This is a genomic window from Variovorax sp. W2I14 (assembly GCF_050435205.1).
GTDB classification, from domain to species: Bacteria; Pseudomonadota; Gammaproteobacteria; order Burkholderiales; family Burkholderiaceae_C; genus Variovorax; species Variovorax paradoxus_C.
In genome coordinates this window covers 1,465,668-1,520,923 of record NZ_JBNDJX010000001.1, presented here as the reverse complement: position 1 = coordinate 1,520,923, position 55,256 = coordinate 1,465,668, and the positions used below count along the sequence as shown (strand labels likewise).

Here is a 55,256-nt window from a genome sequence, read left to right as displayed (position 1 = left end):
AAGTCACGCCCTCAGGGGCGCGAGCTGGGCTGCGGACGCCTTCATAGCTGCCGAGAATCACGTGCGCGGGTCCGACAGTCGGCACATGCTCGGCTTCAACGTACTGGCTGTCTACGGCCTCGTGCTCAAGGTCTGGACGCAACGCAATCCAGAGCTGAAATCCCCGTGCTTTCGCAGTCGTCCCACCGGACAGCTCTTTACCGTGCCACACGCCGTTGCCCGCGCGCATCCACTCGAAGCCGCCGAAACCGATGTGACCTGTTCCGTCTGCTGGATCGTCGAATCGCAGGCCTCCGTCGGTGATGACAGTGATCGTTGCAAGTCCCGAATGCGGATGAATGGAGAAGCCTGCTCGCGGGTCATGGAGGTCGAGGTCAAACAGGTCGAGAAACACATAGGGCTTGAGGACGTGACCAAGGTCCGATGGGCTCATCAACCGGGTGACCGGACCGTGCGTATGGCCCCGCGTCCTGAAGGTGACGCGGCGAAAGTTGGCGTTGACAGAAGTCGGCAGATCGTTGGGTGAGTTCATGGCTTTCTCGATTCAAGCTGTCGCTGCCATTGCGGCGCAAGGCAAATCCCGAGACTCTCGGGATTTGTAGGCATGCGTGAGCGGACTTGGTCGCAGGCAGCTCGCGTTTCTTTACATGCCCGGCGTGACCGACTTTCCCGCAGACGCGAGGAGCTGCACTTCCCAGGCATATGCGATGCCACTGCCGCCGCCGTGCTCGGCCATCACGCCTGCCAACTCGACCGCGGTTTGTTCTCGGGCCCAGTCGCGCTGCCACTCGCTGACGACGGCCATCCAGGTGATGGGGACCGCACCGGCCTGGACCAATCGGCGGACGGCCATATCGTGGGATTCGGCCGAGACTCCACCCGATGCGTCGGTCACGACAAAGACTTCATAACCTTCGCCTAGCGCCTGAATCGCCGGTTGCGCCAAGCAGACCTCCGTCCACAGCGCCGCCAAGACGAGCTGCTTGCGGCCGCTCTTCTTCACGATGTCCGTGACATGCGGATCCTGCCAGGTGTTGATCCATGTGCGGTTGATCGGCTTCTGGTCGGGGTATACATCCTGCAGCTGCTTGATGATGTAGCCACCGCGTTCTTCAATCACAGTCGTGAGAATGGTTGGCACATTGAAGACCTTTGCTCCCTTGGCCAGGCCGACGACGTTGTTGACGATCGTTGTTGCGTCGTGGCTGTTCAAGTTGGTGAACTGATAAGGCTGATGGTCGATGAGAACGACGATGCTGTCTTCAGGGCGAAGCAGTGCGTTGAGACCCGTTTTGGACATGGGAAAACTCCTTGAAGTACTTGACGCCTTCGCATCGTTGAGGAATTGAAGGGCTCGGAGAGAGGATGCTGCCAAGGCCGACGTAGGCCGTCACTGTCGGAACTTGCGGCTGACAGTTCGAATTGCTCACTTGACGGCCGACCAGCCGAGTCCGGCCCGAGCACAGGCAGGCAGTTCCCCGGATCGAAGGTGTGCCTCAGCCAGACCCGTTTGCCGCGGCGGCGACCTAGTGTCTGGCGACGGCCGCCGCGGAGATCGAAGCACTGTCCATGAGCGAATCGTGCTGCCACCGTCAAGAACGATCAGTGACTGTGTGGAAGCAAGACGGCAGCATCCTCCTCCTCAACGCACACCTCGGCGAAGTTCAACCCGTTGATCGACATTTGGCGCGTCGCGGTGTTCTTTCAAATTCATCGATGAGGAATGGCAGTGAAGTTGATACTCGTGATTGGACTGATGGTGGCGAATGGCTTGACCCACGCCCATGCACAAGCCAGGCAGGATGCCCCCGGCGCGGACCTGATCGTGCACAACGCCAAGATCTTCACCGGCAATCCGGCACAGCCCGCGGCGTCCGCCGTGGCCGTCAAAAGCGGCCGTATCTACTCGGTCGGCACGGATGCCGAGGTGCTGGCTTTGAAGAACTCAAACACCCGACTCATCGATTCCGGCGGCCGGCGGCTCATCCCGGGCATCATCGATGCCCACACCCACGTCCTCAACGAAGGCGGATACAACTACACCCTGCGATGGGAAGGCGTTCCAACGCTGCGCCGGGCCCTGTCGATGCTCAGCGAGCAAGCCAGACGAACGCCGGAAGGCCACTGGGTCAAGGTGATTGGCGGCTGGTCTCCCTACCAGTTCGAAGAGAAGCGCTTTCCCACAATGGACGAACTCCGGAAGGCCGTCCCCGATCGCCCGTTGATCGTGCAGTACGCCTACAACCGCGCGTTCCTGAACCAGCAGGCGATGGATGCCCTCGGCGCGGGCACCGAGAAGTTCCCCCAATTGCCGGGTACCGAACTTGAAAAGGACGCGCAGGGCAGGTACACCGGCGTAGTCCATGGCTACACGTTCACGTTCATCGCCATGGAGGCCATGGTCCCCCAGCTCTCCTTCGACGAGGAGGTCAGTTCCCTGGTGCAGACGATTCATAGTCTCAACCGCGTCGGCGTCACTTCCATAGTCGATGCGGGGACGGGATTCCGCGGCTATCCCAAGGCCGTGCCTACCGTGAATGCTCTAGCCCGCGACAATCGCCTCAACATCCGCATGCCCTTCGTGGACATCCAATTCGGGGAGGGCGCCGACTTCAACGTGGTGGACGCGCAGATCACGGCAATCACGAAGACTGCGCCGATCAGTCCCGGGCACAACCTGCACCCGCACCTCGCCCATGGCCACGCCTACCAGGGAGCTGGCGAGTTGCTTTCGGTGGAAGTGCACGACCACGAGAACTTCGACCGCCCGGCGGTCATCATCGAGCCGCACAAGATGCGGGAACTGGTGGAGCGGGACATTTCCAAGCTGGTCCAACGGCGCATTCCTTTCCGCGAGCACATCACCTACGACGAGAACATCACGCCTTTCCTCGATGCGCTCGAGAAACTCAACGAGAAGATGCCGCTCGATGGTCTGCGGTGGAGCATCGAACACGCCGAGACCATCAGTCCCGCAAACGTCGCAAGGGTCAAGGCGCTCGGCGGCGGCATCGCTCTGGACGCCAAGATGGCGCTGCACGGCGAGGCCTTCATCAAGACCCACGGTCGCGACAAGGCATTGCTGACCCCACGCCTGCGCCAGCTTGTCGACAGCGGCATCCCCCTGGCGATGACCACGGACGCATTCCGCGCGGCCTCGTTCAATCCCTGGGTCGGCATCAGCTGGATGGTGTCGGGGAAGTCGGTCTCCGGGGCCGAAGTGCTGGCCAAGGACAACCGCCTGTCGCGCGCCGAAGCGTTGAGGCTGTTCACTCGCAATGCGGCGTGGTTCCTGAACGCCGAAGCCGAGATGGGCATGATCGCCCCCGGCCACCTCGCCGACTTCGCGCTGCTGGACAGGGACTACTTTGCTGTTGCGGAATCCCAGATCAAATCCATTTCCTCGGTCTTGACGGTCATGGATGGTCGGGTGGTATACGGCGCTCAGGGCTACCAGTCGCTGTCGCCGGCATTGCCCGAGATACTGCCCGCCTGGTCGCCCATCAAACACTTTGGCGGCTATCACCACGCTCAGTGAAGTCATCAGACCAAGCAAGCCCGGACCGGTAAGTTGTCGTGCCGATGTGCCACATCGTGTGAAGCACGTCCCGGCGCACGTCGTGAGCGTTCTTCGCGGGCCGCATGGAAAGTTCCTATCCCTTACCGGGGCACTGAAAGGATACTGATATGAAAGCGATCGTTCTGAAGAAGTTTGGCGGGCCTGACAGCTTCGAGCTGCAGGAGGTGGCAGTTCCTGAAGCCGGGGCGGGCGAATTGTTGGTGCGTGTGCTCGCCACAGCCATCAACCCGCTCGATTACCAAATCCGCCGGGGCGACTATCCGGCATATGTCCCCCTTCCCGCCGTCATCGGCCATGACGTCTCCGGCGTCGTGGAAAAGGTGGGCCCCGGCGTGGCCGACTTCGCAGTGGGGGACGAGGTGTTCTACACGCCGCAGATCTTTGGTCCGAAAGGAGGCTCCTACGCTCAGTACAACGTCGTGGCTGAGGCGCTGGTGACCCGAAAGCCTGCCAACTTGACGCACGAAGAAGCGGCCTCCACGACCCTCGTCGGAGGGACGGCCTGGGAGGCCCTTGTCACGCGAGCCAGATTGCATCCGGCCGAGTCTGTGTTGATCCATGGCGGAGCTGGCGGTGTTGGCTCCATCGCGATTCAACTCGCCAAGGCGATGGGCGCAACTGTGTTCACGACTTGCAGGACCGGAGATCTGGCGTTCGTTCGCGAGCTGGGTGCAGACCACGCCATCGACTTCACCAGCCAGGACTACGTCCAGGAGATCGCCGGCCTGACGGGGAAGAAGGGCGTGAACGTGGTCTTCGACACGATCGGCGGGACGACTTTGAGCCAGTCGCCTCATGTGCTCAGCGACGGGGGCCGTGTCGTGTCGATCGTCGACCTGGCCACGCCCCAAAACCTTGTCGCGGCATGGGGCGTGAACGCCGAATACCACTTTGTCTTCACTCGCCAGAATCGGGGCAAACTGCTCGCGCTCAAGACGCTGCTAGAGAGCGGCCGGATCCGCCCGATCATCGGTGCGACCTTCTCGCTCGACCAGATTCCGCAGGCGCACACGGTCCTCGAGCGCCGTGAAGTCGACGGCAAGCCGTTCCACGGAAAAGTGGTGATCTCCGTTGCTTGATCGGCGCATGCACCTGCGGGTCGGGCACTTTCGATCTGCCAGCCACGGGCAAGGAGTCGCTTGGTGCTAACGACCGAAGAAGTTCTTGCGAGCCACGAGGCTGCGCTCCGTGAGCAGAACCCCGCCAAGATCTCGGCCCACTACGCGAAGGACGCCGTGGCGATCATCAATGGCACCACGTACCGTGGCCCACAAGAGATCGCGCACTTCTATGCGACGCTGATCGATGATCTCCCCGACGCTATATGGAGGACCGATGTCGCCGTGATTCACCAAGACCTGGCGTATGTGGAATGGGCATGTGAATCTGCGGCTTCAAGCATCAACTTCGGAGCCGACACCTTCGTGGTGACGAACGGATTTGTCACGCGACAGACGGCGAGCTTCTCAATCATCCTGGACAGCAATAGCGCGCAAGCGTCCGGCGAACGCGGCCTTGAAGCAGCGCGCGTTAGTTCGTTGACAGCGCCATGCCAGCCCGAGTGAAGAGATCCTCTTCTTCCTGCACGGTGGGAGGTGGTCAGCGTACCTGGCTACCTTCGAGTCTTCCAGGGTGTCCACTTGATCGGACACCATCCCTGCTGCAACGACGGAAGCATTCATGAAGGGAGGGATATCCGCTGACTAGGTAACGGAGACTTCATGGTCGAAGTCTGGAAACAGCCTGAAGTAGTCCGTCAGCATCTCCGTCAGCACCCTGATCTTCCGCGCGGGATGCTGACCTGGCGGGCGCACAACGTAGGCGCCTGCTGGCCTGGTTGGATGTTTTGGCATGATCACCACCAGCGCGCCGGAGGCCAGATGGGGGCGTGTGAGTCCAAGAGGCAAGTATCCAATGCCTAATCCTGCCACGGCCGCGGCGACGAGAGCAATTCCGTTGTCAGCTTTGAAGCGGCCCTGCGGTCGAACGGATACGACTACGTTTCCATCCATCAACTGCCAGGTTTCCGTGCCCTGCATCAGCGCTTCGTGGTCGAGGAGTTCGTCCAGCGTCTGAGGCGCGCCGTGCGCGTTGATGTAGGCAGGGCTTGCGACCAGACTCCCGTTCACAGGTCCAACATAGCGAGCGACAAGGCTGGAGTTCGGAAGATGGCCAACGCGAATGGCGCAGTCATACCCTTCAGCAACCAGGTCGACGAACCGGTCGGTGTAGCAGGTCTGGATATGAAGCTGAGGATGACGATTGGCCATCTCGGCGAGTACTGGTGCGAAGTGGGTTGGACCGAAAGACAGCGGCGCCGCGACGCGTAGTCGTCCGCGAAGCTCCCCGGCGGGCAGCATCGTCTCCTGGGCAACATCTATCTCCGCACACACCCTGGCTGCATGGTCACGAAACGCCGCACCAGCCTCGGTGAGGGATGCGCCTCGCGTTGTGCGAGCGAGCAACTGAACGCCCAACTCCGCCTCAAGCCGAATGAGCCGTCGGCTGACGATGGACTTAGCGACGCCGAGACGGGCGGCGGCCGCCGTGATGCCTCCCGCGTCGGCAACTTCTACAAAGGTTCTTAGTTCTTCGATATCCACCAGCGTTCCTGGTTCTGCGACATTGATGCGCAGATTATGGGTCTACCGTGCCACGAAATGGCGTGCGAACATGGTCACCAAGCAGGCTTCGGCGGTGTCGGCGTCTCGAGATACGAAAGATCAGGTCGTCACTAGGCACAGATGATTTGCGCATCGCTGCGAGGTAGTTGCCCACTCTTTCTGACGTGGCACTGAGCCCGCGTCGTTCAGGGAACCTGTTGATCCAGGCGCGCTGCGAGGTGCTTGCGTGGCGATGGACCTTTTCAACTCGACGGCCAGCGCATGTTCGCCGTCGAGGGAGCGCGACTCCCTACTCGGCAGCAGGCCGCGGACCTCAGCCGTGGCTTTAGTGAATGGTTGGTCGAGCAATGTTCGGCGGCCTATCGGTCGAACCAGGTAAACAAGACGCGCCTTGGCGTGAGTCGAAAGCAGTCTCATACGTATGTTGAACGAATTTGAACTTCCTGAGAACGTGGCCACGGTGAAGCTGTCCACTCGTTGCTGGAATGGCATGCATGTCAGTCTGACTGAATACAACTGCACGGGCAGCGTCTTGTTTCAACTGGAGAAAAATCAAGACTCCACTCGAATTGGCGCTGAACTCGAATACGTCGGGCGGCACCGCGCTGAGCTCAGGTCGGCACCCCACATACCCAATCCAATTGCCTACAGGCCTCGCCCCATCTATTTCGCACCGGCGGAGATGGAGCTGTGGGGACATTCGGGAGATGCCTGCTTTCTCAAGTGCGGCGGGATCACCTTCGACGCGGACATGCTCCAGGAACGCCTGGGAATATCTGACTCAACAGAATCAATCGATGCTCCTCGGCTCCGCTTCTCTGATGACCGGTTGTGGACGTTGATCAAGTTGCTTACAGAAGCGATTGATGACTCTGACCCTACCGCTCAGCTATATGGAGACTCGCTGACTACAGCAATTGCAGCCAGGCTTTTCGAACGTCCCAAAGAGGTCAAAGGAAGCGAGCGCGGGCTGTCAGCGATTCAACTTAAAGATGCAATAAGCTATCTCGAGGCGAAGATGCCGGCGAGAGTGGACCTTGCCACACTTGCCAAACTGGCCGGTTTGTCACTGTCGCACTACAGCCGCGCCTTCAAGGCGTCGACTGGTCTGGCACCGTATCAATGGCAGCTGCGGGCTCGTGTAGAGCGAGCCCAGGAACTGCTGGTGAACACCAATTGGTGCCTGCAGGATATTGCCGACGCCACCGGCTTTGCGGACGCGGTTCACTTTGGTCGGACATTCCGCAAAATGACCGGTGCCACTCCGGCTGCATGGCGGATGGACCGGCTCACTTAACGAGACTGAAGGCGCCCTTAGCGCCCGACAGGGCCATCCGCGCCTACGCCGCCTCAATGGACGATGCTGTGGCACGGGTCCCAAGCGCACGCATAGGCAAATAGCGCGCCATTTGGCTTCGACCCACGCAACGACGTCGCGCAACAAGCGACCGCTTTCGAGAAGATCGGACGACGGCTCAGGGCCCGAAGCTGCCGGTCGCGAAATCCAAAAGCTGCCGTTCAAGTAGAGTCGGTTTCCGCTCAAGCATCGTTGAACTGCCATGCCAAAAATCATCCACCTCGTAACCTCGGGTATGGGGATAGTTCTTCACTCCCCGTGGGCCACTGCGGATATTGCGCAGGGAGAGGACTTCCTCACCAGCAGCTTCACCAATCCGACAGATGTTGCGGACCTGGTTAACTCCTCCAGAATCGCTGCGTTTTGCACCGGTTCTCCTGGTGCATGGCGCTTGCATCTACGCACCGACCCGCCTGATGACGCCGCCCTAGCTCAAGCCGATTACAAGGTCCGACTGGGCCTCGAGATACGTGATGGCATTTTGCAGATTCGAGACCTTTTCGAGCTGATGTCCTGGGATGCAGATTGCAATGATGACCAGGTGATTCAGTTGAGCGATGGGTTCTACCGAATCACCGCATTCACGTCGCGCCCAGAGAGTGGAATTCTGGGTGATGACCAAGACATCCACCTGCATCTAGAGGCGATCTCCGAGCCCGCACGGTTGGTACACCACGGCGTACCGCAACTCTGCGACTGAGTACTTCGAATGCGCCCATGAAGGGCCGGTCGTGGCCGAGTGTAGCCAGACGAACTGAAGGCACAAAGGGCCCGGAGCGACCTTCGGATCATGCGGGCTTCCACCATCAAACCGACATGGAGTCGAGCATTGCTGGCGCGACGGTCAATTCGCAAAGCATTTCGGCGTCGCCCCTGAAGACATCGGGCTCATGATGCACAGCTGAATTCCTAGCCGGTGGTCCAGCTTGGATATCTGCATCTTGATTTACAGTCCGGCATGCTCTCGATCCTGCCCGTACTTGTGGCGATGTGCCTCGTTTTCGTGGCGTCCTTAGTCATCGAGCGCTTCCTCGGGCGCAGCCGAAGTGACTTCGAGAAACCGGGGTGGTACTGGGTCGCCGCCTCTGTGTTTTTGCCGCTGATCGCGCTGATCTACCTCTACGTGAGCGTTGACAGCCTGTACATCTACGGTCTCTACGGTGCCGCTGGCGGGGTGGCCAGTCTGGTTGCCCAGTGCATCTATGGACGGAAGATCAAGCCCGACGGGAGGCAGGGTTGAGGGTCCGCTCCTGGCCGACTGTAGCCAGTGGCTCTGCCTTCGCAAAGGGGCCCGAAGCGGACATCGCGCCCTGAGGAAAGCGGTCGTTCGCGGGGGCCTGCGGCCCTGAGGCGCTAAGCCTCCGATCGGCAAGGTTTCGGGCATGACGCTCTAGCAATGGGGTCGCTTCGCACATAACTGCCTGTACCATTTGCCGCAACAGCTAAATCGCGAGGGAAACAGGTGGACCAGAGAATCTTCACAGCAGTAATCCTCTTCGCCTTTGTTCTTGTCGTGATTCTGTCGCTGGCTTGGGTCATCAACAAAGTTGTTGGCAAGCTGCGGGTGAACGGGGCTGGCATTTACTTTTGGCTCTTGGTCGCAGCAAACGTTGCGCTCCACACCTGGCTTATCAATGCATCCCACACCACTGTCGAAATTGCTACCTACGCCGGCAAGGTGACCGGAGTCAGCCTCCCATTCATCCTTCTAGCGTTCTTCATGTCTCGCAGCTTCAAAAAGCGCAAGGCAAGGCAAAGCGCAACTGTCGTAGCGCGAGTCGAGACACTGGCCTAGTTGCGCTTCACCCTCGAAAGGCTGCTTGTGGCCGACTTTAGCCCGTCGCGCTCGGCTGAGCTTCTGACCCCAACACAGACTTTCTGATAGCTCCAAAGGAGACGGGCAACGCCGGGCCTCTGGATGCCTTTAGACGGACTGCCATCCGACGCCCTTGAACAGCAAGTCTCCAATTGTTGATGCAAGAAGCGTCGCGTCGCTCGCGTCAAGGACCGAGAAATCGACCATGTACAGGCCATTGCCAGTTCGTCCTTCCATCAGCACTAGCGCCATCCCTCCTTCATCGTCACCAATGGCTAGGGAACGTGGAATGTGCTTCTGTACTTGATAGGCGGCGTTCATCTCGATGCAGCGCTTAGGTCCCCAGATCCGAAGGTACTTTTTACCGTTCACCAGCAGCTCAACTTCCGTCATTTCAGTCACGACAGCCAGGTAGTCGGGCGGCAGCGGCACCGCTGCCGCTGCTCTCAGTCCGTCAATCTCCGCGGCGGTTGCGGCAGGTTTGACCCCAACGATCCGGAAGATGGGGTGCAAGGCTTTGGTGAGGCTGTGGACATCCATCGGTGGCGCCTACTGGCGAAGGTCTGGTTGTGGCCGAACTTTTCCTGTCAACGAAGAGAGGAAGTAGGCCCGCGGCGAACGCAATCGTAAGGGAAGGCTAGAAGACGTTGAATCGCATCGGCGATGGTCCACTGCTCGAAGCCAGGGGGGCAATGGAGCCATCGGGCGCAACCTCTGAAACGTTGAACCCATCTTCAATGTCTTCGTAGTAAATGGCCATTTCTTCAAGCTGTGCCACGATAAATACTGATTCAATCACACCATCACGCATGACCGACGCGGTTCGAAACGGGACGCGAAGACGGGCAAATTGTTGGGCGTGTTCTGGTGAACACTCGGTGAGTTGAGCGGACACCAGCTCCTCCAGCTCGTCACGAGAAATCGGAATCCAGCGGTTCATCGTTTTTGAATGAGGGCTCATGAAGGATTCTGATGGCCTCGCGAACGGTCGGTTGTGGCCGGACTGAGCCCTTCACATGAGGTGGCAGCGAGCCCGATGCGGTTGCATTTCCAGATTGAATCGCGCCCACAAGCGCTCTCAGGACCCCGCGATTCGCTATCCAGATCGGGTGAAGTCGGCACGATAAACATCGAGGATAGTTGTTCCTGCGACTTCATAGGCCCCTTCCATGTGATGATGAAAAGCGATCACTTGACCCGGCTGCATCCAATTTATGCCCCACAGATCGTCGCTCATGGAACTGCCAAAGAAAACAAAAGGCTTGAGGTCAAACTCCGGCCTGAAGCCTTCCCATTCCGCCCATAAAGATTTCGTGAGATCTACCAGCGACTCTTTGTCCGATAGCGGCAGCAAATAGGCTGCATTCCCAAGGTTCTCCCTCACTCCGTCCGCTTCAAGATAGAGCGCCCGAAGCTCATCGGGAAAGCGAACCCCAAGTACCGCCTCAGCTTCAGCAATCGCGTCTGCGGACGCGGGGGGGCCGTACCGCCAATCGGGGAAGTGTTCTCTCAGCATGCTTCTAATGTTCCAACATTGACGTGTGAGCGTCGAGCGTCTGCTTCGGAGCGAATTGGCCCCCTGCGTCGAGTGACGGCTACTGGCCGAAGTCCGTCATCCTGTCGCCGGCCGTCATGCGTCCATGATCTCATGGGCTATTGACCAACTGCATGTATCGCCAGACGCCCCAAACCACTCCCACAGCGATACCAACCGCGACGCTCCAACCCACAGGAACACCCGCGATGAAGCTCAGAAAAAATATCAATGCGACCGACGCGAGACTAATGTAGGTCAGTGTGATGAGGTCAAAGCGTGCGATCTCGCTCGCGTCCTCGGAGACTGCACGGTCGCCGTGATCGCGCTTGCGGCGCTGCCCTCTGAAGAGCACCACGTCAACGATGAACTCGAAGATTCCGACGACGACGTCCGTCAGTAAGCTGAACATGAAGCTCCTTTGAGTGTCCGCAATTGGCCGAATTTGGGCGTCCGGCGTATCGCGATGGATTTGCTGACCTGCTAAGAGTGTCCGGGACTGAAGTCGCCCTTTGTCGCCGATGTCGGCGCATCGAGTTCGTTTTGCAGCGACTCAAGGATAGAAGCAATAGTGTCTGGCGCCGCCCGCCCATAGCTCTCCTGAAGCGCATTGGCGATGTGGCGGATTGTGTCAGCCAGCAATATGCCCCACGCGGGAGCCTCACTACGACCGTTCTCCTGCCACATGCCGATTTTGAGGGAGCAATGCAGCCCCTTCTCGGCTACCCATGCGCTGAGCATCTGAATCGATTTTTCGTCGCGCTGTGCTGCCGGAGGGACGATCAAGGGTTGCATGTGCTTCAAATGCGTTTGGAAGGACCGGATGCGGTCTAGGGAATGTCTGATCAAGTCGTAAATTGGCTTGATGACGAGTGTGCGTGTTGTGCCGCCGCGCTTGCGGGCTCATCGCGCCGGGCATCCCACGTGTTTGAAGGCCTCTTTGCTCCCTTCACGCTGCCTGCGGGCGCACCTGTCCCATCATCGCAATCAGTTTCTTCCTGGCCATCCACAGGTTCGACAGCGCAAACAGCGTGATCACATGCGCCGTGTTCTTGGCCAGTCCCTTGAACCTCACCTTCGCCAGGCCGAACTGCCGCTTGATCACCCGAAACGGGTGCTCCACCTTCGCCCGGATGCTGGCCTTCTGGTATTCCTGCTTGCGTGCTCTGGCCTTGGCTCGGCCCTCGGGCATCTTCGCCATGTCGCTGGGCCTGCCCGCAATGTGCCACTGCACATCCCGCTTGACTCGGCTCTGTGCTCCGCGATAGCCAGAGTCTGCCCACACCGTGTCCTCTTTGCCGTGCAGCAGATCATCCACCTGCTCCACGTCCGCTTCGTTGGCCGCGGTGGTCGTCACCGTGTGCACCAGCCCCGAGTCCGCATCCACACCGATGTGCGCCTTCATCCCGAAGTGCCACTGGTTGCCCTTCTTCGTCTGGTGCATCTCAGGGTCTCGCTCGCCGCTCTCGTTCTTGGTGGAACTGGGCGCCGCGATGATCGTGGCGTCCACGATAGAGCCGCGCTTCAAGAGCAGTCCCTTCCTGGCCAGATGGGCGTTGACCTGCTTGAAGATGTCTTCAGCCAGATCGCTGGCTTCCAGCAAGTGGCGGAAGTTCAGGATGGTCGTCTCGTCGGGGATCGCCTCCAGACCAAGTCCGGCGAACGTGCGCAGCGAGGCGATCTCGTACAAGGCTTCTTCCATCGCCGGGTCGCTCAGGGCGAACCAGTTCTGCATCAGGTGCACACGCAGCATGGCTTGCAGCGGGTAGGGGCGACGGCCTCGGCCTGCCACTGGATAGTGGGGTTCGATGACTTTGAGCAGCGCCTTCCAAGGCACCACCAGTTCCATCTCGGCAAGGAAGACTTCGCGCCTTGTCTTCTTCCTCTTGCCTGCTTGCTCGGCATCCGAAAAACTGATCTGACTCATCGCTCGTGCTCCTTTGCAGGGTTCAGTCCTTCATGCAAGAAACGTGCTCTTGATCAGACCTTCCCTAGGTCTAAGGCTGCGCCGAAGGTCTGCTCATGGCCGACTGTAGCCTGTCGCGCTGCAGTCGCGAAGGGGCCCATATCGACTGGACGTTCTCCTCTGAAGCAGCCGTTCGACACCCGCTCTCGATGCCTGTAAAACGGGTGCTATGCCTTCTGGAGTTCGGCTCTCAGCACGTAGCGGAATCTGTCCCACTCGGGCTCAGCGAGATTGAAAGGGTTCAAGAACGGTTCAACCAGCCGAATCACATCTGAGGCGTCAGAAGGCTTCGGAAAGAAGTTGCCCGGCACCACGACGACTCCGTCAAGATCGACCTCGCCGTGCAAGGTCAAGGGGATGTTCTGAGCATCGAGCTCGCCATAGCCCTGCAGGTCGAACGCGCCAGAAAGTGCAACCTCGAAGCGTGTCGAATGCGCGACTCGCTTGATGGAAAGCGACTCGAGGCGCACCGGATGGTGCGCCATGAAATAAATCGAGCATTCAACGGACTCAGGGTCGGAGCTTGTACGCAAAGTTGCTCCGTCCAGATTTTTCCAGTCCCGAACAGGCCATTGAAGCCATTCACACAGGACCGAGCATTCCCAGTCCTCTCCTTCCCATGAAATGGGCGCACAGGGCAAGGAAAGATTCCAAAACAGACCGCGCGGGACGCCGGACGAGGCGCTCTCGAATACATGGCCATAGAACTCGCCGCGTTGGTCTTGTGCGCTGGAAATCGATAGGGTCATGTGATGCTCAAAGTGCGTCGGTTTTGAGTGTCGGGTTCTGGCCGACTGTGGCCCGTCGCCGGCTCGGAGATCTGGGTCCGCTGCGGTCATTCAGCGGCCCCGAAAGCTGTCCTTCGAGGCGATCGTCCGGCCATCGAATTGACAAGAATCGACTAGTACCAGCTAGCCTGATTCGTTGCTACTTCTTTGAATAGCACCCATGGGCACTCCCTCGCAAATGCAAGCAGCAGGTCTTTCGCTTCGGCGAGCGACTCGCTCTTGACGTCTTCAGCTCGAATGAGCACTCGTTGCAGGGCGCGATTCCAACTCGATTCGTTCTCTCTCAAAACGGCGACAGCGTTCACGGCTTCGGCAGGAGCCCCGAGCGAAGGCGGGGAGACACCGCTTAGATGGCGACGAACGAACACGGAAAAATCTACGACTTCATTGGACCTCGCCCAAGCGAGTAATTCGCTCGCTGGCAATGCCGCAAGGCGGTGGAACCACTCGATTTGGTCGTCGAGTGACTCAGGCAGTCTCGGGTTGTGAGAAGTCAAGTTGAACTGGATTCGACATTTGGTATGGCGCTTTGCCCAAGAGCGAAGCGACCGCTCCTAGCCGACTGTAGCCGGTTGCGGCTCTCGCGCTTGGCCGTCTGCGGGATACTAAAACGCACCTTCAAGGTATCCAGCCGTCCGCAGCAAAGGCGCCAAAGCTCCGTCGAGTTCCGCGTCCGATAGATGTCCGGTGGGTCTGCGCGGCGACTTCCAGTACCAAATGTGCTGCACGGCCACCGAATCGACTTCGCTGAACTCTTCGTAGAACAGCGAGGCGAGTCGCCTGTTTGTCAGGGCGGGGGCTATCTCAAGAACTTGCCTGAAGACAGCGCATGGACTTCGTCCCTGGCGAATCTGGTCAAACATTAGCTTCGAGGTGAAAGGTCGCTTGGAACGTCCGCAGTTGATCGGGTTCGGTCAACCCGCAGAGGCGGCGGCTTCCACCCAAACAATCTCGTCGGGGTGATGCTGGCCGATGGTATCGAGCGCGTCCTCCAGGACCGGCTGTTCTCGCGCTCCAAGTGCATACGAGAAGCGCGTTAGGCCTTTCCCCTTCAGCACGGCGAAGTCCTGCTCGGAGACTGCATCAGCACCACACCAAATCGCAGTACCCGAACCGGCGGCCTCCCGCAGTGCATCTTTTAGACCGCTAGGGGTGATTGCAAGGAAGACCACGTTCGCTCCTGTTGTGATGTTTGCGGGATGACTGAGTGACCGGTTTTAGCCGATTGTGTTGAAAAACTCGCCTTGAATCTAGCCTGCAGTGGCGAGCCCACAAGTTCGCAATCGAGTAGGCGATTCGGGGAACACGTGTCAGCCTTGCAGGCGCACCTCACGCTGTCTTCATTGCCGTATCGACTTCGGATGGCATCAACCACTTGGCCATTCGCCTGAGGTTCTGGGCTGTGGCAGCCATCAAGAACTCATCCTGCGCACCACTGAGCCCGCGAAGCCGGAGTCGATCCAGCTTCATGATGCGCTTGAGGTGCGCGAACAGCATCTCCACCTTCTTGCGCTCCCTGCGCGACTGTCCGTACTGCGGTGTCTGCGCGATGGACCGTGCCACCTCACGAGCACCCTCGTGGATGCTGCGGGCGATCTTTCGGAACGGTGTGCTCGGGCAGCAGCGATCCTTCATCCGACAGTCGACGCAGTCTGCCTGGCTCGCCCGATAGATAACGGTGTCGGCCTTGGTGATGCGGGTGCGCGGCGTCGTGAACTGCCGCCGGTCGTTGCGCAACGCACGCCCTTCAGGGCAAACATATTCATTGCGCTCGGGCTGCCACTGGAACTCGCTGATCGACAGACTTCCGTCCTTGCGGACCGTCTTGTCCCACACAGGCACGTGAGGTTCGATCTGCTTGTCTTCGACCATCCAGCCCAGCAGTGGGGCGGTGCCGTACGCGGTGTCGCCGACGATTCGCCGCGGCTTGATGTCGAAGCGCTGCTCGACACGGTCAATCATCGTCCGGGTGGAGTCGACCTCCGGCGTGCGGTGTGCCGGCGTTGCCTCCACATCCATGATGATTCCCGCCGACAGATCGATCAGGTAGTTGGTTGAGTAAGCGTAGAACGCCGGACCACCTGGCGCTGCGGTCCATTGCGCAGCCGGGTCGGTCGGGGAGATGTTCCGCGATGCAGCCGTCTTGTCGTGCACTTCTTCGAGTGCATCCTCGGCCACCGGATTGTTGGCATCGAGGGCGTCAAGGTACTCGCGCACCGCGCGGTTGCATTGGGTGCCCTGGCGCCATTGCGCGACCTCGGAAGCAGGAACACTGCGCGCACGGTTGGCGTCGGCCTTGATGATGCTGGCATCGATGGCGAATCCTTCGCCTTGAACCAACCCTTCGGTCATACAGCGGTGAAGCACCGTCTCGAAGACAAATCGGAATGCATCGCTCTGGCGGAACCGGCCATGGCGGTTCTTGGAAAACGTCGAGTGATCGGGAACTCTGTCTTCCAGGCCCAGACGACAGAACCAGCGGTAGGCCAGGTTCAGGTGGACTTCCTCGCAGAGTCGGCGCTCGGAACGGATGCCCAGGCAGTAGCCGATGACGAGCATGCGGATCATGAGCTCGGGATCGATCGAAGGCCGGCCGGTATGGCTGTAGAACGGCGCAAGATGCTGGCGCAGTTCGCTCAGATCGAGGAAGCGGTCAACGCCTCGAAGCAGGTGATCGCGCGGGACGTGATCTTCCAGGTTGAATGCGTAGAACAGCTGATCTTGAACGGTGCTCTGACCCATCATGATGCGTACCTCCGTCGATAACGAGGGGCATGCAAACGGCGAGCCAGCTACTGGAATTCGGGCGAGTTTTTCAACACAATCAGCCGGATGCTGTCAGTGCCTTGGCGTTTCAGGCCGCAACGCGGTTGCCCTCAAACCACTTCAAATACCCAGCTGCGAAGTGGTATGCGAACTGGAACATCGCTGCACTGTCCTCTTTCGATATGTCCTCCGGGAAGAAATTTGCGACGATGACAAATGGGCGCTCATCGGATGCATGAACGAGGACGCGCTGCCAAACGGGCGAGGCCAATGAATCCAGAAGCTGCTGGTTCTGCAGATCGGCGCCCTCGCGGAGGATTGCACAGGCGTACACAAGATGATCGCCGATTCTGAAGTTGCACTTTCCTGCTGCGCACTCCAAGCTCCACGAAGCCAACGGACCGTCCAGATGGGTGGAGACGATAGGTCCGCCGGACAAGAGACCGTCGCAATAGGCGAGCCACTTTTGCGAGAGCGTGGATGCCTGCAAGGTTGAGGTTCCCAACAGCTCGCCATCCATGGCGCAATGCACAAGTCCGAATGTCTTCATCATCTTCCCCTCAAACACCACGGAGGATTTTGCCGCAGTAGCGAATGGTGGCCGCTGGCGCGAGGCCCTCCCCGCTGCGTGCGAGACGCCTTGAACGTCTGCTTCCGAGCGAATTGAGGGCTGTCGGCGAACGGCCGCTCATGGCCGTATTCTGCATTTTGCGGCCGACTTCAAATGCGCGTCGGCAGACGCGGGGCGGCCACATCTTCAGTCATAGCGAACTATATTGAAGCCTTCCTTCGTCCCAGGCGGGATGAAATGGCTGGTGATTTGATCGAACTCCGCATCGGTTGTTTGAAACGGGTGTTCGCCCGAAAGGTTACGGGCACGCAGGCGCTCTTTGCAAACTTCGTCGGGAACCTCCAAGTAGTGCAGGCGATGCGCTGCTTCAGCTTTCTCGAAGATGCCTCGAGCCCAACTTCTCGTAGTGGGGGTGTTCGAGGGGACGTCGAGTACAACGGACGTGCCGGCCGCGAGCAGTGCCGCGACGTGGCCCGACATCGCTTCGCGCAATTTACCGGCACAGCGCACGTAATCCACGAGGACTTGAATCTCGTTCGGGTAGAGGTGTGCGAGCCAATCGTCCTCGCTGAGGAGAACCGTCTTCGGCTGCGCTGCGAGGTGCTTGGTGAGCGTCGACTTTCCGGAAGCGATCTTCCCGCAGACCATGTGCAGGACCCCTGGCAAGAAAGAAGCGGCGGCAGTCCGCGAGGTTTCGGTTTCGAGCATTCCAATCTCCAGTAACTTTTAAAAGCCCCAGGAGACAGAAAAAACCCGCCTCGTGGGGCGGGTTGCTTTGGCTATTCAGGCCGTGCGCTAACCCACCATCCTTCGGATGGTGCGAATAATGGACGCGAATTGCGAGCAAGCCATAGAGAGAGCAAGGATCGCGAGTTCCAGAGGTCTCAGCAATCCGTTTGCGTGGGACGCTGATGCACCGAGGTCAGGCTAGATGCTCGATTCGTACTTCCGCTCTGGCCGAATTCCGCCTTCCTGCACATATCGGGTGATTGGCCAACCAGCCTCGCTGACAAGAGGCTGATGCTCGGCAAACCCCAGAGTCGAAAGCAGCGCACGCGCTACGCCGGCGGAATGGATCCGGTGAGCTGAGCTTGATAAAGGTGCTGTGACCTTTTGCAGGACACCGTCCACTCGGCCGCGACTTTCTGGACAGCTGATTGGGGGTCGTGCTTCGGCTTGCGCTCCGCATTGCGAGAGCGCCGGATGACATGCAGGACGCGTCTAGGTCTTCTCAGGAGGAAAATATATCTGCCACTTTTCGATGTGTCAGCGTCCGCTGGGCTGGGCTTGAGGCGATCAAAAATTTAGCATGAGTTTGGAACGGGGCACAGTCGCTGAATGCTGACGGTATTCCTGACGGTATGAGAAAAACGGTGTGCTCCCCAAGGCTTTATCCATGCGACTTTTCCCAGCCAATTGACTATCGAGTGGGAATGATCCGGGGCTGTGTCACAGGATTCCAATGAGTATCGGGTTTTCCAAAAAAATCGAGATGCGACAAGGGTTTAGTTGTTCCGGTCTCACCGACAAAACGCTGGGGCACTGAAGCCCAACGACAAGCCCTACAAGGTGAGCGATCGCGATGGCATGTATGCCGCCGCATCGCCGGTGCGCCGTGCTGTGCCTGAGCGAGTGGTCGCGTGACGTCGCACCCGACCGTGTCGCGGCGTTCTTCAGGCGGTCGCCAGCACCTTCCGCAGGGTGTCGCTCTGGCGGTGGAGTCCCGCACGAACGCGGCCCTCTCGATCCGACCGGGCTACTTCATCGCGGAGCCCGGCGCCTGCATCTTCAGCGCCGCTCCGCGCGCCGTGCCGCCGTCTCTCAGCCACCGTGCAGCGAGCGCGAGGCCCACCGCCAGGTAGGCCAGGCCCGCTGGCACCCACATCACCAGCCCGCCGAGTTGCTGGTCCTCGAGAGGATCGAGTCCGAAGGCCGGCGAGGTCGACGCATAGGCCGGGTACCAGAGTGCAGGCGACAGCGTCAGCAGCGCGCCGAGGGCCGCCGTGTGGACCATGGTGGTGAACAGGTAGAACATCGAGGCGCCCTGGCCCTGGCGCGAGGCGCTGCCCAGCGGCGCCCACCAGAAGAGGAGGGCGCTCGCGAAGAAGCTGGTGTGCTGCAGCGTGTGAACGCCCGGTCGCGCCAGCGCGGCCTCGAACAGCCCCGGCATGTGCCAGGCCCACAGCACCACGCCATGCAGCGCCCACGCGACCGCGGGATGGGTCAGCACGCGCCACGTGGCGGCAATGGGCCCGAGCCGCGCGGCATCTCCCGCACCAGATCGCCAGCGCGGCGGCAGGCCCCATGTCCACACCGCAAGCGGCCGGCCGATGACGAGCAGCGGCGCCGCGACCACCATCAGGATTTCGTGCTGCACCATGTGCGCCGAAAAAAGCAGCGTGCCCAGCGCATCTAGCGGCGACACCAGCGCCGCGACCAGCGCCAGCTGCCCGCCCGCAAAGGCGGCCGCCTGCCATCCGCTCACGCCCCGGTGCATGCCGGCGCGGCGCCAGAGGTTGCGCAATCCCGCTGCGTAGAGGGCGCTGCCGAGCAGCAGCAGGCAGACGACCCAGGGCTCGAAAGTCCACGGTACGTCGGTGCTGCCGGCCGGCAGGTCGGGCACGTGGGCGCGGGCCAGCGGCGCGGCCGCAAGGCATGCGACCGCGGTACAGGCGGACAGCGCCGGCGCTCGCGTCATGCCGCGCATGGCGACAGCACCCAGGCGACGAACCACTCGGCCACCATGACCAGGGTGAACAGCAGCCCGACCGGCAGCGCCATCGCATGCACGAAATGCCGGCGCGCCTGCATGTCCGCTGGCGCGAGGCGATCGCGTGAAGCCGCGCGCTGCCGGGCCGCGCCGACGCTGAACACGAGGCCGAGCACCACGCCGGCGGCGTGAACCGCATGCACCCAGGCGAGCGTCTGGTGCGCGCACGAAGGCGTCACCAGCGCAAAGCCGAGTCCGAGCACCGTGAGGCTCACGACGGGCGTTCCCAGGAGCGCGAGCCAGTTCCACATGCGGCGTTTTCCTTTCTTCCTTTGGCGCGTGCGCTCATCGCTGGATGTGCGGCGCCACGTAGATGACGAAATAGATCGGCAGCCAGCTCAGCACGACGAAATACCAGTACTGCGCGTTCTCGCTCGCATCGACCAGCCGCCGGCCTTCCAGCGGGCCGGTGCGCATCAGCACGGCGAGAACGGCCGTGTCGTAGGTGTCGGTGAGAAGGTGCAGCGTGTGCAGGCCCAGCAGCAGCCACACCACCGAGCCGTAGGCGTCGGTGTCCCACCACACGTTGAGCCCGCGGAACTCGAAGATGCGCACCACCAGGAACGCGACCGAGAACAGGAGGCACAGCGCGAAGCCGATGCGAAGCCGCTTCAGGTCGCCGGCTTCCGCGGCGCGCTTGAGCATGTGGTTGGGCACCATGCTCGTAAGCAGCACCACCGTGTTGAGCGTGCCCCACAACAGGTCGGGCGGCTGGGCGTTCAGCGGCCAGCGCGGCGCGAGGCTTCGCAAATAGAAATACGCGACGATCGCCAGCGCGAACACCGTGCCCTCGATGGCGATCAGCCCCAGCGTGCCCCACCACATGAGGCTGCGGTTCCCGAAGGCGTAGCTCGGCAGCGGCGCCGCATCGAGCATCAGCCCGTCCACGCGCACGGTGTGGCGCGGATCGATGGCGGTGCTCGCACTCGGGGTGTTGCGCCTGCCGCTCATGGCTGCTGCTCCAGCGCGACATGGGTGCGCGTCTCGCCGCGGCGCGGCCAGAACCACAGCGTCATTGCCACGGCCACCGGCACCGCGCCCCACACCACCGCCCACGGCGTGAAGATCGAGCCCACGAAAAGCACCGTGGTCGCCACGGCCGAGACGAAGGGCCAGACCGAGGGCTGCGGGAACTGCGAACGGTGGTCCGGCTGCGCGTCGAGCACGCTGGTGACGAGCTGCTCGCGCGCATCGACGGCCAGCCCGCCCACCGCGGTCGGGGCGCCCACAGGCCGCAGGCCCGCCTCCCACACCGGATTGCAGCCGTACACGACCGGAATGGCCTCGAAGTTCGCGGCCGAAGGCGGCGATGCGGTGGCCCATTCGAGCGTGCCGCCGCCCCATGGGTCGGCACCGGCCGGCTCGCCGTGGCGGCGGCTGCGCCACAGGTTCACGATGAAGACCAGCACGCTCGCCGCGATCATCAGGGCACCCAGCGTGGCGATGAAATTCATCGCGCCCCAGCCCATTTCCGCGGGGTAGCTGTACACGCGGCGCGGCATGCCTTGCAGCCCCAGCAGATGCATCGGAAAAAAGGCCACGTTGAAGCCGATGAAGAAGAGCCAGAAGTTCCAGCGTCCCAGCCGCTCGCTCATGAGCCGCCCGGTGAACTTGGGATACCAGTAGTAGATGGCGCCCACCAGCGGAAACACCGCGCCGCCGAGCAGCACGTAGTGCAGGTGCGCCACCACGAAGTAGGTGTCGTGCACCTGCAGGTCGAGCGGCACCGAAGCCAGCATGACGCCGGTGAGCCCGCCCATCACGAGGATGAAGAAGAAGGCCAGCACGAAGAGCAGCGGCGTCTTCAGGTTCAGCCGGCCGGTCGCGAGCGTGGCGATCCAGCAGAAGATCTGCACCGCCGACGGAATGGCGATCAGCATGCTCACCGCCGTGAAGAAGCTCTTGCCCAGCTCCGGCAGGTTGGTCGCGAACATGTGGTGCACCCAGAGTCCGAAGGCGAGGAATCCGGTGGCGATCAGCGCGAGCACCATCGCCGTGTAGCCGAAGATCGGCCGCCGCGCAAAGGTCGGCACGATCGCCGAGATGAAGCCCAGGCCCGGCAGGAAGATCAGGTAGACCTCCGGATGCCCGAAAAACCAGAACAGATGCTGCCAGAGCAGCACGTCGCCGTTCTGCGCCGGGTTGTAGAAGTGCGTGCCGACGAGCCTGTCCATGATGAGCGCGGTGCTCGCGAGCATGACCGACGGCATCGAGAACAGCACCATGAAGGCGGTCACCAGCATGGCCCACACGAAGAGCGGAATGCGCGCGAGCGTCATGCCGGGGGCGCGCAGCTTGAACACCGTGGTGATGATGATCACCGCCTCCAGCAGCGCGGAGAGTTCGGTGAAGGTGACGAGCTGTGCCCAGAAGTCCACGCGCTTGCCGGGTGAATAGTCGGGGCCCGCCAGCGGCACGTAAGAGAACCAGCCCGCGTCCGGCCCGATGTCCAGCAGGAAGGCGGTGTACAGCATGAGCCCGCCGAACAGGAACACCCAGTACGCATAGGCGTTCATGCGCGGAAAGGCCACGCTGCGCGCGCCGATCATCAGCGGTATCAGATACATCGCCACCGCCTGCATCACCGGCACCGCGAAGAGAAACATCATCGTGGTGCCGTGCATCGAGAACAGCTGGTTGTAGAGGTCGGGCCCGACCAGCCCGTTGCGCGGCACCGCCAGCTGCAGGCGCATGAGCAGCGCGATGAGCCCGCCGGCCAGGAAGAAGCCGAAGGTCGTCAGCACGAAGCGCCTGGCGATGGTCTTGTGGTTGATCGCCGAGAACCAGCCCAGCACGCCCGGCGGGTCGCGCCAGGTGCGCTCCAGCGCCATCGCGTCGGCCGGCGTGGGCGGCACGCTGTTGCCGCGCGGACGCGGGCCGCCGGCGGGCTTCAACTCGTCGAAGGCGGTGCGGCTCATGAAAGGCTCCGCAGGTAGGCGACCAGCGCCTTGAGGTCTTCGTCGGGCAGGTTCGATGCCGGCATGTTCACGCCGGGCTTGAACTGCTGGGGGTTGCGTATCCAGCGCTCCAGGTCCTGCGGCGTGTTGGCCAGGCTGCCGGCGGCGAGCGTCTGGCGCGATGCCAGGTGCGTGAGGTCGGGCCCGCGGTGCGCGCTCGCGGTGGTGCCCAGCACCGTGTGGCACATCACGCAGGTGCCGCCGAGAAAGAGTGCGCGGCCGCGCACGGCCTGCGGATCGTCCGAAGCCACGGCGGTGCGGCGCTGCGCCGCGGCCCAGGCCTCGTATTCGGCCGGCGGATGCGCCACCACCAGGAAGGCCATGAACGCGTGCTGGAAGCCGCAGAACTCCGCGCACTGGCCCCGGTAGACGCCGGGCTTGTCGGCCTGCAATTGCAGGGTCGCGGTGCGGCCGGGAATCAGGTCTTTCTTGCCGTGCAGGTTGGGCACCCAGAGGCTGTGGATCACGTCGTTCGATTTCAGCGTGAAGAGCACCGGCCGCCCTGCGGGAATGTGCAGTTCGTTGGCGGTGGTGAAGGTGCGCGAGGGATCGTCGTCGTCGTAGCGCGCCTCCCACCACCATTGGTTGGCGGTGATCTCGATGCGCACCGCGTCCTTGAGCGACAGCTGCGCGAGCGCGCGGTCGGTGAGCACGCTCGCCACGATCAGGAACAGGAGCAGCAGCACCGAAGCCGCGACGGCCGTGCCCACGCGGCGGCCCGCGCGCCGCTCGCGCGCCGACACGGGATCGAGTTCGGCGGCGCTGGCGCTGTCCGCGCGCGGCGAACGCCACAGCGCGACCAGCACCGCGGCAAGCACGCCCGCGAACACGACGGTGCACACCGCGAGCGTGATGTGCCACAGGTCGCGGATGTGCGCGGCTTGCGGACCGGCCGGCGAGAGCACGTCCTGCGGCGGCGCGGCCTCCGCACCGAGGCCGAGGGCGAGCAGCGCTCCGCAGGCCGCCGCAAGCAGCAGCGACCGGACGCAGCGCGTGCCGCGGGTGAAAAGGGGAGGCGAGCGTCTGCGCATGTCAGCGGGCCGGGTTCTGCGCGCCGTCGCGCGGGAGGTAGGGCTGGGGATGCTCGCGTTCGCGAGAGACCTCGGGCTCGGAGGCCTGCAGCGCATCCGAGCGGCCGGGCGCCACGTCCTTGCGCAGTTGGCCGGAAAGCGAACGCACATAGGCCACGAGCTGCCAGACCTGGTCTTCGGGAATGTGGCCACCGAAGGACGGCATGCCGTTGGGCCGGCCCTGCACGATGCTCAGGAAGATGTTGTTCGGCGCCGAACCATAGATCCACTTGTCGTCCGACAGCGCCGGCCCCCAGTCGCCGCCGCCGCCGGGCGCATGGCAGGCGCTGCAGTTGTACCAGCGGTACAGCCGCTTGCCCTGGGAGACGGCAAAGGCGTTGTCGCCCACGGTGTAGGGCGTGGCCGGCATGTCGGCCGCCTGCGCAGCCGGGGCGGGCGTCGGCTCGCCGGGCTGCTGCGCCGTGTTGCGCGTGCCGGGCGCGATGGCCTGGCCTTGCGGCGGTTCGAAGTCGCGGCGCTCGCGCTCGCAGCCGGTGGCGAGCAGCGCGGCGCACAGAGCGGCACACATTGCGGCGACAGAGTGCAGCGCGGCCTTCATGGCGCCACCTCCGCGCGGTCGGTGCGCGCCACGCGGTAGGCGGCGAGCACGGCATCGATGTCGGCGCGGCGGCGCGCGATGAATTCGTCGAGCGACTGCCGCAGCGCGGTGTCGCCGTGCCGCACGCCCATCGCGATCGAGAACTCGAAGGGCACCGAGGCCATGTCAGGCGGCGCTTCGGCGCGCACCAGGTGCAGCGGCACCTGCGAGCGGCTCGCGAAGTACCCGGCCTGCGGCCCCCAGACGAGCGCGCTGTCGAGCCGCCCCGAGGCCACGTCTTGCACCATGCGCTGCGCGGGCGGCGTCTCGGCGCCCGCCAGCGTGTAGCCGACGACGCGCTCGGTGGCACCGTGCCGCGCGAGTGCGTATCCCACCGGCGAGGTGCCCGGATCGATGCCGATGAGCTGCACGCCGATGCGCCATGACGGCAGCCTTGCATCCGTGAAGCCCGTGGGCCCGGCGGCGCCTTCGCGGTTCACGAAGAAGAAGGCCGAGCGGTAGTAGGGCGCCGTCGTCTGCAACGCCTGGAAGCCCACCGGCACACCGACGACGATGTCGCACAGGTCCGCGCCCACGGTCTTGCGCACGAACCCGCGCCGGTCGCGCAGCCAGGTGTAGTGCAGCGGGCGCTGCAGGTCGTCCGCGAGCAGCCGCGCGATGCGGTTCTCGAAGCCGCCTTCGTCGCGCTGGGAGAAGGGCGGATTGTCGGGGTCCGCGCACACGCGCAATGCAGGCGAGGATTCGCCCGCGCCTGCCGCGAGGCCGGCCGCCAGCAGGCAGGCCAGACCGAGCAGGCGGGCGGGGCGCGCGGCGCGCCGTTCAGGGCAGCGAGAAGACATACAGCGTCCCTCCCTTGCCCGTGTACTGCGGCAGGTCCTTCATGGCACTCGCGAAGCCCTTGGCGGCCGTGCCGTCGCGCACGTCCAGGTCCTTCGACACCACGGCGCCGGCCCAGCCGCCCACGCCCGAGAGCACGGCCACGTACTGCTTGCCGTCGGGGCCGCGATAGCTGATGGGCTGGCCGATGATTCCCGACTCGGTCTTGTACTGCCACAGCAGCTTGCCGCTGCGCGCATCGACGGCCTTGAACCAGCCTTCCATCGTGCCGTAGAACACCACGTCGCCCGCGGTGGCGAGCGCGCCGCTCCAGACCGGAAAGCGCTCGCGGATCGACCAGGCCATGCGCGCCTTCACCGGGTCCCAGGCGCCGAACACGCCGCGGTTGCCGCCCGGGCCCGGGTACATCACCACTTCCGCGCCGAGGTAGGGCGTGCCGGCGATGTAGCTGGCCTGGAAAGTCATCATGTCCTGGCACATGTTCTGGTGCGGCATGTAGAGCAGTTGCGTGCGCGGCGACCAGGCCGAGGGCTGCCAGTCCTTGCCGCCGGGCGAGGCGGGGCACACGTCGCGCACGGTCGTGCCCATGCGGGTTTCGGTCGCGGGGTTCAGCACCGGGCGGCCGCTCTTCAGGTCGATGCCGTTGGAGGTGGTCACCTTCACGAAGGGCGTGGCCTGCAGCACCTCGCCGCTGGCGCGGTCGATCACGTACACGTAGCCGTTGCGGTCGGGATGCACGATCACCTTGCGCCTGGCGCCCTTCACGTCCAGCTCGAGCAGCACGTTCTCGTTGGTGCCGTTGTAGTCGTGCTGGTCGTGCGGCGCGTACTGGTAGAACCACACGGCCTCGCCGGTGTCGGGCTTGCGCGCGAAGATGCCGGCCGTCCACTTGTTGTCGCCGGGGCGCTGCTCGGCATTCCAGGGGCCGGGGTTGGCGGTGCCGTAGTAGATGAGGTCGAGCTCGGGGTCGTACGAGATCCATCCCCAGGCCGCGCCGCCGCCGATCTTCCAGGCTTCCGGCGGCCAGGTCGTCACGCCCAGGTCCTTGCCGCGGTCCTGCGCGTAGAAGGGCTTGAACGCGGGGCCGATCAGCACCTCGGCGTCGGGGCCGGTGCTGTACGCGCGCCATGCGATGCGGCCGGTGCGCGTGTCCAGCGCCGCGAGCCAGCCGCGCACGCCGAGTTCGGAGCCGCTGTTGCCCACCAGCACCTTGTCCTTGACCACGAGCGGCGCCATCGTGATGGTCTCGCCCTTGGTGATGTCGCCCAGCTTCGTGCGCCAGAGTTCGGTGCCCGTGGCTGCATCGACCGCAATCGTCTGCGCGTCGAGCGTGTTCATGAACACGCGCCCGTCCGCATAGGCCGGCCCGCGTGTCACCACGTCGCAGCAGGCCACGCCCTGCGCGCCGGCATCGGGCTTGGGCTCGAACTTCCATTTGACCGGCGCACCCGGCTTGGTGAGGTCGAGCGCGTAGAGGTAGTTGGGGTAGGGCGCGGCCACGTACATGGTGTCGCCCACCACCAGCGGCGCGGCTTCCTGCCCGCGCCGCACGCCGGTGAAGAAGGTGAAGGCCGGCTTGAGCTGCGCGACGTTGTCGGTGCGGATGTCCGTCAGCGGCGAGAAGCGCGTGCTCGCATGGTCGCGCGCGGCCATCGGCCAGTCGCCCTCTTGCGCACGGGCGCCGGCCGCGCAACAGAGCGCGAGCCAGAGCAGGGCGCGGACAAACGAAGTGGCTGTTGTCATTGTTCTTTCGATTCGGGCGGGCTGCGTCCGCCAGCTGTCTGCAGGAGGCGCAATGTGCGCGCACCGGCCGGCCTCATGCGTCGGTGAAATGGCGAGCAGAAGGTCGGTACTTGCCTACATCGCGCGCGCTGCCGGCGCGCCGCGGATCGTTCATGCGAACGACGCGCATCAACCGACCACGCGCGTCGCAGTGCTGTCCAGCTTCGGCGGCGTGGCGAAGGTGTGGAAGGGCGCGGGCGAGGGCACTTCCCACTCCAGGCCTTCCGCGCCTTCCCAGGGCTTCGCGGGTGCCGGTGCGCCGCGCTTGGCCATGGCCGGCAGCACGATGAAGAAGAGGAAATAGGCCTGTGCGAGGCCGAACACCGCGGCGCCGATGCTGGCGACGTGGTTGAAGTCGGAGAACTGCATCGGGTAGTCGGCATAGCGCCTGGGCATGCCCGCGAGCCCGAGGAAATGCAGCGGGAAAAAGCCCACGTTGAAGCTTGCGAGCGACACCCAGAAATGGATCTGCCCGCGCCGCTCGGAATACATCACGCCGGTCCATTTCGGCGACCAGTAGTAATAGCCCGCGAACATCGCGAACAGCGAGCCCGCCACCAGCACGTAGTGGAAGTGCGCCACCACGTAGTGGGTGTCGTGCAGCTGGATGTCGATCGGCGCGATCGACAGGATCACGCCCGAGAGCCCGCCGATGGAGAACACGAAGATGAAGCCCAGCGCGAACAGCATCGGCGTCTCGAAGCTGAGCGATCCCTCCCACATCGTGGCGATCCAGTTGAACACCTTCACCGCCGTCGGTACCGCCACCAGCATGGTCGCGTACATGAAGAACAGCTGGCCGGTCACCGGCATGCCGGTGGTGAACATGTGGTGCGCCCACACGATGAACGAGAGGATCGCGATGGAGGCCGTCGCGTACACCATCGAGGAGTAGCCGAAGAGCCGCTTGCGCGAGAACGCCGGCACCACCTGGCTGATGATCCCGAAAGCCGGCAGGATCATGATGTAGACCTCCGGATGGCCGAAGAACCAGAAGATGTGCTGGAACAGCACCGGGTCGCCGCCGCCCGACGGCTGGAAGAAGCTGGTGCCGAAGTGGCGGTCGGTCAGCAGCATCGTCACCGCGCCCGCGAGCACCGGCATCACCGCGATCAGCAGGTAGGCGGTGATGAGCCAGGTCCAGCAGAACATCGGCATCTTCATGAGCGTCATGCCCGGCGCGCGCATGTTCAGGATGGTGACGATGATGTTGATGGCGCCCATGATCGAGCTCGCGCCCATGATGTGGACCGCGAAGATGCCGAAGTCCATCGCCGGGCCCATCTGCAGGCTGAGCGGCGGGTAGAGCGTCCAGCCCGAGGCGGCCGCGCCGCCGGCGCTGAAGAAGGGCGCGATCAGCATCACCGCCGCGGGCGGCAGCAGCCAGAAGCTGAAGTTGTTCATGCGCGCGAAGGCCATGTCCGAGGCGCCGACCTGCAGGGGCACCATCCAGTTCGCGAAGCCCACGAAGGCCGGCATGATCGCGCCGAACACCATCACCAGGCCGTGGATGGTCACGAACTGGTTGTAGAGCTCGGGATTGAGCAGCTGCAGCCCCGGCTGGAACAGCTCGGCGCGGATGCCCAGCGCGAGCACGCCGCCGACCATCAGCATGGCGAGGCTGAACAGCAGGTAGAGCGTGCCGATGTCCTTGTGGTTGGTGGCGAGCACCCAGCGGCGCCAGCCGAAGGGCATGGCGTGGTGCTCGTCGTGTGCGTCATTTGCGTCGTGTGTGCCATGTGCGTCGTGGACGCCCGGTGCTGCGGGGTGAACCGGATGGGCGGGGCCGGGGAATGTGCTCATGTCGAGGTCTCGTGCGAAGGAAGATGGAATGTGGCCGAGCGCGCGCGGCGCAGGCTGCGGCTGAATTCGGCCGCGAAGCGGTGCCGCTGCGCCTCGGCGGCATAGGTACCGAGCGGCACGCGCAGGCCGCCGCCGCAAAGCACCGGCGGATGCGAGCCGGCCAGATCGTCGCGGGCCGCTTCCAGCCAGGCCCAGCAGGGGTCGAAGCGGAAAGTCTGCGACCGCAGGCCCCGGGTGGCGTGCACTTCGAGCGAGCCCGGCGTGAGCACGATGCGTTCGCCGTCGATCGCGTGCATCGCATGCACCCAGGCCGCGGCGGCCAGCGCCGCCACCTGGAAGGCGCAGAAGCACAGCACCAGCGGATAGCCCGCGGCACAAAAAGCGATGCCCACCATGGCGACGACACCGGCGAGCGCGGCGATGTGCAGCATGAAGCTGCGCGGCGACATGGCGCAGTTGCGCTGCAGGCGCCATTGAACGCAGGCATCGTCGCGGATGTCGCCGTCGGGCATGGGCTTCTTTCTGTGGTCGCTTCGGAGGCGAGGGCGGAATCGATGCAAGCAGGCGGCAATCGGCATGCCCGCGGCAATTCGCACAGGCGGGATGCAGGCGACTGCAGGAGGCACACGGCCCTGCGCGCCTTTGCCGGGGGTGGCATCGCTTCAGTGCGGCAAGGGCCCGCCAGTCCTGCTGCAATTTTTTCCGCGAGACAGCACCTACAGCAGAGGTGTCCGAACGACGACACCGGCGCTGCCTGCGTATGGGACTGTCGCTGGCAGTCGATGGCCCACGTCGACCACCTTCCATGTTTCAACTTCGCGCACGACCTTGGAGATATCGATGAACACCGGCGATCCGGAAGTCAGGCACAGCACCGCGTCGCAAGGGCATCCGAAGCCCGCGCATCCACCGGCAGGCGCGGCGACGCTCTGGCGGGACGCGTTGCGCACCGGCCTTGTGGGGGGCGCCGTCGCGAGCCTGGCCTCGACGCTGGCGCTCGCATGGTGCGGTCGCCGCGAAACCGGCAGCGGCGCAGCGCCGACCAACGCGACCAGCCAATGGCTGTGGGGCCGCAAGGCGCTGGCTGCCCGTCGGCCTTCATGGCGGCACACGGCGCTGGGCTACGCGATTCATCACGGCACCGCGACGTTCTGGGCCGTGCTGCACGCGGGCCTCCATGCCAGGCGCCCGCCCGCGGCCTCGCCCGGCGCAGCGATCGCCCGCGCCGCGGCCACGGCGGCCACGGCCTTCGCGATCGACTACACCATCACGCCCCGGCGGCTCAGGCCGGGCTTCGAGCACCACCTGTCCCCGCGCGCGATGGCGATCGTCTATGCCACCTTCGCCCTCGGGCTGGCGTGCGGATGCGCGGCGGCCGAGCGTGGACGCCGCCGCTGAAGCACCGCGCGCCGCCGCGCCCGGAGGCGCACGCGCCGCGAGGATCGTGATCGTCGGCGCGGCCGGCTTTCTCGGCCATGCGCTGGCGGAGGCATTCGCGCGGCGGGGCGCCCGGCTGGTCTGCACGGCGCGCGATCTCTCCAGCGCCCGGGAGCGCGCCGCCTGGCCGCAGCAACGCACGCGCTGGCTCCGCGCCGATCTCGCAGAGGTGCCGCCGGTGTCGTTCTGGATGCCGCACCTCCTGCCCGGCGACGTGGTGATCAACGCGGCCGGCGTGTTGCGCGAGCACACGCCGGGCGAGTTCGACGCGGTGCATCACCGCGGCCCGGCCATGCTCTTCGAGGCCTGCGAGAAAGCCGGCGCGGCGCTCGTCATCCAGATCTCCGCGCTCGGCGCCCACGCGCAGGCCGCAAGCGAATACCACCGCAGCAAGGCGCGAGCCGACGACCGCCTGCGCCGCTGCCATGTCGCATCGGCCATCGTGCAGCCCTCGCTGGTGTGGCACGAGGATGGCGCGAGCGCGCAGTTCTTCGCCGCGCTGGCGGTGATGCCGCTCCTCGCGCTGCCGGGCGGCGGACGCCAGCCCTTGCAACCCGTGCACCTGGACGACGTGGTGGCCGGCGTGCTGGCGCTGGCCGACGCCCGTCCGCCGGGCAGCCGCACCATCGCCTTCGTGGGCCCGCGCGCGGTGATGCTGCGCACCTACCTGCTGGACCTGCGCCGCCAACTGGGCCACCGGCGGCGGCCGTTGCTGCTGCCGATGCCGGAGGCCGCGTTCCGCCGTGCGGCGAGCATCGCGGGCCGATGGCGCCACAGCTTTCTGGATGCCGACACCGCCGGCATGCTGCTGCAGGGCAACGCCGCGCCGGCGGACGAATTCACCCGCTGGCTCGGCCGTCCGCCGCGCGCGCACGAGCACTTCGTCGATGCGGGCCGCGCCGAGGCGTTGCGCCGGGTGGCATGGCTGTGGTCGCTGCTGCCGGTGCTGCGGGTGGCGGTGGCGCTGGTCTGGATCTGGACCTTCATCGTCTCCATCGGCCTTTATCCACGCGACCAGAGCCTGGCGCTGCTCGCGCGCGTGGGCGCCGGCGGCGCCTGGGCCGAACTGCTGCTCGACGGCGCCGCGCTCTTCGACCTGGCGCTGGGCATCGGAACGCTCGCGCTGCCGGCCCGGTGGCGGGCGCGGCTGCTGTGGCCCCTGCAACTCGCGCTGATCGCCTTCTACACGCTGGCCATCAGCTGGGCGATGCCGGAGTTCTGGCTTCATCCCTTCGGCCCGCTCTCCAAGAACCTGCCGATGTGCGCGGCCATCGCGCTCCTGTGGGCCATGGACGCACCGGGCGTCGGGCGCACGCCGGGCCGCGCGGCGTTGCGGCGTGCGGAAAGGAATCCATGGAATACCTCTTCGTGAAGTACCTGCACGTGGTGTCCTCGACGCTGCTCTTCGGCACCGGCATCGGCTCCGCGTTCTACCTGCTGGCGACCACGCTGTCGCGTGATGTGCGTGCGGTGGCCGTGGTTGCGCGCATGGTGGTGCGGGCCGACTGGCTCTTCACTGCGACCACCGCGGTGCTGCAGCCGCTCACCGGCTTCTGGCTGGTGCACCGGCTGCAGTTGCCGCTGTCCACGCCATGGCTGAAGGCCTCGATCGTCTGCTATGTGCTGGCCATCGCCTGCTGGCTGCCGGTGGTGTGGCTGCAGATGCGCCTGCGCGACCTCGCGGCCGAAGCGGCGCGCGAGGGCACCGCGCTGCCGCCGCGCTACTGGCAGCTTTTTCGTTGGTGGGTGGTGCTCGGCGCGCCGGCGTTCTTTCTTTTTCTGGCGCTCTTCTGGCTCATGATCGCCAAGCCTGCCCTGGGCGCTTGAAGCCCCGTACCGTCCGGGAGGCCTCGGGTGCCGCAGCAGTTTCTTCTCATGTTCGTGGCGATGCCGCTCTGGCTGGCGGCGGGCGCGGCCGACTGGGCCCTGCACCGGCGCGCGCGCATCGAGGCGACCGCCGGCGTGCGCGAATCGGTGCTGCACATGCTCATGTTCGCCGAGATGGGTGTGGCCGTTCTGGCGGTGCTGCTGCTGGAAGTGAATGCCGGCGTGCTGGCACTGTGCATGGCGGCATTCGTGGCGCACGAACTCACGGTGTACGTCGACCTGAGGTGGGCCACGCCGCGCCGCAGCATCTCGCCGCTGGAGCAGATGGTGCACAGCGTGCAGGAAATCCTGCCGCTGGCCGCCATCGCGCTGCTCGCGTCGCTGCACTGGGACCAGGCGCTGTCGCTCGTGGGCCTGGGCCGTGGGTGGGACGCGGCATCGTTCGCGCCGGTGCCGCGGCGCGACATGCTTCCCCCGGCCTACGTGGGGACGGTGATCGCCGGCGGGCTGCTGCTGGCCGGCTGCTATGCGCAGGAGCTGTGGCGCTGCAAGCGTGCTGCGGCGGAACCAAAGGATCGATGACGGCGTAGTCACCGCTGGCATCCCGCTTGCCGGGTGACCGCATCACTCAACACCAGGAAGTGGACATGACGATTTCGCGATCAGCTTCGGGCAGCGCGCCCGCCGCATCGCCTGCCTCGCCGGCCGACCGCACGCCGGCGGCGAGGCAGGTGTATTTCGATGTGCTCTATCGCCGGCGCGATCCCTATGGCACGCGGCGGCGCTGGTACGAGCGGCGCAAGCGCCGCGTGCTGCTGGACGCCTTGCCGCGGGAGCGTTTCGTGCGCGCGTTCGAGCCGGCTTGCGGCAGCGGCGAACTCACGTTCGAACTGGCCGCCCGGTGCGACCAGGTGCTCGCCAGCGATTTCTGCGGCGCGGCGCTGGCCCAGGCCCGGCAGAAGGTTCACGCATTGCACAACGTCGAATTCGCCGGCCATTGCGTTCCCACGCAATGGCCGGCGGCGGCGGGCCGCTTCGATCTCATCGTTGTCAGCGAGCTGTGCTCCTTCCTGGATGCTGCCGAAGTGGCCCATCTCGGGCAGCGATGTGTCGCCTCGCTGGACGCCGACGGCGTGCTCGTCGCCTGCGACTGGCGCCATCCGTTCGATGCGCGCGAACTGGATGCCGAGGCCGCCCATGCGCTCCTGGACACGATCGGGCTGCACCGGCTCGTGCGTCACGAAGAGGAAGATTTCCTGCTTACCGTCTGGAGCCGCGACGGGCGCTCGGTGGCCCGGCAGGAAGGCATCGTCTGAACCCCGCGGGGTGCACGTGCGGCACGCCGTCATTCGTCGTCGAGCACCGTCTCCAGGAAGCGGATCAGCGCCTGCGACGGGTCGCCGCCCAGGTGGACCATCTCGATGCCCCACTGGCCCAGCACCGCCCGCTGCACTTCGTTCGCCGACGGCGAGAACAGGTAGGACACCGGCTGCGCGACGTTCGGCACCGACGACTTCCACAGGCGGGAGAGCTTGTAGAAGAGATACCTGATGTTGACGTCCGCGAGGCTGTAGCCGATGAACATGACGGTGCGTCCCAGCACGTCGGCGCGCAGCTTGATGTCCAGCGGCGATTCGAAATCGAGCCGCCGGAAGTAGCTGCTTTCGTCCAGCACGATGGAGGCGTCGTCCTCCAGATCGCCGTGGAACTTGATGATCTGGGTGGCATCGGGGCGAAGCTTGGCGAGGTCGGCCACGCTCACGATCTTGGTGTAGGCGACCTTGTGGTGCTCGAAGGCGCTTTCCAGCCAGCGGTCGTAGTTGGTCGTGTAGATCAGCGGAAAGCGCCCCTTGGCGATCAGCTCGTGAATGCGCGACTTCCCCAGCTCCACGTCGCGGGGATGCCATTCGCGGTCCATCCAGCTGCGCAGCGGGCCGATGCTGCCGTGCTTGATCCGGAAGTATTCGGCCAGCGTGAGATAGCTGCCCTTGTCCGCGAAGGCGGTGGCTTCCACGTCCAGTTCCCTGGCCATGTGCTCGATCAAGGTTTGCCACGGCGGCAGGCCCAGTCCCATGGACACGCCCGCGCCCACGAACAGCAGCAGCTTGCCGCGTCGGTGGATGTCCCGGAGTTGCCGCATGGTCTCGTCGGCGCCCGTGCCGGTGCCGATGGGTTCGGTCGGCCGTCGTTCGGTGCGCGGGCGGGTGCGTGTTCGCGTGGATGGCATGTCTGCAAGCTCAGCAGGTGTACGGCGGACGCCGGGCCGTTCGCACGGCGCGTCTTCAGGTGCCTGGGCGGGTGGCGATGCGCGCGGCGATCTCCTCGTTCCTCAGGTGAACCAGGTCCTTGTCCAGGGTCTGCGTCACGCAGCCCGCCACATCGTCGGCAAGGGCCTTTCGCAACAGCCCCAGGAAACGCGGTGCCGCGACGATCGCGAGCTCATCGAAGCGCCGCTGCTGCCGGGCGCCCGACAGATGCGTGGCGACGCGCCGGGCGAAGTCCGCGGCTTCCAGGTGGCGTTCGCTCTCCCCGGCGGACGCCGTGGCGTTGGCGGAACTGCGGATGCGATGCGGGGTGTTGGGCCGGGCGCTGTGGGTCGCGCTGCCGGCCCGCCGGCCGGCCGCATCGCGCACCAGGTCCGATTCCTTCGCATGTGCCGCGGGATCGGTCAGTTCTTCGACGCTGTCGAGCGCGCTTGCACCCCGCGTCAGCACCAGGATCCGCGCGATCGCCTCGTCCGCCACCAGCACCCATTTCGTAGTCATTCGATCTCCTTTGCCGGGTCGTCAATTGCCCTGTGCAATGCGCGGGCAAGCGAGATGCCCGGCGGCGGCGCGCGCCGCGGCCTGCGCGCTCAGGGCGGCGGCTCGTCGTCCACGTGCCGGTAGAAGGCAAGGAGGCATGCGTACACGGTGCGTTCCTGCGCGGACATCGAGTGCTCGATCTCCCGCAGTTCCCCTTGCTCCAGCCGATGCGCGACCGTCTCGTAAAGCTGCGAGCGCGACATGCCGGCGGCGCTTCGGCCCTGCGCCTTCCATGCGGCGAGCCGCGCGGGGGCGCTCGACAGCAGCATCCGCAGGTAGAGCGCACGGCAGAGCCTGAACTCGTGCAAGCCGCTCGACCATGCAAAGCTGTCCATGAAGTCGGCCACGTCGGCTTCGCATGCGGCCACCTTTCCTTCGGCCACTTCCACGGCGCACGGTGTGCGCACGACGACCGCATGGCCGGCCTGCAGGCGCAGGACCTCGAGCCCGATCCTTGCGCAGCACAGTTTCTGGGCCATCCGCAGGCCCTTTCGGACGTGCTCCCGCATCACCTGAACGACGCGCCATGGTCGGCGGCCTCGAGACGTGCTTCCTGCGCAAAGCGGGAGCGTGCCCACCGGCAGGCGCGCAGCTTGAGATGCGTGGTCAGCTGCTGCCGGGTCTTGAAGACTCCGCTGGACGCGAGGGTCCCCTGGGTCGCGTCGGACCGCTGGATCTCGACGGCGCCCGAGATGTTCCCTTCGCCCGACACGCGGACGACGAACAGCACGAACTCCCAGGAATCCTGGCGGAAGCGTCCGATGTACAGGTGCTCGTTGTTCATGTGACTTGTCGTCCTTGCGGTTCCTGCCCGAGCGGCCTGGAACGGGCCGGCAAGCGGCATGCCCGTCGTGTGGCAGAGGTCCTAGTGCAGCTTGATTGCCGGCTCGTACGAGCGGCTGAGCCGCTCGGCCAGCCACCGGGCCATCGCCCTCGGCCATCCGTGCACTTCGAATTCGTGCCGCCGGTACAGCGCCGCATAGACGAGCTGCGCGCTCATGCCCTGGATGAACCTGTCGCGGCTGCGCCTGCCGAAGCGGGTGGTGAGATTGCCCGCCGCACCCGGCTCGCCGAGCGAGACGATGGCCCCCGCGGTCTTGAAGCGGAAGGGCGGCGGCTCGTAGCCGGCCATGCGCAAGGCGAACGCACGCGCGAGATAGCGCGCCTGGGCCGATGCGATCTGGGCGGTGTAGGGCGCGGGTCTTTGCGAGGCGGGGTCGATCCATTCGGCGCAATCGCCGATGGCATGGACGCGCGGCACGCCTTCGCATTGGAGCCTTTCGTCGACCCGCACCCGGCCGGACGCCGAGCGCGGCAGCGCGGGCGAATCTTCCAGCACGCGCGGGCCCCGGATGCCGGCGGTCCAGATCTTCAGCTCGGCATCGACGCGCCTGCCGCTCGCGAGGGCCAGGCCGTTCGCATCGACCGCCACCACGCGTTCGGCGAGCGCCATTGCGACGCCGCGCCGGGACAAGGACGCCTGGGCGTACTCGGAAACCTCCGGCGGGTTCGCCGCGAGCAGGCGGTCCGCGCCCTCGATCACGGTGAGCCGCACGCGGTCGCGCTCCAGGCCGGGCTCGTGCTGCCAGAGCGCGTCCATGGCATCGCGGATTTCCGCGGCCAGCTCCACGCCGGTTGCGCCGCCGCCCACGATGGCGATCGACAGCGCCTCCTGCTGCCCGCGCGCGAGCCTGAAGGCACGCGCAAGGAGCGCCTCGCGAATCTGCATCGCCTGCGCCGGCGTGTTCAGGAACAGGCAGTGCTCGCGTGCGCCGGGCGTGCCGAAATCGTTCTCTTCGCTGCCAAGCGCGAGCACCAGTTGCCCGTAACCGATCGTGCGTGGCGGCAGCAGCTCGCGTCCGTCGGGCCCTGTCAGGGCGTCCAGATGCACCTCGTGAGCCGACGGATCGATCGACCGCAGCGCGCCGATCTCGAAGCGGTAGCCATGTGCGTTCGCATGCGCGAGGAACGAACTCTCGGCCGCGCTCTGGTTCTGCATCGCGGTCGCGATCTCGTGAAGCCGCGGCTTCCAGACATGCGCGAGCGCCCGGTCGACGAGCACGAGCCCTTGCCGTCCTCGCCCGTGCGGCCGCTGCCGCGCAAGCCTGGTCAGGAACTCGAGGCCTGCGGCGCCGCCGCCGATCACCACCGTCTGCGCCGCCGTCGGCGCGGCGCCCGCGCCCGGTTGCGGGGCCGACATCAACGCGTCCGTCCTCATCACTTGCCTGGAACGGCCGCCGGCCCGGGCACGGCGGTGCGGGCCGTGCTCGCCCGGTAGTCGTCATGGAAATAGAGCAGGGCGCCGATCACTGCAATGACGGCGGCCAGCAAGATCCACGCGGGCGCGCCTCGCCGGCGTTGCGGCGGGGCGCTGCGCTCCGTTCGTTCATTCATGCGCGTTCTCCAAGACTCGAAGGAATGCGTTTGTGGCAGACGGCCGGCGATGCGGCGTCGGACAAATTCCCGTCGAGCCACCAGCGCCGGGCTTCCGCGATCTCGCGCGCTGCGATCGCTGCGATTGCAGTGATTGCAGTGATTGCAGTGATTGCAGTGAGCTTTTCTTCAGTCGGATCGGATCGTTCGCAGTGCATGCCGCGATTGAAAAGCGCACCGATGTCTGGATTCGGCCGACGGGGCAAGGAGCCGGTAAAGCCGCGTGACTTCTTTCATCGTGCAGCGCGATGGCTACGGCCGCGAGTGGGCGGCCCGCGGCTCGGCGAAATCGTTCGCATGCATTTGCGGCGAAGTCCGACTTGCTCGAGGTTTCACCGGCGGAGGATGGTTGCGCATGAAAGGCGCGACCGCCCGCGAACGGTCCGAGCTCCGCTCGGATCTACGGCCGCGCTGCGCCTGCCCAGTGTGTTCGCAACCCCCGTGAAGAATCAACCAGACGTCCTGAGGAGAACCGAACATGGCGACGAAGACGCAAGGTGATCTGCGACAGATCTCCGTACACATCGAAGAGCCCAACGCCGGTGCATTCGAATGGGTGCTCAGCGAGGCAGACGCCGAGGAGGCCGGCAACTGGAAACCCTTCCAGCGCTCCCGCAGGGCCGCGAGCACCTACAAGGCGGCGATGGCCGACGGTCTGGTCGCGCTCGAATCCCTGATCGACAACCTCGACAAAGGTCCCCGATCGAGCACGGCCCGTGACCACGAGCCCGCGCCTGAGACCGCGCCGGAAAGGGAGCGCGCCGGCAAGCGTGCTGCCCGCGCGGCGCCGAGGCAGGACCCGCCCGAGAAGCCGGTCGGACGCACCCGCACTGCATTCGGGTTCGGCGTGATGCCATAGCGCCTCGCCGGCCGCCAGTCGCCAGCCCCATGTGGGGCCTGTCCGCCGGGGAGCGCCGGTCGCGTCCCACATCGCTGTGGGCCGGCCAGCGCAATGCTGCCGGACATCTTCTTTCTCGTACCCTCCGGGTACTCCCCCAAGGAAAGTCCATGGCCATTGGCAGCTGCATTGAGTCGCGCCACTGTGTATCGAAGAATTGCCGAAGGCAAGTTCCCGCCACCTGTACATCTGGGAGTGCGCGCCTGCCGGCACCGACGGGAGGCCTCCGAACGCTCAGGCCACCATCCGCCCGAAGCGCCCGCTGTTGAAATCAGCCACGGCCTGGCGGATTTCCGCCTCGCTGTTCATCACGAACGGGCCGTAGCCCACCACCGGCTCGTCGATCGGCTCGCCCGACAACCACAGCACGGTCGCGTCGCTGTTGGTCTCGATCTCCACGCCGCTGCCGGAGCGGTCCAGATGCACCAGTTGCCCTTCGCGCGCAACGGTCGCGCCGTTGACCAGCACCGTGCCGTGCAGAACCACCAGCGCCAGCGTATGGCCGTCCTTCGCCTCGAACCGTCCGATGCCGCCCTGGCCGATGCGCAGGTCCCACACGTCCATCGGCGTGAAGGTCCGCGCCGGGCCGCAATGCCCGTCGAATTCTCCAGCGATCACGCGCACCCGGCCCGCGCCTTCGGGCAGGTCGACCGACGGGATCTGCGCATCCAGCAGGGTCTGGTAGCCCGGGTCGGCCATCTTGTCCTTCGCGGGCAGGTTGACCCAGAGCTGCACCATCTCGATGGTGCCGCCACGTTCGGTGAAGCCCCGCGAGTGGAACTCCTCGTGCAGGATGCCGCCGCCGGCGGTCATCCACTGCACGTCGCCGGGGCCGATCAGCCCGCCCGCACCGGTGGAATCCTTATGTTCCAGCTCGCCCTGGTAGACGATGGTCACGGTCTCGAAACCGCGGTGCGGATGCTGGCCGACGCCGCGCGGGCGCACCGTCGGCTCGAAGGGCGTCGGTGCCGCGTGGTCCAGCAGCAGGAACGGGCTCAGGTGCTTGCCAAGGCCGTCGTAGCCGAACAGCGAGCGCACCGGAAAACCGTCGCCCACCCAGTGCGGACGGGGGGCGCTGTAGACACCGAGGACTTTCTTCATGTTCATCTCCTTTGCGTCGCCAAGAGGAAGCTCCTGGCCGATGGATAGAGAATATGGGTTGAACGATGGAGGCGGTAGCGGGCGTTATTTGCCATCAGAGTTCTATTCAAGGAACGATGAGGGCGGTTTGCCATGAAAGACCTGAACGACCTCTACTACTTCGTGCAAGTGGTGGATCACCGCGGCTTCGCACCGGCCGGGCGTGCGCTGGGCATGCCCAAATCCAAGCTCAGCCGGCGCATCGCGCTGCTGGAAGAGCGCCTGGGCACGCGCCTGATCCAGCGCTCCACGCGGCGCTTTGCCGTCACCGAGACCGGCCAGACCTACTACGGCCACTGCAAGGCGATGCTGGTGGAGGCCGATGCCGCCGACGAAGCCATCGCGCTGACCCACGCCGAGCCCTGCGGCATCGTGCGCATGACCTGCCCGGTGGCGCTGCTCGATGCGCGCATCGCCGACATGCTCGCGGCGTTCATGGTCGCGAATCCCCGCGTGGAGATCCACCTGGAAGAAACCAATCGCCGCGTCGACGTGGTGGGCGAGGGCATCGACGTGGCCATCCGCGTGCCCCCGCCGCCGATCGAAGATAGCGACCTCGTAATGCGCGTGCTCGCCGAGCGCGGGCAGTGCTTGGTCGCCAGCCCGCGCCTGCTGGCGAGCGGCGTCCCTCAGGTGCCCGCCGACCTGGCGGACCTGCCGAGCATGGACCTGGGCCTGCCAGCGCACGAGCACGTGTGGAACCTGATCGGCCCGGACGGCACGCAGGCGGCCATCCGCCACCAGCCGCGCCTCATCACGCGCGGCATGCTGGCCCTGCGCGCGGCCGCCGTTGCTGGCGTGGGCGTGGCGCAGTTGCCCTCGATGATGGTGCGCGAGCAGATCGAGCGCGGCGAACTGGTCCGCGTGATTCCGGGCTGGGCGCCGCAGCGCGAAATCATCCACGTGGTGTTTGCCTCGCGCCGCGGGCTGCTGCCGGCGGTGCGGGCGCTGGTGGACTTTCTGGCGGAGCGGTTCCAGGCACTGGACGAAGACTGATCGATCTCGACAATAAGCCGTTCGTTGGCCTTCGCCGTTGCCGGAGGCCTCGTGAAGAGCGCAGCCCGTGCGCGATGATCGACGCATGTCAGAACAGCTTCTTCTTCCCGGAATCGATCCCCCGCCGCGGCCCCTGCCGCGACCCCGAACCAAGGCACGCCGCAAGGAGCCGCTGCCGCACACGCTTTTTCTTGCGATCTTTCCGAGCGCCGAAGACGCCGCATCCATCGCCGCGCTCGGTGCGCAACTTAACGACCGGCATTCGCTGAAAGGAACACTGAGCGAGCCGCATCGCCTGCATGTCACGCTGCATGATCTCGGCGGCTACGAGACGGTGCCGCGCAAGAAGGTGCAGGCGGCACTCGAAGCGGCCGCTGCCGTCGCGCCGCCTTCGTTCGGCGTCGTCTTCGACCACGCCATGACCTATGCGAACAGCAAGGCCTTCGTGCTGTGCGGCGAAGAGGGCACCGCGGCGCTCGCGGCCTTCAGGCAGCGCCTGGGCGAAGCCCTGGCGGATGCGGGGCTCAAGCCCGATCGCAGCTTCACGCCGCACATGACCGTCGCGTACACGCGGCGCAAGGTCGAGAACCACGCCATCGAGCCGGTGCGCTGGACCGCCAACTCCTTCGCGCTCATCGACAGCCATGTCGGCGAAGGCATCCACGAGGTGCTGGGGCGCTGGTCCGCATGAGCGAGCTGGTGGTCGTCTGCCTCGGCATCGGCCAGCCAGCCAGCCAGCCAGGAGATTTCCTTCGCGCTGACGACTTTTTCATTCATGCGTGATCGCATGAACGCCAGCGTTTCCAGGTTCCCCGAACAGTTGTCAAGCTGACGACATATTTGGCGTCGAAGCTCCCGAGGACGGCATTTTTTCAAGAGCCGACAGGAGGGAGAGTCAGCGTGAACCACATCGTGGCGAGATCGTTCCTGCACGGGTGCATCCGATGAGCGGCCCGTCGGGCCGTCATCTCGCGGAGCTTGTCGCCGACCGGCAGCACGACCGGCTGCTGCGGCTGTCGTTCCCCCAGGGCGGGGAGCCGTCGGGGGCCGACCTCGTGGTCAACACGCTGCATGCGTCCGAAGGCCTCTCGCGCGATTTCGAATTCACGGTCGGGCTGCTCAGCAGCAATGCAACGCTGGCCCTGAAGGACCTGCAGGGCAAGATGCTCTCGGTCGAGCTCGTGCGGCCCGACGGCATGCTGCGCCATTTCACCGGCATCGTCTTCGGGTTCCGCCTCGTGCGCACCGACGGCAACCTGGCCTTCTACGAAGCCCGCCTCGGCCCGTGGCTCCAGTACCTGCGGCTGCGCGCGAACAACCGGCTCTTTCATCGGCAGACGCTGCGCGCGCAGACCGAGGCCATCTTCAACGACTACGGCGTGCTGCCCAAGTGGGAGTGGTTCGTGCGCGGCGAAGACGCGCCCCACACGATGGCCGTGCAGGGCGGCGGCGCCGGCGGCGAGAGCGACCACAACTACCTGCACCGGCGCTGGGAGGCCGCGGGCTACAGCTACTGGTACGAACACACGGCCGAGGGCCACACGCTGCATGTGTGCGACGACAGCACGCTGGCCAAGGCCGTGGACGGTTCGTCCTCCGGCATCCGATTCCAGGACGAAGGCGGCGCCGAGGAAGAAGACGCCATCGGCCAGTGGAGCGCGGTGCGCGAACTGGTCTCGGCGCAAACCGCCGTGAGCGCCTTCGACTTCAAGAGCCCGCGCCCGCAGCACGCCGAGATGCCCAGCAACAACCAGCAGGGCGACGTGCCCCAACTGGAGGCGCACGAGTACGGCGGCGCGCGCCACTTCAAGACCTCGCTCGAAGGCGAGGGCGTGGCGCGGCGGCGCATCGGCGAGATCGAGGCGAAGGCCAAGCGCTTCGAGGCCGAGGGCAACAACCGCTTCGTGCTGCCGGGCCGCTGGTTCCGGCTGATCGACCACTTCGGGCGCACGCAGGGCGACGGCTCCGAAAGCGAATTCCTCATCCTCTCGGTGGAGCACCGCGCGACCAACAACTACCTGCAGGACCCCGGCGCCGCGGCGCAAGACAGGCCCCAGGGTTCGCGGGCCGAGTACAGAAACAGCTTCATCTGCAGCCGCCGCTTCGTCGCATGGATGCCGGGCCGGGGCTTTCACAGCGTCGAGCAGCGCGTGCTCGCGCCGCAGACCGCCACCGTGGTCGGACCGGCCAGCGAGGGCAGCATCCACACCGACGAGTTCGGGCGCATCCGCATCCAGTTCCATTGGGACCGCGAAGGCCGGAACGACGAAAAGAGTTCGGCCTGGGTGCGCGTGCTGAGCAATTGGGCGGGCGGCGAGACGGGCATGGTGTCGTTCCCCCGCGTGGGCTCCGAGGTGGTGGTGCAGTGCCTCGACGGCAACCCCGACCACCCGGTGGTGATGGGCGTGGTCTACAACGCACAGCGCATGCCGCCGTGGGCGTTGCCGGGGCAGAAGGCGCTCATGGGCCTGCGCAGCCGCGAGCTCGCCGAGGGCTCGGGCAACGAGCCCGGCGGCAAGAGCAATCACCTGCTCCTGGACGACACGCCGGGAAAGATCCAGGCGCAGTTGCGCAGCGACCACGACGCGAGCCAGCTGAGCCTCGGCCACATCGCGCGCATCGAGGACAACGCGGGCCGCAAGGACGAGCGCGGCCAGGGCTTCGAGTTGCGCACCGACGGCCACGGCGCGATCCGCGCGATGGCGGGCCTCCTCATCAGCACCGAGCCGCGCCCCCATGCGCAGGCGCACATCACCGACATGGGCGAGACCGTGGCGCGGCTTGCGAACGCAGGCGACCAGCAGGAGAGCCTGGCCGACCTCGCGCAGCAGCACCAGGCGCAGGACAAGGGCGGCGACCAGGACGAAGTCGGCAAGGCCCTGAAGGCGCAGAGCGAGGCGGTCAAGGGCTCGGGAGGCAACCCGCAGCAGGGCGAGTTTCCGGAGCTGACGGAGCCGCACATGGTCCTGGCCAGCCCGGCCGGCATTGCCGCAACCTCGGTCAAGTCGACGCACCTGCACAGCGAGGAACACGTGGCGCTGACCAGTGCGCAGCACATGAGTTTTTCGGTGGGAAAGCGGCTGCTCGCGAGCGCCATCGAGTCGGTGCGCGTGTTCGCCTACAAGCTGGGCATGAAGCTGGTCGCGGCCAACGGCGACATCGACATCCAGGCGCTCAAGGACAACATCAACCTGCTCGCCAAGCTCAAGATCACGCAGACCGCCGACGAGATCGTGATCACCGCCAAGCAGAAGGTCACCATCGTCGGCGCGGGCAGCTACACGCACTGGAGCGCCGAAGGCATCCGCAGCGGCACCAGCGGCGCGTGGGTGGCGCACGCGGCATCGCATTCGCTCATCGGCCCCGACGCGCAGCCCGCCTCGTTCCCCGCGCCGCCCGCGCCGGGCAACGGCACGCTCGAACTCTTCAACAAGTACGTGGCCGACCAGCGCGGCGTGAAGGGCGGCGACTACGAAGTCGTCGATGCGCTGGGCACCGTCAAGACCGGCAAGCTCGATGCGAACGGCTTCGCCAGCGTCGCGGGGCTCTTTCCAGGGCCGGCGAGCGTCACCTTCGGCGATGACCCGAGCCGGACGTGGGAGGAGAGCAGCTACTTCGGCAAGCCGAGGAACGATGCGGCCGGTGGTGCCGGTGCAGGTGCGGATGCGGCAGGCGCCGCAGGCCTGCGCGGCGCAGCGCAGGCTGCGATGGGGCAGGTCGCCGGCGTGCTCGGAAAGAGCGGCATCGCGGCCGATGCGGGCGGCCTCGCCAGCCTCGCGCAGACCGTGCAATCGGGTCTCCAGGCCGCGCGCACCTTGCAGGCGGTGGGCGGGGGCGATCTGGCGGGCATCGCGGGCGGAGCCGCGAGCTTGCTGGGCAACCCGGCGGGCTCGCTTGCGGGCGCGGCCGCGCAGGCTGCGGGTTCCGTGGGCCATCTGATGCCTCCCAAGCTGGCCGATGCCGCGGCCAACCTGCTGCCGCGGGCGACGACCGCAACCGCGGCACTGCCCGAGATCGCGGGTCTGAAGATCCCCGGCTTCGTGGGCTGAGCGGGTCGCGGGCAAGCAACCGACAACGAACAACCGAATTCCAGGGACCCCACTTCATGGCCGAATCTGCCGACGCTGGCGAATACGCGATCGAACCGCTCGAGCGGATCAACGCCTCCGAAGTGGCCGAGGGCTTCAGCCCCTTCGACAAGTGGCTGCGCGAGAACACCGACGGCATCGTCACGCTCGAGCGCCTCAAGACCGTGGGCAACGCGATTCCGGGCGTCTCGAACCTCATCGCGTTTTCCGATGTGGTCTACGACATCATCGAGATCAACGACCTGAAGCAGGCCGGCAAGGAGGTGTCGTTCATCTCGTGGGTGAACCTGGGCGTCGACGCCATCGGCGTGATCCCGATGCCCGGCACGGGGCCGGCGCGCGTGGCGCTGCGCGCACCGCTGCAGCTCGCCAAGCAGAAGCTCAAGCAGGGCGTGAAGAACCTCGCGGAAGACTTCCTCATCGTCATCGCGAGGCACCTGGCGAACGCCATCAAGGGCGAGCTCGAGGAGTTCATACAGTCCGCGCAGAAGCAGCTCAGAGCCATGCTGGAGGAGTGCGGCAAGTTCGCGGAGAAGCTGGCCAACGCACTGGCCGATGCGCTGCTGTCGGCGCTCGACGGGCACCTGTTCAATTCCAACACCAGCGTGCGCTCCGCGAACGTCGCGCTCAAGGCCGCGGACCGCACCTCGTGGTGGGACCCGCTCGAGAAGTCGGAGCACCTGCTGCGCGCGGCCAAGAACATGTTCGTGGCGGGCAACAAGGAGACGGCCAACATGGCGCTGGGCGGCGCTTCCAGCGTGGCCACCTACATCTCGCCCGAATTCAGGACGCACATCCAGTCCCTGGCCAAGGCCATGCGCGCGCTCGGCAAGCTGGCTGCGAAGAAGATGCTCGAGCTGGTCGACCCCGGCACGATGTTCAGCATCGGCTGGCTGCTGATGAAGATCCTGGAGGTCGCGCCCAAGCTCAAGCGCAAGCGGGGCGGCACGGTGCATCCGCGCAGGGTCAACAACGTCAAGGACAAGCGCGGCCCCGGCACGCTGGAGCCGCGCAGGCGCCAGAAGCGCAGCACCGCCGACGGGCGCCCCTGCAAGTGCCCAGGCTCGGCGACGGCGCGCTCCATTTCCCTTAGCCTCGGTGCCGAAACGCTCACGCACACCGACTTCGAATTGCCCGGCGCGTTGCCCATCACCTGGAGCCGCACCTACCGCTCGGACCTCGCGGCGTACGACCTGGGCGTGCTGGGCGCGCGCTGGATCACGCCCTACACGACGCAACTGGACATCGAATTGCTCGACGACGGCAGCGAGGGCGCTTTGCTTTATCACGCCGAAGACGGCCGCACGAAGCGCTACCCCGCGCTCGCCGTCGGCCAGACGCACCGCGACGTCATCGAAGACCTGACGCTCGTGCGCCTTTCGCCCGACCTCCTGACCATCAACCAGGGCCGCGACTGGATGCAGACCTACGAGCGCATTCCGGCGCTCGACGGTCAGCGCGGCTTCTTCCGGCTCGCGCTCATGCAGATGCGTGCCGGCCCGAGCGTGGCGCTGCGTTATGACCATGCGCATCCGTTGCGGCCGGCGCACACGGTGCTCAGCGACGTGATGGTCAAGCAGGGCGAGCAAACCATCGCGCATGCGGGCACGCGCATCGATGCGGCGGGACGGCTCGCGGGCGTGTGGGAAATCAGGGAAGGGCAGCTCGTGCGGCAACTCGCCGCCTATGCCTACGACGCGGACGGCGATCTTGTCGAGGCGCAGGACGAAAACGGGCCCACCGCCCCCATCGCGATGAACGAGGCGCTCGTCGACGAAACGCAGCAGCAGCAGCAACGCACCTCCACCGCCTGGCACTACACGTACGACCACCACCTGCTGACCCGCTACGAAGACCGCACCGGTCGCGGCGTGAACCTCGCCTACGACGGCACCGCCCCCAATTCCCGCGCGGTGCGCGAGTGGATGGACGACGGCAGCTTCGACACTCGCGTGCGCTGGACCGAGCACATCCGCCTCACGACCGTGACCGATGCGCTCGGCCACGAGACACGCTACTACTACGACGAACTGGGCTACACCTACCGCATGGTCCACCCCGACCTGCGCGAGGAATGGTTCTTCCGCGACGAGGCCCGCAACATCGTTCGCCACATCCAGCCCCACGGCGGCGTCGAACACTTCGGCTACGACGCCGAGGGCCGGCTCGTGAGCCAGACGCGCCCCGACGGCAGCGAGATCCACCTCGATTGGGACGACAGCGGCAACCTAGTGAAGATCCTCGACCCCGAGGGCCAGGTGTGGCTGCGTGCATACGACGCGCAGGGCAACCTCGTCGAAGAGACCGATCCGCTGGGCCACAAGACGAAGTACGAATACGACAAGGCTGGACTTCCCGTGCGCGTGACCGACGCGAAGGGCGGCATCACCCGCATGGCCTACAACACCGTGGGCCAGCTGCTGTCGCGCACCGACTGCTCGGGCAAGACCACCACCTGGGCCTACGACGTGCGCGGCCGGCTGATGCAAAGCACCGATGCCGCCGGCCAGTCGACGCACTACCGCTATGCACGCGGCCAGCTCGAGGCCATCGTCAACCCCGACCAGAGCACCGAGCGCTTCGCCCACGACGCCGAAGGCCGCCTGCTCGCGCACACCGACGTGCTCGGCCGCACGACCCGCTACGGCTACAGCGAAGCCGGCCTGATCGCGCGGCGCACCGACGCCGCGGGCCAGCAACTCGCCTACCGCTGGGACAAGCTCGGCCGACTCGTACAGCTCGACAACGAAAACCGCAGCAGCTACACCTTCGCCTACGACCCCGTGGGCCGCCTGCTCGCCGAGGTCGGTTTCGACGGCCAGAAGACCGGCTACGCGTACGCCGAATTCAACGGCGTGCTGGAGAAGATCGAGCAGCCGCTGCAGTCCATCGACATGCGCTTCGATGCGATGGGGCGCCTCCTGGAGCGCACCGCGGGCGAGGCCAGCGAGACCTTCGGCTACGACGCCACGGGACGGCTGGTGGCTGCGAACAACCGCGATGCGCGGCTGCAGTGGTTCTACGACCCGGTGGGCAATGCGGTGCGCGAGCACCTGCACTACCTGCACCGCGAAGGCGGCGCGTCGGAAAAACCGATGACCGCCGTGTGGCGCCATCAGTACGACGAGCTGGGCAACCGCACCGTGAGCACGCGGCCCGATGGCCACGAAGTGCGCCTTCTCACCTACGGCTCGGGTCATGTGCATGGGTTGATGCTGGACGGGCGGGACATCCTCTCCTTCGAGCGCGACGACCTGCATCGCGAAGTTGGGCGCGAGCAAGCCAACGGGCTGACCCAGAGCCTGGACTACGACCCGATGGGGCGGCTGCTCGAGCAGCGGATCGCGTCCACGGCGGAGGCCACGACGGCGGCTGTAGCCACTGCCGCAACGGGCAACGCCGGCGGCATGCTGGTCCGCCGCACCTACGCCTACGACAAGGTCGGGCAACTGGTCGGCATCGGCGACACCCGGCGCGGCCGGCTCGACTACCGCTACGACCCGGTGGGCCGCTTGGTTCAGGCCAACAGCGCGCTGGGGCGGGAAGTCTTCGCCTTCGATCCCGCGGGCAACATCGCCGCGCCGGGCTCGCCCGAGGCGCCGGGGCAACCGGCCGCGACATCGCGCGGCACCGGCCTTCGCGGCGACCCGTTGCCTGAAGCGCGCGTCCCGAGCCCGGTGGCCGCGCACAAGCTGCTGGACAACCTGCTCAAGGACTACGCCGGCACTACCTACCGCTACGACGCACAGGGCAACCTCGTCGAGCGCGTGCGCAACGGCGAGCGCACCAGCTTCGAGTGGGACGGCTTCGGCCGCATGGTCGCGGCCAAGAGCCACCAGCAGGGCACGACCACCTTCGCCTACGACGCACTGGGCCGCCGCGTCGCCAAGCTCAGCCCGAAGGGCCGCACCATGTATGGCTGGGACGGCGACGTGCTCGCGTACGAAAGCGTGGAGAGCGTCGCCGACAGCGGCAAGTCCGTCAAAGCGCAGGCCCGCACCGTTCACTACCTCTACGAGCCCGGCAGCTTCAGGCCGTTGCTGCAGGCCCGGAAGCAGCAGGCCATCGCCCTGCACGCCACGCCGGACTACGCGGCCATGGTGGCCGAGGAGGGCGACTACGACGTGGCGCGCGACCCGCTATGGACGACCGAGCCGGTGGCGCAGCCCTTCGCGAAAGAAGAGATCTGCTACTACCAGTGCGACCACCTCGGCACGCCGCAGGAGCTGACCGACGACGAAGGCCGCATTGCGTGGTCAGCGCAGTACCGGGCATGGGGCGAAGCGCGGGAGATGATTGCGCAGGCGGCGGAGAGCGCGGGAATCCGGAATCCGATCCGGTTCCAGGGGCAGTATTTCGACGAGGAGACGGGGCTGCATTACAACCGGCACCGGTATTACGATCCGCACAGCGGGCGGTTTGTGAGCAAAGACCCGATTGGATTGTTCGGCGGAATTAATTTACAGGCTTATGCGCCGAATCCGACGGGCTGGATTGACCCGGGAGGCTTGTGCAGCACGACCCTGGACAGGAATCTCGGTGGCGCCACTGGCGACCAGATGCAGGCGCATCACCTTATTCCGGAAGAGATCTGGGACAAGAATGCCGCCTTCCTGGGGAAAATAGGATTGGGCGGACAAAAAGACAATTCAGAGAATGGTCTTCTGATGCCGAGCAGTCAGAAAAAAATGAAGCAAATGAGAAGGAAAGTCTATCATTGCGGCTCTCATGCGCTTTATTCGGCAGAGGTTGGTGCAAGAATCACAAAAATAGAAAAACTATACGATGCCGAAAAGATTGATGCGAGTCAGGCAAAATCCAGAATTGCGGCGCTGCAAACCAGTTTGAGGGCCGAAATTCTTCTTGGGGCGGTGCCTCGAAATCCGAAAACAGGAAGGCTGATGTGAAATAAATGAAGTACTACGCCGTAACGCAAAAAAAGGAAAGAGGCTGCCCGATCGGTTATTTGAATGCAGTTCTCTACGATCACTGCCCGGAGCACCCTGAGTCCATTCAGCATGGCATGGTCTATCCGTGGTACGCGGACAAGAAAAACCTGAAATCTTTCCCATCGGGAATGTGCTTGATGGTGAAGGAGAAACTGATCGATTTTTCGATCAGGTCGGATGCATCGCATCAGTATCTGAGAGAGGATTTTCTTCATCTCTTGCAGGATTTTGGAGCGGGCATCAAGGATTTCAAGGAAATTCTTGTTGTCTCAAATGCTCATAAAAAGGAAATCACGGAAGCAAAATATTTTGCTTCGATATTTTCCTCTGAATTTTATTTGAGTGAATCCGCTGCAATTGACCGATCAGCCTCTGTTCTGGAGAAGGATGAGTTTGACTTTTTGACGCTGAAAAAGCTGAAAATCAATACGGATGTGAAGATGGATGTTTTCGGAATTGAAAGCCTGGAGCCAAAGCACAATACAATAATTTGCTCTGAGAAGTTTGTGACTGCAGCAAAAAAAGTAGGCGTTAAAGGCGTGGATTTTGTCGATCTGGATGTCGCGAAATGGCCGGATGTGAACTCGTTTTCCTACGATCCCAAGGAAATCCTCGCAATTCTGTAGCAGGCAAGAGGGCAGCCTCAAGAGGTAATTATTTTTCTGGGAGATCGAGCCGTGGTTTATTCAAATTCCCAAGAATTCCCGATCAATTGAACCGTGACCTCTCAACTCATCATCCTCAACCACAACCTCTGGCGCAAAGGCGCAGGCGGCGCCCCCGCCGGCCTCGTCGGCCAGGCGGACACCTTCGCCTACGCGGGTCTCGATCTCAACCTCGCGCAGTTCGCCTCCAGCGTCTTCACCGGCACCAGCTTCACCGCCACGACATTCCAGAACGCAGGCTGGACCGCCTGCCAGTTCAACGCCTGCACCTTCACCGCGTGCGACTTCCAGGGCATTTCCATCACGGACTGCAATTTCATCGGCTGCACCTTCAGCAACTCGCAGTTCGGCGCCGCGCAACTGAGCGGCTGCACCTTCAACCGCTGCACCTGGACCAACCTGGATTTCGACAACGGCCGCTGGACGCGCGTTGACGTCCTGAACTGCAACGGCAATCAGATCAGTGCCGATGGCCTCCGCGGCGAAATGGTCGATCTCACCGGCAGCCATTTCGAGCAGTTCGAGTTCCGCAACACGCAGATCAACACGGTCTGACGCGGCTTCCGCAGGCGTCGCCCGCCCGCCTGCTCAGCCCTTGTCCGCAAAACTGTCGAACAGCAACCCGCGCAGCCACTGATTCCCCGGATCGCGGTGCACCTTCGCGTGCCAGAACAGGTTGATCGCGATCTGCGGCAGCGCCACCGGGTGAGGGCGCCACACGAGGCCGAAGGGCTCGGCGATGCTCTGCGCCAACCGCTCGGGCACGGTCGCGATCATTTCGCTCGAACGCAGGATGTGGCCGATCGCCACGAAGTGCGGCACCTTGAGGCGAATGCGCCGGTGGATGCCCTGCGCGGCCATCACGTCGTCGGCCTTGCCGTGGCCCGTGCCGGCGGCCTGCACCAGCACATGGTCGGCGGCGCTGAAGTCTTTCAGCGACACGCTGCGTTTGCGCGCGAGCGGGTGCGTGTCTGAGAAGAGGCATACGTAGCGCTGCAGGAACAGCCGGCGCTGGAACACGCCCGCCTTCAGCTGCGGCAGCAAGCCGATGGCGATGTCCACATGCCCGGCTTCGAGCTCGTCGCGCAGATTCGTCGCGGTGTTGTTGCGCAGCGTGCTGATCGTCACGCCCGGCGCGGCAAGCGACAGCGCTTCCATCAAACGGGGCGTGAAGTAGATCTCGCCGATGTCGGTCATCGCGAGCGTGAAGCTGCGCGTGCTGGTGGCGGGGTCGAACACCACCTGCTGGTTGAGCGCGGTGTGCAGCGCGCCCATGGCATAGGCGACCGGCTCGGCCAGCTGCAGCGCAAAAGGCGTCGGCTCCATGCCGCGCGCGGTGCGCAGGAACAGCTCATCGCCCAGGAGCTTGCGCAGCCGCGCGAGCGCATTGCTGATGGCGGGCTGGGAGAGCCCGAGCGATTCGGCCACCGCCGAGACGCGCTTCTCGGCCAGCATGCGGTCGAACACCAGCAGGAGGTTGAGGTCGATGTCCTTGAGTTGCATGCCAGACCTTTATTCACATCGGTGATGGAGTCGATTCACCAAATTCTATTGGTCAATCTGCAGGGGCCACGCATCATCCGTCCTCAAGAGACAAGCCGGTCCACGATGCCGGCGCAAAAAGAGAGCCCCGCGATGGACCTGCACATTCACCCCCTTGCCCGCACCCTCGAGGTCCGCCCCGGCGCGAACCTGCTGGAAGTGCTGCGCGAGCACCATGTGCCGGTGTCGTACAGCTGCATGTCGGGGCGCTGCGGCACCTGCCGCTGCAAGGTGGTGTCGGGCCAGGTGCTCGACGGCGGGCAGGACGCGATCCGCCCGGACGGCCCCGACTGGCAGGGCGAACGCTATGTACTCGCCTGCCAGAGCACGCTGACCGAAAGCTGCACCATCGAGATCCCGGAGCCCGACGAGGTGGTGGTGCATCCGGCGCGCATCCTCAAGGCGACGGTGACGGGCATCGACGTGCTCACGCACGACATCCGGCGCTTGCGGCTCAAGCCGAACAAGCCGCTGGAGTTTTCGCCGGGGCAGTATGCGCAGTTGCAGTTCGCACCCGATCTCGCGCGGCCGTATTCGATGGCGGGGTTGAGCCGCGATGCCGAGCTTGAATTTCATGTGCGCAAGGTGCCGGGCGGGCGCGTGACGGCGCACATCTTCGAGCAGTTGCGCATCGGCGATCCGGTGCGCGTGAGCGGGCCGCTGGGCACTGCCTATCTGCGCACGAAGCACCGCGGGCCGATGCTTTGCGCGGCGGGCGGCACCGGGCTCGCCCCAATTCTTTCGATCGTGCGAGGCGCCATCGCGGGCGGGCTGATGCAGCCGATCCATCTGTACCTCGGCGTGCGTTCCGATGCGGACGTGTACGGACTCGCCGAACTGCGCGAACTGCAAGCGCAGCATCCCGGCCTGAAGGTGCATGTGGTCGTCGTCACCGGCCTCGCGCGCGAAGGCCAGCGCCTGGGCCTCATCACCGATGCCATCCGCGCCGACTGGCCCGGCAGCCTCGACGGCTGGCGCGCGTACCTCTGCGGTTCGCCGCCGATGGTCGAGGCGGTGACGCAGCTGGTGCGCGCCCGCGGCCTCGCGCCCGAGCAGACCCATGCCGATGCCTTCTACCTGCAAGGCACCTGAAGAATCCAAAAGACAAGGAGACCCGCGATGACCACGCAACCCGTGTTCCCCATCGAACTGCACTGGGAGAGCGACAAGACCAGCCGCATTCCCTTCATGGCCTACACCGACGAGGCGCTGCACAAGAAGGAGCTGCAGCGCTTCTTCTATGAAAAGCACTGGTGCTACGTCGGCCTCGAAGCCGAGATTCCGAACCCGGGCGACTTCAAGCGCACGGCCATCGGCGAGCGCTCGGTCGTCATGTCGCGCGACGAGGAGGGCGCGATCCACGTCTTCGAAAACGTCTGCGCGCACCGGGGCATGCAGTTCTGCCGCGAGCGCCACGGCAACAAGAAGGAATTCGTCTGCCCGTATCACCAGTGGAACTACACGCTCAAGGGCGACCTGCAGGGCGTGCCGTTTCGCCGCGGCGTGAAGCAGGACGGCAAGGTCCACGGCGGCATGCCCGCCGACTTCAAGACCGAGGCGCATGGCCTGAACAAGCTCAAGGTGGCCTCGCGTGGCGGCGTGGTGTTCGCGTCGTTCGACCATGACGTCGAGTCGTTCGAAGACTTCCTCGGCCCCGACATCCTTCACTACTTCGATCGCCTCTTTGATGGCCGCAAGCTCACCATCCTCGGCTACAGCCGCCAGCGCATTCCGGGCAACTGGAAGCTGATGCAGGAGAACATCAAGGACCCGTACCACCCGGGACTTCTGCACACCTGGTTCGTGACCTTCGGGCTCTGGCGCGCCGACAACAAGTCGGAGCTCAAGATGGATGCGCGCAGCCGCCACGCCGCGATGATTTCCACGCGCGGCAACGCGGGCAAGGCCGCGCAGGTGACGCAGGTCTCCAGCTTCAAGGAGAGCATGCAGCTGAAGGACCCGCGCTTCCTGGACATCGTGCCCGAGCCCTGGTGGGGCGGGCCGACCGCGGTGATGATGACGTTGTTTCCGAGCCTCATCCTGCAGCAGCAGGTCAACAGCGTGTCAACGCGGCACATCCAGCCGGTGGGGCACGACGCCTTCGATTTCGTGTGGACGCATTTCGGCTTCGAGGACGACACCGAAGAGATGACGCAGCGGCGCCTGCGCCAGGCCAACCTGTTCGGCCCGGCCGGCTTTGTCTCGGCCGACGATGGCGAGGTGATCGAGTTCTCGCAGCAGGGCTTCGAGCAGAAACCCTATCACCACACGCTCGCCGAACTGGGCGGCCGCGAGGTCGAGAACACCGACCACATGGTGACCGAGACGCTGATCCGCGGCATGTACCGCTACTGGCGCGAAGTGATGGAGGCGGCATGACGAAGAAGCTCGACGCCAACGCTTATCTCGAACTGGCAGGCCTCTATGCGGCCTACGCGCATGCGGTCGATTCGGGCCAGTGGGATTTGTGGCCCGCGTTCTTCATCGAGGACTGCAGCTACCGCCTGCAGCCACGCGAGAACCACGAGCGCAACCTGCCCTTGGCCACGCTGTCTTTCGAGAGCCGGGGCATGCTGGAAGACCGCGTGTACGGCATCCAGGAAACGCTGTTCCATGACCCGTATTACCAGCGCCACGTCGTCGGCTTGCCGGTGGTGCACAAGGTCGATGACGACGGCGCGATCCACAGCGAAGCCAACTACGCGGTGTTCCGCACGAAGCTCGACGGGCCATCGACCGTGTTCAACGTCGGCCGCTACATCGACAAGGTCGTGCCCACGCCCGAAGGCCTGAAGTTCGCCTCTCGCTTGTGCGTCTTCGACAGCGAAATGATCCCGAACTCCATCATCTATCCCATCTGAGCCATGCAGGAAAAAGAACCCGAGACCCACGGCGCACCGCTGCGCCGCTTCACCGATCCGGCCTATCAGCCGCTGTGCAACAACCTCGCCGAGGTGCGCGAGAACATCGACCGGCTCGACCGCGAGATCGTCGCGCTGCTGGCCGAGCGCGGCCGCTATGTGAAGGACGCGGCGCGCTTCAAGCGCGATGCCTTCCAGGTGTCGGCGCCGCAGCGGCAGCAGGAGGTGATCGACAAGGTGAGGGCGCTGGCCGAGAAGGAGGGCGCGTATCCCGAGGTGGTCGAGGCGGCCTTCCGCGCGCTGATCGTGGGCTTCATTGCACGCGAGCAGCGGGACCATCAAGGCATGGTCGATGTGGAGGCGAAACCGTGAAGCGCGCCGTCGTCTTCGCCATCGTGGCCATGGCCGCCGCGGCCCACGCGCAGGACTGGCCGCAGCGCCCCGTGCGCATCGTCGTGCCGTTCGCGGCCGGCTCGTCGCCCGACATCCTCGCGCGCATCGTCAACGACAAGCTCGCGGCGCGCATCGGCCAGCCGCTGATCGTCGACAACAAGCCCGGCGCGGGCGGCAACACCGGCACCGATCAGGCGAGCAAGTCGCAGCCCGATGGCTACACCTTCCTGCTCTCGGTGAATGCGCCGCTGGTCTACAACACGGTGCTCTACAAGAACCTGCCCTACGACCCGTTCAAGGACCTCGTACCGGTGTCGCTCGCGGCGACCACGCCGAACGTGTGCGCAGTCTCCAATTCGATGAACGTCGATTCGGTGAAAGGCTGGCTCGCGGCAATGAAGCAGAACCCGGGCAAGTTCAACTTCGCCTCGACAGGCAACGGA

The 55,256-nt window shown here is 64.9% G+C and carries 56 protein-coding genes and 1 pseudogene (2 of these 57 cut by a window edge); 25 read left to right on the top strand and 32 right to left on the bottom strand.

The window, feature by feature from the left end; all coding sequences use genetic code 11:
- Positions 1 to 532, bottom strand: partial view of a pirin family protein gene (locus QF040_RS07145; RefSeq protein ID WP_429610446.1) — the 5' portion only. It extends 371 nt beyond the left edge of the window; only the first 532 of its 903 coding nucleotides appear in the window; its start codon is at positions 530 to 532; the stop codon falls past the left edge of the window.
- A gap of 111 nt (positions 533 to 643) precedes the next feature.
- Positions 644 to 1,300 carry a hydrolase gene (locus tag QF040_RS07140; protein WP_429610445.1) on the bottom strand — a complete coding sequence of 219 codons (657 nt, stop codon included), beginning with the start codon at positions 1,298 to 1,300 and terminating at the stop codon, positions 644 to 646.
- Positions 1,301 to 1,729: 429 nt separating this feature from the next.
- Between QF040_RS07140 and QF040_RS07135 the strand changes: the two genes are divergently transcribed.
- The 3 genes from QF040_RS07135 (at position 1,730) to QF040_RS07125 (ending at position 5,145) form a co-directional block, all read left to right on the top strand.
- On the top strand, positions 1,730 to 3,538 hold the full coding sequence (locus QF040_RS07135) for an amidohydrolase (RefSeq protein WP_429610444.1): 1,809 nt from the start codon (positions 1,730 to 1,732) through the stop codon (positions 3,536 to 3,538).
- A gap of 149 nt (positions 3,539 to 3,687) precedes the next feature.
- On the top strand, positions 3,688 to 4,659 hold the full coding sequence (locus QF040_RS07130; RefSeq protein WP_429610443.1) for a zinc-dependent alcohol dehydrogenase family protein: 972 nt from the start codon (positions 3,688 to 3,690) through the stop codon (positions 4,657 to 4,659).
- Between the two features lie 63 nt (positions 4,660 to 4,722).
- Positions 4,723 to 5,145, top strand: a complete 423-nt coding sequence (locus QF040_RS07125) for a nuclear transport factor 2 family protein (protein WP_429610442.1) — start codon at positions 4,723 to 4,725, stop codon at positions 5,143 to 5,145.
- 138 nt (positions 5,146 to 5,283) lie between these two features.
- Here the strand turns inward: QF040_RS07125 and QF040_RS07120 are convergent, their stop codons facing one another.
- Positions 5,284 to 6,183 (bottom strand): LysR family transcriptional regulator, encoded by a 900-nt coding sequence (locus QF040_RS07120; RefSeq protein ID WP_429610441.1) that lies wholly within the window; start codon positions 6,181 to 6,183, stop codon positions 5,284 to 5,286.
- A 442-nt stretch (positions 6,184 to 6,625) separates the two neighbouring features.
- Here QF040_RS07120 and QF040_RS07115 point away from each other — a divergent pair, with 442 nt between their 5' ends.
- The 4 genes from QF040_RS07115 (at position 6,626) to QF040_RS07100 (ending at position 9,356) form a co-directional block, all read left to right on the top strand.
- Positions 6,626 to 7,501, top strand: coding sequence for a helix-turn-helix domain-containing protein (locus QF040_RS07115; RefSeq protein WP_429610440.1), 876 nt, complete (start codon positions 6,626 to 6,628; stop codon positions 7,499 to 7,501).
- Between the two features lie 262 nt (positions 7,502 to 7,763).
- Complete coding sequence (locus QF040_RS07110; RefSeq protein ID WP_429610439.1) at positions 7,764 to 8,261, top strand: hypothetical protein; 498 nt, start codon at positions 7,764 to 7,766, stop codon at positions 8,259 to 8,261.
- Between the two features lie 258 nt (positions 8,262 to 8,519).
- Complete coding sequence (locus tag QF040_RS07105) at positions 8,520 to 8,801, top strand: hypothetical protein (RefSeq protein WP_429610438.1); 282 nt, start codon at positions 8,520 to 8,522, stop codon at positions 8,799 to 8,801.
- Between the two features lie 222 nt (positions 8,802 to 9,023).
- Positions 9,024 to 9,356, top strand: a complete 333-nt coding sequence (locus QF040_RS07100; RefSeq protein WP_429610437.1) for a hypothetical protein — start codon at positions 9,024 to 9,026, stop codon at positions 9,354 to 9,356.
- A 129-nt stretch (positions 9,357 to 9,485) separates the two neighbouring features.
- Here QF040_RS07100 and QF040_RS07095 read toward each other — a convergent pair whose 3' ends face one another.
- The 21 genes from QF040_RS07095 to QF040_RS06995 all read right to left on the bottom strand — a co-directional run bounded on the left by QF040_RS07095 (position 9,486) and on the right by QF040_RS06995 (position 29,292).
- The gene (locus QF040_RS07095; protein WP_429610436.1) at positions 9,486 to 9,917 is read right to left on the bottom strand and encodes a hypothetical protein; all 432 of its coding nucleotides are present in this window, start codon (positions 9,915 to 9,917) and stop codon (positions 9,486 to 9,488) included.
- A 97-nt stretch (positions 9,918 to 10,014) separates the two neighbouring features.
- Positions 10,015 to 10,338, bottom strand: coding sequence for a hypothetical protein (locus tag QF040_RS07090; protein WP_429610435.1), 324 nt, complete (start codon positions 10,336 to 10,338; stop codon positions 10,015 to 10,017).
- Positions 10,339 to 10,473: 135 nt separating this feature from the next.
- Positions 10,474 to 10,893, bottom strand: coding sequence for an SMI1/KNR4 family protein (locus QF040_RS07085; protein WP_083259227.1), 420 nt, complete (start codon positions 10,891 to 10,893; stop codon positions 10,474 to 10,476).
- A gap of 130 nt (positions 10,894 to 11,023) precedes the next feature.
- A complete protein-coding gene (locus QF040_RS07080; protein WP_429610434.1) occupies positions 11,024 to 11,323 on the bottom strand; it encodes a hypothetical protein in 300 nt (99 codons plus the stop codon).
- Between the two features lie 71 nt (positions 11,324 to 11,394).
- Positions 11,395 to 11,706 (bottom strand): DUF5076 domain-containing protein, encoded by a 312-nt coding sequence (locus QF040_RS07075; RefSeq protein WP_429610433.1) that lies wholly within the window; start codon positions 11,704 to 11,706, stop codon positions 11,395 to 11,397.
- Between the two features lie 154 nt (positions 11,707 to 11,860).
- Positions 11,861 to 12,838, bottom strand: coding sequence for an IS5 family transposase (locus QF040_RS07070; protein WP_007830058.1), 978 nt, complete (start codon positions 12,836 to 12,838; stop codon positions 11,861 to 11,863).
- 206 nt (positions 12,839 to 13,044) lie between these two features.
- Positions 13,045 to 13,626, bottom strand: coding sequence for a hypothetical protein (locus QF040_RS07065; RefSeq protein WP_429610432.1), 582 nt, complete (start codon positions 13,624 to 13,626; stop codon positions 13,045 to 13,047).
- 953 nt (positions 13,627 to 14,579) lie between these two features.
- Positions 14,580 to 14,837 carry a hypothetical protein gene (locus tag QF040_RS07060; protein ID WP_429610431.1) on the bottom strand — a complete coding sequence of 86 codons (258 nt, stop codon included), beginning with the start codon at positions 14,835 to 14,837 and terminating at the stop codon, positions 14,580 to 14,582.
- A 157-nt stretch (positions 14,838 to 14,994) separates the two neighbouring features.
- Positions 14,995 to 16,410, bottom strand: a complete 1,416-nt coding sequence (locus QF040_RS07055) for an IS1182 family transposase (protein ID WP_429610430.1) — start codon at positions 16,408 to 16,410, stop codon at positions 14,995 to 14,997.
- A gap of 109 nt (positions 16,411 to 16,519) precedes the next feature.
- Positions 16,520 to 16,984: a hypothetical protein gene (locus tag QF040_RS07050; RefSeq protein WP_429610429.1), complete on the bottom strand. Its 465-nt coding sequence runs from the start codon at positions 16,982 to 16,984 to the stop codon at positions 16,520 to 16,522.
- Between the two features lie 204 nt (positions 16,985 to 17,188).
- On the bottom strand, positions 17,189 to 17,710 hold the full coding sequence (locus QF040_RS07045; protein ID WP_429610428.1) for an AAA family ATPase: 522 nt from the start codon (positions 17,708 to 17,710) through the stop codon (positions 17,189 to 17,191).
- Positions 17,711 to 18,758: 1,048 nt separating this feature from the next.
- Positions 18,759 to 19,700, bottom strand: a complete 942-nt coding sequence (locus QF040_RS07040) for a cytochrome c oxidase assembly protein (RefSeq protein WP_429610427.1) — start codon at positions 19,698 to 19,700, stop codon at positions 18,759 to 18,761.
- Positions 19,697 to 20,023: a hypothetical protein gene (locus tag QF040_RS07035; protein WP_429610426.1), complete on the bottom strand. Its 327-nt coding sequence runs from the start codon at positions 20,021 to 20,023 to the stop codon at positions 19,697 to 19,699. The genes QF040_RS07040 and QF040_RS07035 overlap by 4 nt, the downstream gene beginning before the upstream one ends.
- A gap of 34 nt (positions 20,024 to 20,057) precedes the next feature.
- Positions 20,058 to 20,648, bottom strand: a complete 591-nt coding sequence (locus QF040_RS07030) for a cytochrome c oxidase subunit 3 (RefSeq protein WP_429614625.1) — start codon at positions 20,646 to 20,648, stop codon at positions 20,058 to 20,060.
- A gap of 71 nt (positions 20,649 to 20,719) precedes the next feature.
- Positions 20,720 to 22,603, bottom strand: a complete 1,884-nt coding sequence (gene ctaD / locus QF040_RS07025; RefSeq protein ID WP_429614624.1) for a cytochrome c oxidase subunit I — start codon at positions 22,601 to 22,603, stop codon at positions 20,720 to 20,722.
- Between the two features lie 83 nt (positions 22,604 to 22,686).
- Positions 22,687 to 23,760 (bottom strand): cytochrome c oxidase subunit II, encoded by a 1,074-nt coding sequence (gene coxB / locus QF040_RS07020; RefSeq protein WP_429610425.1) that lies wholly within the window; start codon positions 23,758 to 23,760, stop codon positions 22,687 to 22,689.
- 1 nt (position 23,761) lies between these two features.
- The gene (locus QF040_RS07015) at positions 23,762 to 24,328 is read right to left on the bottom strand and encodes a c-type cytochrome (protein ID WP_429610424.1); all 567 of its coding nucleotides are present in this window, start codon (positions 24,326 to 24,328) and stop codon (positions 23,762 to 23,764) included.
- 26 nt (positions 24,329 to 24,354) lie between these two features.
- Positions 24,355 to 25,197, bottom strand: a complete 843-nt coding sequence (locus tag QF040_RS07010) for a quinoprotein dehydrogenase-associated putative ABC transporter substrate-binding protein (RefSeq protein WP_429610423.1) — start codon at positions 25,195 to 25,197, stop codon at positions 24,355 to 24,357.
- The gene (locus QF040_RS07005; RefSeq protein WP_429610422.1) at positions 25,178 to 26,938 is read right to left on the bottom strand and encodes a methanol/ethanol family PQQ-dependent dehydrogenase; all 1,761 of its coding nucleotides are present in this window, start codon (positions 26,936 to 26,938) and stop codon (positions 25,178 to 25,180) included. The genes QF040_RS07010 and QF040_RS07005 overlap by 20 nt, the downstream gene beginning before the upstream one ends.
- A gap of 168 nt (positions 26,939 to 27,106) precedes the next feature.
- Positions 27,107 to 28,780: a cytochrome c oxidase subunit I gene (ctaD, locus tag QF040_RS07000; RefSeq protein WP_429610421.1), complete on the bottom strand. Its 1,674-nt coding sequence runs from the start codon at positions 28,778 to 28,780 to the stop codon at positions 27,107 to 27,109.
- On the bottom strand, positions 28,777 to 29,292 hold the full coding sequence (locus tag QF040_RS06995) for a DUF2244 domain-containing protein (protein WP_429610420.1): 516 nt from the start codon (positions 29,290 to 29,292) through the stop codon (positions 28,777 to 28,779). The genes ctaD (QF040_RS07000) and QF040_RS06995 overlap by 4 nt, the downstream gene beginning before the upstream one ends.
- 316 nt (positions 29,293 to 29,608) lie before the next feature.
- Here QF040_RS06995 and QF040_RS06990 point away from each other — a divergent pair, with 316 nt between their 5' ends.
- The 5 genes from QF040_RS06990 to QF040_RS06970 all read left to right on the top strand — a co-directional run bounded on the left by QF040_RS06990 (position 29,609) and on the right by QF040_RS06970 (position 33,360).
- Positions 29,609 to 30,178 carry a hypothetical protein gene (locus QF040_RS06990; RefSeq protein ID WP_429610419.1) on the top strand — a complete coding sequence of 190 codons (570 nt, stop codon included), beginning with the start codon at positions 29,609 to 29,611 and terminating at the stop codon, positions 30,176 to 30,178.
- A complete protein-coding gene (locus QF040_RS06985; protein WP_429610418.1) occupies positions 30,114 to 31,589 on the top strand; it encodes an SDR family oxidoreductase in 1,476 nt (491 codons plus the stop codon). Before QF040_RS06990 ends, QF040_RS06985 begins: the two co-directional genes overlap by 65 nt.
- Complete coding sequence (locus tag QF040_RS06980; protein WP_429610417.1) at positions 31,571 to 32,044, top strand: DUF2269 family protein; 474 nt, start codon at positions 31,571 to 31,573, stop codon at positions 32,042 to 32,044. Before QF040_RS06985 ends, QF040_RS06980 begins: the two co-directional genes overlap by 19 nt.
- A gap of 48 nt (positions 32,045 to 32,092) precedes the next feature.
- Entirely contained in the window at positions 32,093 to 32,626 is a 534-nt protein-coding gene (locus QF040_RS06975; protein WP_429610416.1) for a diguanylate cyclase, read from the top strand.
- 65 nt (positions 32,627 to 32,691) lie between these two features.
- Positions 32,692 to 33,360 (top strand): methyltransferase domain-containing protein, encoded by a 669-nt coding sequence (locus QF040_RS06970; RefSeq protein WP_429614623.1) that lies wholly within the window; start codon positions 32,692 to 32,694, stop codon positions 33,358 to 33,360.
- A 29-nt stretch (positions 33,361 to 33,389) separates the two neighbouring features.
- Here the strand turns inward: QF040_RS06970 and QF040_RS06965 are convergent, their stop codons facing one another.
- The 6 genes from QF040_RS06965 to QF040_RS06940 form a co-directional block, all read right to left on the bottom strand.
- On the bottom strand, positions 33,390 to 34,271 hold the full coding sequence (locus tag QF040_RS06965) for an SIR2 family NAD-dependent protein deacylase (RefSeq protein ID WP_429610415.1): 882 nt from the start codon (positions 34,269 to 34,271) through the stop codon (positions 33,390 to 33,392).
- Positions 34,272 to 34,326: 55 nt separating this feature from the next.
- Positions 34,327 to 34,809: a host attachment protein gene (locus tag QF040_RS06960; RefSeq protein ID WP_429610414.1), complete on the bottom strand. Its 483-nt coding sequence runs from the start codon at positions 34,807 to 34,809 to the stop codon at positions 34,327 to 34,329.
- Between the two features lie 89 nt (positions 34,810 to 34,898).
- Positions 34,899 to 35,327: a hypothetical protein gene (locus tag QF040_RS06955; protein ID WP_429610413.1), complete on the bottom strand. Its 429-nt coding sequence runs from the start codon at positions 35,325 to 35,327 to the stop codon at positions 34,899 to 34,901.
- A gap of 29 nt (positions 35,328 to 35,356) precedes the next feature.
- A complete protein-coding gene (locus QF040_RS06950) occupies positions 35,357 to 35,632 on the bottom strand; it encodes a hypothetical protein (protein WP_429610412.1) in 276 nt (91 codons plus the stop codon).
- A gap of 81 nt (positions 35,633 to 35,713) precedes the next feature.
- Positions 35,714 to 37,048 carry an NAD(P)/FAD-dependent oxidoreductase gene (locus tag QF040_RS06945; protein WP_429610411.1) on the bottom strand — a complete coding sequence of 445 codons (1,335 nt, stop codon included), beginning with the start codon at positions 37,046 to 37,048 and terminating at the stop codon, positions 35,714 to 35,716.
- A 17-nt stretch (positions 37,049 to 37,065) separates the two neighbouring features.
- Complete coding sequence (locus QF040_RS06940; RefSeq protein WP_429610410.1) at positions 37,066 to 37,242, bottom strand: hypothetical protein; 177 nt, start codon at positions 37,240 to 37,242, stop codon at positions 37,066 to 37,068.
- Between the two features lie 517 nt (positions 37,243 to 37,759).
- Between QF040_RS06940 and QF040_RS06935 the strand changes: the two genes are divergently transcribed.
- Together QF040_RS06935 and QF040_RS06930 are read left to right on the top strand one after the other, a co-directional pair.
- Entirely contained in the window at positions 37,760 to 38,140 is a 381-nt protein-coding gene (locus QF040_RS06935; protein WP_429610409.1) for a hypothetical protein, read from the top strand.
- A 93-nt stretch (positions 38,141 to 38,233) separates the two neighbouring features.
- A pseudogene (locus QF040_RS06930) lies at positions 38,234 to 38,371 on the top strand (helix-turn-helix transcriptional regulator); the annotation flags it as partial.
- Positions 38,372 to 38,413: 42 nt separating this feature from the next.
- Here QF040_RS06930 and QF040_RS06925 read toward each other — a convergent pair.
- Positions 38,414 to 39,280 (bottom strand): pirin family protein, encoded by an 867-nt coding sequence (locus QF040_RS06925; RefSeq protein ID WP_429610408.1) that lies wholly within the window; start codon positions 39,278 to 39,280, stop codon positions 38,414 to 38,416.
- Positions 39,281 to 39,412: 132 nt separating this feature from the next.
- Here QF040_RS06925 and QF040_RS06920 point away from each other — a divergent pair, with 132 nt between their 5' ends.
- From QF040_RS06920 to QF040_RS06895, 6 genes are all read left to right on the top strand, one after another.
- Complete coding sequence (locus QF040_RS06920) at positions 39,413 to 40,315, top strand: LysR family transcriptional regulator (RefSeq protein ID WP_429610407.1); 903 nt, start codon at positions 39,413 to 39,415, stop codon at positions 40,313 to 40,315.
- A gap of 85 nt (positions 40,316 to 40,400) precedes the next feature.
- Positions 40,401 to 41,006: a 2'-5' RNA ligase family protein gene (locus tag QF040_RS06915; RefSeq protein WP_429610406.1), complete on the top strand. Its 606-nt coding sequence runs from the start codon at positions 40,401 to 40,403 to the stop codon at positions 41,004 to 41,006.
- A gap of 253 nt (positions 41,007 to 41,259) precedes the next feature.
- Entirely contained in the window at positions 41,260 to 44,364 is a 3,105-nt protein-coding gene (locus tag QF040_RS06910) for a type VI secretion system Vgr family protein (RefSeq protein WP_429610405.1), read from the top strand.
- 56 nt (positions 44,365 to 44,420) lie between these two features.
- Positions 44,421 to 49,310, top strand: coding sequence for an RHS repeat-associated core domain-containing protein (locus QF040_RS06905; protein ID WP_429610404.1), 4,890 nt, complete (start codon positions 44,421 to 44,423; stop codon positions 49,308 to 49,310).
- Positions 49,311 to 49,315: 5 nt separating this feature from the next.
- Positions 49,316 to 49,978 carry an Imm43 family immunity protein gene (locus QF040_RS06900; protein ID WP_429610403.1) on the top strand — a complete coding sequence of 221 codons (663 nt, stop codon included), beginning with the start codon at positions 49,316 to 49,318 and terminating at the stop codon, positions 49,976 to 49,978.
- 93 nt (positions 49,979 to 50,071) lie between these two features.
- A complete protein-coding gene (locus QF040_RS06895) occupies positions 50,072 to 50,572 on the top strand; it encodes a pentapeptide repeat-containing protein (RefSeq protein ID WP_429610402.1) in 501 nt (166 codons plus the stop codon).
- A gap of 33 nt (positions 50,573 to 50,605) precedes the next feature.
- Here QF040_RS06895 and QF040_RS06890 read toward each other — a convergent pair whose 3' ends face one another.
- The gene (locus QF040_RS06890) at positions 50,606 to 51,520 is read right to left on the bottom strand and encodes a LysR family transcriptional regulator (RefSeq protein ID WP_429610401.1); all 915 of its coding nucleotides are present in this window, start codon (positions 51,518 to 51,520) and stop codon (positions 50,606 to 50,608) included.
- Positions 51,521 to 51,652: 132 nt separating this feature from the next.
- Between QF040_RS06890 and QF040_RS06885 the strand changes: the two genes are divergently transcribed.
- The 5 genes in view from QF040_RS06885 to QF040_RS06865 are tightly spaced (at most 27 nt apart) and all read left to right on the top strand, a layout consistent with a single transcriptional unit that may run on beyond the window.
- Positions 51,653 to 52,651 carry a 2Fe-2S iron-sulfur cluster-binding protein gene (locus tag QF040_RS06885; RefSeq protein ID WP_429610400.1) on the top strand — a complete coding sequence of 333 codons (999 nt, stop codon included), beginning with the start codon at positions 51,653 to 51,655 and terminating at the stop codon, positions 52,649 to 52,651.
- Positions 52,652 to 52,678: 27 nt separating this feature from the next.
- Positions 52,679 to 53,938, top strand: coding sequence for an aromatic ring-hydroxylating dioxygenase subunit alpha (locus QF040_RS06880; RefSeq protein ID WP_429610399.1), 1,260 nt, complete (start codon positions 52,679 to 52,681; stop codon positions 53,936 to 53,938).
- Complete coding sequence (locus QF040_RS06875; protein ID WP_429610398.1) at positions 53,935 to 54,420, top strand: aromatic-ring-hydroxylating dioxygenase subunit beta; 486 nt, start codon at positions 53,935 to 53,937, stop codon at positions 54,418 to 54,420. Before QF040_RS06880 ends, QF040_RS06875 begins: the two co-directional genes overlap by 4 nt.
- 3 nt (positions 54,421 to 54,423) lie before the next feature.
- Entirely contained in the window at positions 54,424 to 54,792 is a 369-nt protein-coding gene (locus QF040_RS06870) for a chorismate mutase (RefSeq protein ID WP_429610397.1), read from the top strand.
- A protein-coding gene (locus QF040_RS06865; RefSeq protein WP_429610396.1) for a Bug family tripartite tricarboxylate transporter substrate binding protein crosses the window boundary here: on the top strand, positions 54,789 to 55,256 show its start. Its footprint extends 492 nt past the window's final position; the window shows 468 of its 960 coding nt (coding positions 1-468); the start codon lies at positions 54,789 to 54,791; its stop codon lies off the right edge, out of view. The genes QF040_RS06870 and QF040_RS06865 overlap by 4 nt, the downstream gene beginning before the upstream one ends.

Excerpts from the sequence above, each read along its gene's own strand:
- QF040_RS06970 (WP_429614623.1), top strand. The coding sequence starts at position 32,692 with ATGACGATTTCGCGATCAGCTTCGGGCAGCGCGCCCGCCGCATCGCCT.
- QF040_RS07130 (WP_429610443.1), top strand. The coding sequence starts at position 3,688 with ATGAAAGCGATCGTTCTGAAGAAGTTTGGCGGGCCTGACAGCTTCGAG.
- QF040_RS07040 (WP_429610427.1), bottom strand. The coding sequence starts at position 19,700 with ATGACGCGAGCGCCGGCGCTGTCCGCCTGTACCGCGGTCGCATGCCTT.
- QF040_RS06890 (WP_429610401.1), bottom strand. The coding sequence starts at position 51,520 with ATGCAACTCAAGGACATCGACCTCAACCTCCTGCTGGTGTTCGACCGC.
- QF040_RS06880 (WP_429610399.1), top strand. The coding sequence starts at position 52,679 with ATGACCACGCAACCCGTGTTCCCCATCGAACTGCACTGGGAGAGCGAC.
- QF040_RS07070 (WP_007830058.1), bottom strand. The coding sequence starts at position 12,838 with ATGAGTCAGATCAGTTTTTCGGATGCCGAGCAAGCAGGCAAGAGGAAG.
- ctaD (WP_429614624.1), bottom strand. The coding sequence starts at position 22,603 with ATGGCGCTGGAGCGCACCTGGCGCGACCCGCCGGGCGTGCTGGGCTGG.
- QF040_RS07035 (WP_429610426.1), bottom strand. The coding sequence starts at position 20,023 with ATGTGGAACTGGCTCGCGCTCCTGGGAACGCCCGTCGTGAGCCTCACG.
- QF040_RS07080 (WP_429610434.1), bottom strand. The coding sequence starts at position 11,323 with ATGTTCAGCTTACTGACGGACGTCGTCGTCGGAATCTTCGAGTTCATC.
- QF040_RS06950 (WP_429610412.1), bottom strand. The coding sequence starts at position 35,632 with ATGAACAACGAGCACCTGTACATCGGACGCTTCCGCCAGGATTCCTGG.
- QF040_RS06965 (WP_429610415.1), bottom strand. The coding sequence starts at position 34,271 with ATGCCATCCACGCGAACACGCACCCGCCCGCGCACCGAACGACGGCCG.
- QF040_RS07090 (WP_429610435.1), bottom strand. The coding sequence starts at position 10,338 with ATGAGCCCTCATTCAAAAACGATGAACCGCTGGATTCCGATTTCTCGT.
- QF040_RS07050 (WP_429610429.1), bottom strand. The coding sequence starts at position 16,984 with ATGATGAAGACATTCGGACTTGTGCATTGCGCCATGGATGGCGAGCTG.
- QF040_RS06975 (WP_429610416.1), top strand. The coding sequence starts at position 32,093 with ATGTTCGTGGCGATGCCGCTCTGGCTGGCGGCGGGCGCGGCCGACTGG.
- QF040_RS07010 (WP_429610423.1), bottom strand. The coding sequence starts at position 25,197 with ATGTCTTCTCGCTGCCCTGAACGGCGCGCCGCGCGCCCCGCCCGCCTG.
- QF040_RS07105 (WP_429610438.1), top strand. The coding sequence starts at position 8,520 with ATGCTCTCGATCCTGCCCGTACTTGTGGCGATGTGCCTCGTTTTCGTG.
- QF040_RS06885 (WP_429610400.1), top strand. The coding sequence starts at position 51,653 with ATGGACCTGCACATTCACCCCCTTGCCCGCACCCTCGAGGTCCGCCCC.
- QF040_RS06960 (WP_429610414.1), bottom strand. The coding sequence starts at position 34,809 with ATGACTACGAAATGGGTGCTGGTGGCGGACGAGGCGATCGCGCGGATC.
- ctaD (WP_429610421.1), bottom strand. The coding sequence starts at position 28,780 with ATGAGCACATTCCCCGGCCCCGCCCATCCGGTTCACCCCGCAGCACCG.
- QF040_RS07095 (WP_429610436.1), bottom strand. The coding sequence starts at position 9,917 with ATGGATGTCCACAGCCTCACCAAAGCCTTGCACCCCATCTTCCGGATC.
- QF040_RS07115 (WP_429610440.1), top strand. The coding sequence starts at position 6,626 with ATGTTGAACGAATTTGAACTTCCTGAGAACGTGGCCACGGTGAAGCTG.
- QF040_RS07075 (WP_429610433.1), bottom strand. The coding sequence starts at position 11,706 with ATGCAACCCTTGATCGTCCCTCCGGCAGCACAGCGCGACGAAAAATCG.
- QF040_RS07055 (WP_429610430.1), bottom strand. The coding sequence starts at position 16,410 with ATGATGGGTCAGAGCACCGTTCAAGATCAGCTGTTCTACGCATTCAAC.
- QF040_RS06870 (WP_429610397.1), top strand. The coding sequence starts at position 54,424 with ATGCAGGAAAAAGAACCCGAGACCCACGGCGCACCGCTGCGCCGCTTC.
- QF040_RS07015 (WP_429610424.1), bottom strand. The coding sequence starts at position 24,328 with ATGTGTGCCGCTCTGTGCGCCGCGCTGCTCGCCACCGGCTGCGAGCGC.
- QF040_RS06920 (WP_429610407.1), top strand. The coding sequence starts at position 39,413 with ATGAAAGACCTGAACGACCTCTACTACTTCGTGCAAGTGGTGGATCAC.
- QF040_RS06925 (WP_429610408.1), bottom strand. The coding sequence starts at position 39,280 with ATGAAGAAAGTCCTCGGTGTCTACAGCGCCCCCCGTCCGCACTGGGTG.
- QF040_RS06935 (WP_429610409.1), top strand. The coding sequence starts at position 37,760 with ATGGCGACGAAGACGCAAGGTGATCTGCGACAGATCTCCGTACACATC.
- QF040_RS06875 (WP_429610398.1), top strand. The coding sequence starts at position 53,935 with ATGACGAAGAAGCTCGACGCCAACGCTTATCTCGAACTGGCAGGCCTC.
- QF040_RS06915 (WP_429610406.1), top strand. The coding sequence starts at position 40,401 with ATGTCAGAACAGCTTCTTCTTCCCGGAATCGATCCCCCGCCGCGGCCC.
- QF040_RS06955 (WP_429610413.1), bottom strand. The coding sequence starts at position 35,327 with ATGGCCCAGAAACTGTGCTGCGCAAGGATCGGGCTCGAGGTCCTGCGC.
- QF040_RS07005 (WP_429610422.1), bottom strand. The coding sequence starts at position 26,938 with ATGACAACAGCCACTTCGTTTGTCCGCGCCCTGCTCTGGCTCGCGCTC.
- QF040_RS06995 (WP_429610420.1), bottom strand. The coding sequence starts at position 29,292 with ATGCCCGACGGCGACATCCGCGACGATGCCTGCGTTCAATGGCGCCTG.
- QF040_RS07085 (WP_083259227.1), bottom strand. The coding sequence starts at position 10,893 with ATGCTGAGAGAACACTTCCCCGATTGGCGGTACGGCCCCCCCGCGTCC.
- QF040_RS07030 (WP_429614625.1), bottom strand. The coding sequence starts at position 20,648 with ATGCTCGATGCGGCGCCGCTGCCGAGCTACGCCTTCGGGAACCGCAGC.
- QF040_RS06985 (WP_429610418.1), top strand. The coding sequence starts at position 30,114 with ATGCCACCTTCGCCCTCGGGCTGGCGTGCGGATGCGCGGCGGCCGAGC.
- QF040_RS06940 (WP_429610410.1), bottom strand. The coding sequence starts at position 37,242 with ATGAATGAACGAACGGAGCGCAGCGCCCCGCCGCAACGCCGGCGAGGC.
- QF040_RS07140 (WP_429610445.1), bottom strand. The coding sequence starts at position 1,300 with ATGTCCAAAACGGGTCTCAACGCACTGCTTCGCCCTGAAGACAGCATC.
- QF040_RS06905 (WP_429610404.1), top strand. The coding sequence starts at position 44,421 with ATGGCCGAATCTGCCGACGCTGGCGAATACGCGATCGAACCGCTCGAG.
- QF040_RS07065 (WP_429610432.1), bottom strand. The coding sequence starts at position 13,626 with ATGACCCTATCGATTTCCAGCGCACAAGACCAACGCGGCGAGTTCTAT.
- QF040_RS06900 (WP_429610403.1), top strand. The coding sequence starts at position 49,316 with ATGAAGTACTACGCCGTAACGCAAAAAAAGGAAAGAGGCTGCCCGATC.
- QF040_RS06945 (WP_429610411.1), bottom strand. The coding sequence starts at position 37,048 with ATGTCGGCCCCGCAACCGGGCGCGGGCGCCGCGCCGACGGCGGCGCAG.
- QF040_RS06980 (WP_429610417.1), top strand. The coding sequence starts at position 31,571 with ATGGAATACCTCTTCGTGAAGTACCTGCACGTGGTGTCCTCGACGCTG.
- QF040_RS06910 (WP_429610405.1), top strand. The coding sequence starts at position 41,260 with ATGAGCGGCCCGTCGGGCCGTCATCTCGCGGAGCTTGTCGCCGACCGG.
- QF040_RS07045 (WP_429610428.1), bottom strand. The coding sequence starts at position 17,710 with ATGCTCGAAACCGAAACCTCGCGGACTGCCGCCGCTTCTTTCTTGCCA.
- coxB (WP_429610425.1), bottom strand. The coding sequence starts at position 23,760 with ATGCGCAGACGCTCGCCTCCCCTTTTCACCCGCGGCACGCGCTGCGTC.
- QF040_RS07110 (WP_429610439.1), top strand. The coding sequence starts at position 7,764 with ATGCCAAAAATCATCCACCTCGTAACCTCGGGTATGGGGATAGTTCTT.